Genomic DNA, 57,671 nt, shown 5'->3' on the forward strand with positions numbered 1-57,671 from the left:
ACCAGGACCTCGTAGAAGACGGCGCGTTTGAACCACTCGGGATCGCGGTCCTTGGCCGGGGTGTCCTCGAACGTGTCCGGGACGGGCTCATTGACGATCATGTGGTGGGTGACCCTCCGATCTGCGGTGAGGACGGTCGCAGGACGGTGAGGATGTGCGCGGGCCGGGTTCCCGGCTCCAGGCGCACATAGTTGGTCCTGCCCCAGGTGTAGGTCTCGCCGGTGAGCTCATCGCGCACCGGCACGGACTCGTGCCATTCCAGGCCGAGTTGCGGCATGTCCAACGAGATCGTGGCCTCCTGGGTGTGGTGGGGGTCGAGGTTGACCACCACCACAACCGTGTTCGAACCTCGCGCGTCCGTGACGGACTTGGAGTAGGCGATCACCGCCTCCTGGTCGGCGTGGTGGAAGTGCAGATCACGCAGCCGGCGCAGCGCGGGACTGCGCCGCCTGATCGCGTTGAGCTCGCTCACCAGCGGCGCGATGCTCCGGCCGTCCCGCTCCGCCGACTCCCAGTCCCGTGGGCGAAGTTGGTACTTCTCGGAGTGCAGGTACTCCTCGCCGCCCGCGCGCAGCGGGGCGTTCTCGCAGAGTTCGAAGCCGCTGTAGATGCCCCAGGTGGGGGACAGGGTGGCGGCGAGGACGGCGCGGAGCTCGAAGGCGGGCCGGCCGCCGTGCTGGAGGAACTCGTGGAGGATGTCGGGGGTGTTGACGAAGAAGTTGGGCCGCATGCAGGCGGCCGAGTCACCGGACAGCTCGGTGAGGTACTCCGTCAGCTCCTGCTTGGTGTTGCGCCAGGTGAAGTAGGTGTACGACTGCTGGAAGCCGACCGCCGCCAGCGTCCGCATCATCGCCGGGCGGGTGAAGGCCTCGGCGAGGAAGATGACGTCGGGGTCGGTTCCGTTGATGTCCGCGATCACCTGCTCCCAGAAGACCACCGGTTTGGTGTGCGGGTTGTCGACGCGGAAGATCCGTACGCCGTGGTCCATCCAGAAGCGCAGTACCCGTACGGTCTCGCGGACCAGGCCCGGCATGTCCTGGTCGAAGGCGATCGGGTAGATGTCCTGGTACTTCTTCGGAGGGTTCTCCGCGTAGGCGATCGTGCCGTCCGGGCGGTGGTGGAACCACTCCGGATGCTTCTCCACCCACGGGTGGTCCGGGGAGCACTGGAGCGCGAAGTCGAGCGCGATCTCCAGGTCGAGGGACGCGGCCCGGCGCACGAAGGCGTCGAAGTCGTCGATGGTGCCCAGGTCCGGGTGGATCGCGTCGTGGCCCCCCTCGGGGGAACCGATGGCCCAGGGCACGCCGACGTCCTGCGGTGTCGCCGACAGACTGTTGTCGGGGCCCTTGCGGAAGGTCGTACCGATCGGATGGATGGGCGGGAGGTAGACGACGTCGAAGCCCATCTCCGCGATCGCGGGCAGGCGTTCGGCGGCCGTACGGAACGTGCCGTGCACCGGCGGATCCAGCGGTCCGCCCCGACCGCTCCGACCGCTCTCCGAGCGCGGGAAGAACTCGTACCAGGAACCGAACAGCGCCCGCTCCCGCTCCACGAGGAGCGGCAACGGCTCGGAGGAGGTCACCAGGTCGCGCAGCGGATGGCGGGCCAGCACCTCGTCCACCTCGGGGGTGAGGGCGGCGGCGAGGCGGGAGGCGACGGGACGGCCGGTGTCGCGCAGCGCGTCGACGGCCCCGAGCAGCGTGTCCCTGCGGCTCTTGCCCTTGGGCCCCTTCGGCAGGGCGGCGACCGCCCGCTCGTACAGCAGGGCGCCCTCCTCCAGCACCAGTTCCGTGTCCATCCCGGCCGGGATCTTGATCCCCGCGTGATGCCGCCAGGTGGTGACCGGATCCCCCCACGCCTCCACCGTGTACGTCCAGCGGCCCTCCGCGTCGGCGCTCACCCCGGCACCCCAGCGGTCGGTGCCGGGGGCCAGCTCTCGCATGGGCGTCCAGGGGCCGGGGCGGCCGTCCGGATCGCGCAGGACGACATTCGCGGCGACCGCGTCATGGCCTTCGCGGAAGACCGTGGCCGAGACCTCGAACTCCTCGTCCACCACCGCCTTCGCGGGACGGCGCCCGTGCTGCACGACCGGGTGGACGTCGAGGACGGGGATGCGCCCGACGGCCGTCGCCGGGGTGACGGCGGGAGCGAGGGGGGCATCGGGGGTGCGGGTGGCGGGGACGGCGGCCTTGCCCGCCCTGGCGGCGGCTTTGCCGGTGCTGGGCGCGGCCTTGCCCGCCTTAGGAACGGCCTTGCCCGTCTTGGCGGCGGACTTGGCCGTCCTGGACCCGGGCTTGGCCCCGCTGGGCCGGGACCCGGCCGGCTTCGACTTGGGCGCGGAGCCGCGGGGAGCGGACGCGTCCGTGGCGGAGGTGACGGGAGCGGAGGTGCCCGGAGCGGAGGTGTCCGGGGCGGACGTGACGGCGACGGAGGCACCGGCGGCACCGGCGGCAGGCTCACCGGCGACGGAGGAACCGGCGGCAGGCGTACCGGCGGCGGACGTATCAGCGGCAGGCGTACCGGTGGCGGACGTACCGGCGACGGGGGTGTCGGTGCCCGGGGCGGCGGAGCCGGCGGTCGTGGAGCGTGCCGTGGAGTCGGCCGGGCCGGGGGTGGCCGGGCTGCTGCCGCCGGGGGCGGCCGACGGTTTCTCAGGTGTACGGGGACGGGCTTCGGCCTTGCGTGTTCGGGGTGTCTCGGGGGTGGTCGTCGGGGGTGGCGACGTGTGGTGCGTGGCGGGCATGACCGCTCCTGTCCGCGTCAACGTGGGTGGGCGGATGAGGGTGTGGGGAGGTGGGGCCTGCGGGTGTACCGGAGGAGCCTTCCCACCCTATGCGGGTGAGCATTCCGGCACTTTGTTAACTACTCACGCGTATGTCTACACACAAGACCGGCCTCGTCCCTGGCAGGCGAGGCCGGTGCGGTGTGGCCGAATCACCCTGGTTGTACCAGCGTCCCACCAGGGTCAGCCGACTTGCAGGAGCCTGTTCGGTGAACCCGGGCCGACACCCGACACCTTTCCCGGGACCGCCCGCTTCACCAGCGCCTTCACCACCTGGGCCGGTGCGGCCCTCTGATGGTCCGCCAGATACAGCGCGGCCGCGCCAGCGGCGTGCGGGCTCGCCATCGACGTACCCGAGTACGTCGCCCTGCCCGAATCGCTGGTGTACGAATCCGACGTGATGTCCACCCCCGGCGCGAACAGGTCGAGGGACGATCCGGTGTTCGAGAAGCTCGCCCGCGCGTCGCTCCGGTCGCTCGCGCCCACCGTGAGCGCCTGCGCGACCCGGGCCGGGGAGTAGAGCGAGGCCGGCAGCCCGGAGTTGCCCGCCGCGACCGTGTAGGTCACGCCGGAGGCGATGGAGTTGCGGACGGCCGCGTCCAATTGGGCGTTGGCGTACCCGCCGAGACTGAGATTGGCCACGGCCGGCTTCCTCGCGTGCCGGGTGACCCAGTCGATGCCCGCGATGACCTGGGCGGTGGAGCCGGCCCCCTTGTCGTCGAGGACGCGCACGGCGACGACCCTGGCCTTCTTGGCGACGCCGTACCCGGTTCCGGCGACGGTTCCGGCGACATGGGTGCCGTGGCCGTTGCCGTCCTGCGCCGTCCCGTCGTTGTCGACGAAGTCCCAGCCGTAGCTCGCCCGGCCCCCGAAGTCTTTGTGCGTGATGCGGATGCCGGTGTCGATGACGTATACGGTCACCCCCGAACCCGCCGATCCGGGTGCCGCGTACCGCTTGTCCAGCGGCCGGCTCGGCTGGTCGATCCGGTCCAGGCCCCACGAGGGCGGGTTCCCCTGGACGCGGTCGAGCGTCACCCGGGTGTCCTGGACGACCGAGGCCACGCGCGGGTCCGCTGCGAGCCGCCGGGCCCGTCTCTCGTCGACCCGCACGGCGAAGCCGTTGAGAGCCGTGCCGTAGGTGTGGCTGATTCTCGCTCCGTACCGCTCGGCGATGCCCGCGCCGGCCGACGACGGAGCCCGCGTACCCCCTTTGAGCGTCACGATGTAGCTCCCGCTGACGGAGCCGGGTTCCCCCGCTCCGAGTATCTGCCCCTCCGGGGCCGCCTGCGCGGGCGGGGCGATGGCCGAAAGCACCGCGGCCGTCGTGACCGCGGTGAGACCCACCGCCCAGCGCAGACGCCACTTGCTCGTCCGTGCCATGACTTGAGTTCCCCTCCTCAACTCGACGTACCGAGGCCGGAGCCGACCGTTCTGGGCAGGGCCCGGCCGTACGTCACCCGGTGAGCCTCTCGTGCGGTGCGAAGCACCACAAGGCCGCCCATGAGGGCGGAATCGGCCATGCCGTCCACGGGGTGTCCGTGAAGGTTGCGTCGATTTCTCGCCGACGTCACACGCTTGGCCCCATCCGGGGTCGTGCCGCGATGCGCCGTGTCGCGAAGGCACCCTCGCCGCTAACGTCGTGGGTGACGAAGGCCGCACAACGCCGTGCGTCCCTCTGCCGCGTACGTCCTGTGTGAAGGTGGAACTCGTGAAGGCGATCCGCAGATTCACCGTCCGACCCGTTCTCCCCGAAGCCCTTCACCCGCTCAGTGACCTGGCCCGCAACCTCCGCTGGTCCTGGCATGCCGAGACCCGCGACCTCTTCCAGTCCGTCGACCCCGAGCGCTGGGCCGCGTGCGGCGGCGACCCCGTACGACTGCTCGGCAGCGTGTCGGCCGGCCGGCTCGCGGAGCTCACGGACGACAGCCGCTTCCTGCGCCGTCTCGCCGCGGTCTCCGACGACCTGCGCGAGTACGTGACCGGCGACCGCTGGTACCAGACGCAGACCTCCGACCTGCCCGCCGCCATCGCCTACTTCTCGCCCGAGTTCGGCATCACCGCCGCGCTGCCGCAGTACTCCGGGGGCCTCGGCATCCTCGCGGGCGACCATCTCAAGGCCGCCAGCGACCTCGGCGCCCCGCTGATCGGCGTTGGCCTGCTCTACCGGCACGGCTACTTCCGCCAGTCCCTGTCCCGCGAGGGCTGGCAGCAGGAGCACTATCCGGTCCTCGACCCCAACGAACTGCCCGTCGTGCCCCTGAGCGAGGACGACGGCACGCCCGCCCAGGTCTCCCTCGCCCTGCCCGGCGGCCGCGCGCTGCGCGCCCGGATCTGGCTCGCCCAGGTCGGCCGCGTCCCGCTGCTCATGCTCGACTCCGACGTCGAGGAGAACGACCTCGGCGAACGCGGGGTCACCGACCGGCTGTACGGCGGCGGCAGCGAACACCGTCTGCTGCAGGAGATGCTGCTCGGTATAGGAGGGGTGCGGGCGGTCCGGACGTACTGCCGGCTGACCGGGCACCCGCAGCCCGAGGTGTTCCACACGAACGAGGGGCACGCGGGGTTCCTCGGTCTGGAGCGGATCGCCGAACTCGCCGACGAGGGGCTGGACTTCGCGTCCGCCCTGGAGGCGGTCAGGGCCGGCACGGTCTTCACCACCCACACCCCGGTGCCCGCCGGCATCGACCGCTTCGACCGTGAGGTGGTCGCCCGCCACTTCGGCGCCGACGCCGAGCTCCCGCGCATCGATGTGGAGCGCATCCTCGCCCTCGGCATGGAGACCTATCCCGGAGGTGAGCCGAACCTCTTCAACATGGCCGTGATGGGCCTGCGCCTCGGCCAGCGGGCGAACGGGGTCTCGCTGCTGCACGGCCAGGTCAGCCGGGAGATGTTCTCCGGGCTCTGGCCGGGCTTCGACCCCGAGGAGGTGCCGATCACCTCGGTCACCAACGGCGTCCACGCGCCGACCTGGGTGGCGCCCGAGGTCTTCCGCCTGGGCGCCCGGCAGATCGGCGCGCAGCGCACCGAGGACGCGCTGACCGTCGGCGGCTCGGACCGGTGGGACGCGGTGGCCGAGATCGCCGACCAGGAGATCTGGGACCTGCGCAGGGTGCTGCGGGAACAACTGGTGCTGGAGGTACGGGACCGGCTCCGGGCGTCCTGGCGTCAGCGCGGCGCCGGCACGGCCGAACTCGGCTGGATCGACGGAGTGCTGGACCCCGACGTCCTCACCATCGGCTTCGCGCGCCGGGTCCCCTCGTACAAACGGCTGACTCTCATGCTGCGCGACCGCGACCGGCTCATGGACCTGCTGCTGCACGCCGAGCGGCCGGTCCAGATCGTCGTGGCGGGCAAGGCGCACCCCGCGGACGACGGCGGGAAGCGGCTGATCCAGGAGCTGGTCAAGTTCGCGGACGACCCCCGGGTGCGCCACCGGATCGTCTTCCTGCCCGACTACGGCATGGCGATGGCGCAGAAGCTCTACCCGGGCTGCGACATCTGGCTCAACAACCCGCTGCGCCCGCTGGAGGCGTGCGGCACGAGCGGGATGAAGGCGGCGCTCAACGGCTGCCTCAACCTCTCCGTCCTGGACGGCTGGTGGGACGAGTGGTTCCAGCCCGACTTCGGCTGGGCGATCCCGACCGCGGACGGCACCGCGACCGACGACGACCGCCGGGACGAGCTGGAGGCCGGGGCCCTGTACGACCTCCTGGAACAGCGGGTGGCCCCGCGCTTCTACGAGCGCGGCCAGGCGGGTCTGCCGGACCGCTGGATCGAGATGGTCCGCCGGACGCTGACCCACCTCGGTCCGAAGGTCCTGGCGGGCCGGATGGTGCGCGAGTACGTGGAGCGCCTGTACGCCCCGGCGGCCCAGGCCCACCGTTCCCTCACCGCCGGGACGGCCCGCGAACTGGCCGCCTGGAAGGCCCGGGTCCGCGCCGCCTGGCCGCGGATCACCGTCGACCATGTCGAGGCGTCCTCGGCCACCACGACCCCCGAACTCGGCACCACCCTGTCGCTGCGCGTCCGCGTCGGCCTCGGCGACCTCGCCCCCGACGACGTGGAGGTCCAGGCGGTCGCGGGCCGCGTCGACACGGACGACCGCATCGCGGACGCGGTCTGCGTCCCGCTGAAACCGACCGGCGGCCCCGACCTGGAGGGCCGCTGGGTGTACGAGGGCCCGCTGTCCCTCGACCGCACGGGCTCCTTCGGCTACACGGTCCGCATTCTGCCGGCCCACCGCCTGCTGGCCTCCGGCGCGGAGCTGGGACTGGTGGCGGTGCCTTCGGAGGAGATGGGGGAGGGGGCGGGCGTGCTGATGCGGTGAGGCGCGGGGGCGCGACCGCCGGAGGGCGAGCCACGCGTCGTGGCTCGCCCTCAGCGTTGGCGCCGTCGGCCTCCGCAATGTCTCTCCGGCCCGGCGTTCGCGGGCGGGTTCAGCTGTCGAGCCCCGCGCACAGCCGCCGCATCACCTTCCCGCACCGCTGGGCGTAGGCGTGCTGGAGGCCTCGGACCGCGGCGCCGCCCGCACGGGCGTACCACTTGGCCGCGCGGCTGAAGGCCGTGATCGTCAGCCAGACGGTGCCGTCGCCGGTACGGGAGACGATGAAGGCTTCCTCGCCGCACTCGGGATGGCCGGAAAGCGTTCCGTAGGCCCAGGCGGTGCGCCGGTATTCCTCGGCGGTCCAGACGACGCGGCAGGGGGCCTTGATCGGGCCGAGACCGACCGTGACGGCGACGCCCGGCGCCGCCTTGTCGGCGTCGGAGACCATGGCGAATCCCATGGCGCGGTGGAGCTCCCAGGTCATCAGGGCCTCGGAGGCCCGTCGGAAGACGGCCTCGCCCTCGCCGATCCGGAAGCGGACATGCAGTCGGTGGAAGCCCGGGGGGCAGCGGTCCTCGCGGGTCGCGCCCACGTCCTCGTACGTGTAGGGCATGGGGGCAAGAGTAAGGCGGCACCCGGCACGGTTCTGTGCCGGGTGCCGCCTCAGTTCGATTACGTTCGTACTAGCTGACGTTGACCGCGGTCCAGGCCGCCGCCACCGCGTTGTACTGGGTGCTGCCGGAGCCGTACAGCGCGGCCGCCGCCGAGAGGGTGCCCGTGCGGGCGGACTTGTAGTTGGTGGTGGACGTGAAGTACGTAGTCAGCGCCTTGTACCAGATCTGCAGCGCCGCGGCCCGGCCGATGCCGGTGACCGTCGAGCCGCTGTAGGTCGGGGAGTTGTAGCTGACTCCGTTGATCGTCTTCGCGCCGCTGCCCTCCGAGAGGAGGTAGAAGAAGTGGTTCGCGACGCCGGACGAGTAGTGCACGTCCAGGTTGCCGACGCTGGAGGACCAGTAGTTGGCGGAGCCGCCGTCCTTGCTGGGCTGGTCCATGTAGCGCAGCGGGGTGCCGTCACCGTTGATGTTGATCTTCTCGCCGATGAGGTAGTCGCCCACGTCGGAGGAGTTCGCCGCGTAGAACTCGACACCGGTGCCGAAGATGTCGGAGGTCGCCTCGTTGAGACCGCCGGACTCGCCCGAGTAGTTCAGGCCCGCGGTGTTGGCGGTGACGCCGTGGCTCATCTCGTGGCCGGCCACGTCCAGCGAGGTCAGCGGGTGCGTGTTGCTGGTGCCGTCGCCGTACGTCATGCAGAAGCAGCTGTCGTCCCAGAACGCGTTGACGTACGCGCTGCCGTAGTGGACGCGCGAGTACGCTCCGACGCCGTTGTTCTTGATGCCGCTGCGGCCGAAGGTGTTCTTGTAGAAGTCCCACGTCTCCTGCGCGCCGTACGCGGCGTCGGCGGCCGCGGTCTGGTCGGTGGTGGAGCTGGAGGCCGTGCCGGTGCCCCAGACGTCGTCCGCGTCGGTGAACAGCGTGCCCGCGGAGGAGCTCGTGGTGTGCGACTTGTTGTACGTCTTGTGGCTGCCGCGGGTGCTGTCGGTGAGGCTGTACGTCGAGCCCGACAGGGTCGTGTTGAGGGTGACCGTGCCCGAGTACAGGGTCTTGCCGGTGCCGGTCTCGATGCCCTGGTAGTCGTAGAGCTTCTTGCCGGTGGCCGCGTCGGTGATGACGTGAAGTTCGTTGGGGGTGCCGTCGTCCTGGAGGCCGCCGATGACGGTCTCGTAGGCGAGGGTCGGCTTGCCGGTGGCGGCCCAGATCACCTTGCGGGGGGCCTGGTCGGCGGCGGTCTTGGCCGAGCCCGCGGCCTGGGCGGCGGTGAGCGCCTGCTTCTCGGCCTTGGCGGTCGTGACCAGCGGCTTGAGCGAGGCGACCTTGATGGACGTCTTGGTCGCCTTCGTCACGCCTTCGGTCTTGCCGGCCTTGGACTCGTGGACGACGAGGTCGCCACCGAGGACCGGAAGTCCGTTGTACGTGCGCTCGTAGCGGGTGTGGACGGTGCCGTCGGCGTCCTTGACGACATCTCTGACGACCAGCTTCTCCTTGGCGCCGAGGCCTATCTGCCGGGCCGTCTCCGCCGTGGCGGCGTCGGCCTTCTTGATGAGCGCGGTGCGCGCGGAGTTGGACAGCAGGACCTGCGAACCGGCGAGGGGGGTGGTTTTGCCGGCGGGGAGTGCCGCGGTCTGGGCGGCGGCACCGGTGGTCAGACCGGTGGCGAGCAGGGTTCCGGCCGCGACAGCGGTGGCGATGGCCAGAGTGGTGCGCTTGTGACGCGCGTAGAGGGGGGTCACGCAAGCTCCTTCTTGTGGGGGCGTCCGAACGGCGTGGGGTGGCCGGACGGACGGTTGTGAAGTTGCGGTGCGGGTGAGCCGTGCCGGGTGAAGCGTGCCACCCCGGGCGCGTACATGTCAGGAGCCCATAAGGACCTTGGCTGAAAATCGTCGATCAGGTGAACAATTGGATTCCCGGATGCCGGGCCGGTCGCCGCCAAGAGCGGGTCAACGCAAACCCCGTCCAGGGCAAAAGAGGGCGCCGTCCCGGGGAGTTGAACCTCCGGGACGGCGCCCTGGCATCCTGTCCGTGTACCGACTTCCGCCGCGGTCCACGCGGAGGTCGGCCGCGGTCTACGGGAAGGTCAGCTTCCAGCTGTTGATGTAGCCGGTGTCCTGGGCCGCCTGGTCCTGGACCTTGAGTTTCCAGGTGCCGTTGGCGACTTCGGAGGACGCGTTGACCGTGTAGGTCGCATTGACGTTGTCCGCCGAGTCGGACGAGCTGAAGTTCTTCAGGCGGTACGTCGACCCGTCGGGGGCGACCAGATCGATCACCAGGTCACCGCGCCAGGTGTGCACGATGTCCACGGCGACCGCGAGGTTCGACGGGGCGTTGCCGGTGCGGCCGGTGACCGTGATCGACGAGGTGACCGCGGCACCGTTGTCCGGAATCGATACGTCGGCCGTGTTCTCGAACGACGTGCCGCCACCGCCGCCACCGCCCGGACGTGAACCGACGTTCACGGCCGCCCAGGCGTTCTGCACGGCCGTGTACTCGGCGCTCGTCGTGCCGTACAGCTCACCCGCCGCCGCGAGCGAGCCGGTGCGGGCCGACGCGTAGTTGGTGGTCGAGGTGAACTTGGTGGTGAGCGCGCGGTACCAGATCTGCAGCGCCTTGTCGCGGCCGATGCCGGTGACCGGAAGCCCGTCCGAGGTGGGCGAGTTGTAGCTGACGCCGTTGATGACCTTGGCGCCGCTGCCCTCGCTCAGCAGGTAGAAGAAGTGGTTGGCGACGCCCGACGAGTAGTGCACGTCGAGGTTGCCGACGCCGGAGTACCAACTGTCCGCGGAGCCGCCGTCCTTGCTCGGCTTGTCCATGTAACGCAGCGGTGTGCCGTCGCCGTTGATGTCGATCTTCTCGCCGATGAGGTAGTCGCCCACGTCGGTCGAGTTGTTGGCGTAGAACTCCACGCCGGTGCCGAAGATGTCGGAGGTCGCCTCGTTCAGACCGCCGGACTCGCCCGAGTAGTTCAGACCCGCGGTGTTGGAGGTGACACCGTGGCTCATCTCGTGGCCGGCCACGTCCAGCGCCGTCAGCGGGTCGTTGTTCCCGGACCCGTCGCCGTACGTCATGCAGAAGCAGCTGTCGTCCCAGAACGCGTTGACGTACGCGTTGCCGTAGTGGACGCGCGAGTACGCTCCGACGCCGTTGTTCTTGATGCCGCTGCGGCCGAAGGTGTTCTTGTAGAAGTCCCACGTCTCCGCGGCGCCGTAGTGCGCGTCGGCACCGGCCGTCGCGGCGTTGGACGTGGTGCCGTTGCCCCAGGTGTCGCTGGTCTGAGAGAACAGCGTGCCGGTGCCCGACGTCCCGTGGTTCAGGTTGTACGTCTTGTGGGCACCGCGCGCACCGTCGTTCAGCGTGAAGTTGGAGCCCGACTGCGTGGTCGTCAGGGTCACCTGGCCGCTGTACTGGGTGTTGCCGATGCCGGTCTCGATGCCCTGGTACTCGTAGAGCTTCTTCCCGGTGGCGGCGTCGGTGATGACGTGCAGCTCGTTGGGCGTGCCGTCGTCCTGGAGGCCGCCGACGACCGTCTCGTAGGCGAGGGTCGGCCTGCCGCTTCCCGCCCAGATCACCTTGCGGGGCGCGCGGTCGGCTGCGGTGCTCTTCGAACCGGCGGCCTTGGCGGCGGACAGGGCCTGCTTCTCCGCCGTGCCGGCGGCGACCGTGGGCTTGAGGGTGGCGACCTTGAGGGACGCCTTGGTCGCCTTGTAGACGTGCCCGGTCTTCCCGGACTTGGAGGTGTCGACGACCAGATCGCCGCCGAGGACCGGCAGCCCCTGGTACGTCCGCTCGTAGCGGGTGTGGACGGTGCCGTCGTGGTCCTTGATGACGTCACGGGCGACGAGGCTCTCGCCGGCGCCGAGACCCAGGTCCTTGGCGGTCGTGGCCTTGGCGGCGTCGGCGTCGCGTATCAGCTCGGCGCGCTGTGAGGCGGTGAGCTTCATGGCGACGGCGCCCGGGTTGATCCTGCCCGCCCGGGGAGCCTGCTCCGGGGCGGCGCTCGCGGCGCCCGACTGGACGGCCGCTGCCAGCAGGGCGGAGACGCCGACGAGGGCGACTCCGGCGACACGGCGCTTGGTGATGTGGGAGGTGCGTCTGTGGGGAGAACTGCTGCTCAACACTGACTCCTTCTGCATGGCCGCGGGTCGCGCGGCCAGGGGAGACCGGACGATGGATGACCCGTCCGGGCAGAACTGGGCGTTACGCGGAACCAGGTGCATGGGGTCGTACGGCACAACACAGCGGACTTAGCTGTGAGGTTGCTGTGAAGTAGCCGAGGGAAGAGTGGCAGGAGATAACCCTTTCTGTCAGGACCGCGTCACCAAAATGGCCTGAAACGGTTCGTTGTCCGGTTAGTCATGTTCGATATACGGACTGTCCTTCGGGTGTTCGCCTGGGCGTGAACCAGACAGAAGGACGGGGAGACGGGCCGCTTCGACGCACCCGGCGCGAGGCGCCGCCCGCTGGCGGGTACCGCCAGATGACCGGCCCGCCGGCCGCAACGGAATGAAGCCCAGACCCTTTCGGGCGCGTTCCGGCACGTCCGCTCGCCCGCGTCCGTCGCCTGCGGTTTGAGTGATCCCGACATTCCGGCCGGTTCCCCGCGCCTCCAGCTGCGCGAGGCCGTGCGATCCGGACACGTATCCCGCAGGAGGTTTGGTGAGAAGGTCACATTGGTGTGCGAGCCTCGCGGCTCTGGGAGGTCTGACCGGCTCCCTGGCGCTCGGCGCTTCCGTCCCGTCCGCGGCGTCCGCGCCTCCGGACGACAGCCGTACGAGCGGCGTCGTGCATGCCCTGTCCGCCACCCCGGTCCCGAAGCCGGCCGCCGGGCACGTGAAGCCGGCGGACCAGCACGTGAAGCCGGCGGAGGAGCACGGCGGGTACGACCGGCCGCGGGTGTGCAACGGGCTCGTGCCGGATCCCATCCCGCCGAGGCTGGAGCGCCTCTACTTCTGCGGAGACTGGCGGCTGGGCCCGCGGCGCCTGCCGACCAGGGGCACGCTGGGGCGCATCCTCGACGGGTACGACCGGCTCGGCGGCCTCAGCGCCGTGACGTTCCTCCACAAGTGGTGGGACACCACCGCCGACTCGGGCCAGGGCGACTGGCGTTACCCACCGGACGACGGCTTCACCCACCGGAACCAGACGGTGCTCGCCACTCCCCTGGTGCTCCACGCCGGCCTGAAGCTCGACCGCATCGGCGGCGAGGCGGGCCGCTTCCTCGCCCCGGCGGGCACCAAGTACGGGAAGCGTGTCATCCCGCCGTCGAGCCTCGACACCATGGACCCGCGCTACCCGTACAACTACCACGCCTACCGGCTGGCCAAGGACGTGACGGTCTGCGCGGGCCGGACCGCCCCCGGGTTCGAGCAGCCCGGCCTCGGCACCCAGTACGTGACGTCGAGCAAGTTCTGCCCGGACATCCCCCGCACCACGGTGGGGGACCTCGTGAGCAATGGCACGCTGGTGCGGATCGGCAACTGACCGCCCCCTCCCACGGTGGCGCGCAACCCCGCGCGGAAGCCGGCCCCGGCTGTGACCGGGCCCGGCTTCCCGCCCCGGCGGAAGGCTGACGGCATGGACCGGTTCGCGTTGTGCCGGGCCCTCGAAGCGGCCGGGGTTCCCGCCGCGTCCTACGAGATCGCGGACTGCCCCGGCGGCCATCGCGCGGCCGACCGCTACTTCCTCGAAGGACACGACGGGGAGTGGACCGTGGGAGTCCACGAGCGGGGGACGCACCAGGTCTTCGAGCGGTTCGCCGACGAGGACGAGGCCTGTCGGTGGATCCACGACCGGCTCACCGCCGAGTCGTCCGCGCCGGAACCCGCCCCCGAAGCGCCGGCCGATCCGGGGCGCGACCCCGAGGCCCTGCAACGGCAGGCCGACGAGGAACTCGAACAGGCCCTCACCGAGCTGCGCGGCCGAGCGCGCGAGGAGCCCGGCGAGGGGCCCTGAGCGGAGCCCAGGGAGGGGCCCGCGTGCCTCTCACACCGTGACGACGACCTTCGCCCGGGCGTGCTCCACTTCCAGATAGCGGATGGCCTCCGGGACCTCGCCCAGGGATGCGTACGTCCGGTCGATGACCGGGGTGATCTTCCCGGAATCGACGAGTTCCCGCAGGGTCGCGAGGTTCTCCCCGCGCTGCTTCGCGGTCAAGGTGAGGATCCGCTGGCCGACGAAGCGCGACAGTGCCGGTCCCCGCAGGATGAGCCCCATCGGCCCGAAGAGACTGCCGCCCTCGGACACCCCGCCGCCGGACAGCACGAGTGTTCCCTCGGGTGTCAGCGCGCGCCGGAACGCGGTCAGGGAGCGATTGCCCACCAGGTCGAACACGACGTCGTAGCGCTGCCCCTCGCGGGTGAAGTCCACCGTGGCGTAGTCGATGACGCGGTCCGCGCCGAGCGACCGCACCAGGTCCGCGTTCCGCGCGCTGCACACGCCGGTCACCTCCGCGCCGTACGCCTTGGCGATCTGCACGGCGAAGGTGCCGACACCGCCCGAAGCGCCGTTGACGAGCACCCGCAGCCCCGGCCGCAGCGGTGCCACGTCGCGCAGCCCCATGAGGGCGGTGTTCCCGGCCAGCGGCAGCGCGGCGGCCTGCTCGAAGGTCAGACCCGCCGGCTTCTTCTCCACCACGTCGTCCGGGGCGCACACGTACTCGGCGAACGCCCCGTCGGCCTCACCGAACACCTCGTCCCCGGGACGCAGCCGCTTCACGTCGGCGCCCACCGCCTCCACCAGCCCCGCGAAGTCCCGCCCCCGGATCCGCTGCCTGGGCCGGCGCGCGCCGAAGGTCAGCCGGGCCAGATAGGGATCGCCGCGCATGAGGTGCCAGTCGTAGGCGTTGAGGGAGACCGCCTTCACCCGCACGAGCACCTGGTTTCCCGTCGGCACCGGTTTGTCGAACTCCCTCAGTTCCAGTTCGTCGGGAGAGCCGTACCGGTCCTGGGCGATCGCTTTCATCGGAACTCCGTAAAGCACTCATGGGGTGCGGAAACTGATCGGTCGGCCGAGGGATCGCCGCTGCTTGCGAGGCTAGCCGGGCACCGGCTTCACGGGAATCGGGGAGAGGCCCTAGGGGACAACCGGAGGGACGCCGGCGACGGTGGCCCGCCGTGCCCGCCGCGGCCCGTTCAGCCGTCGGCGGGACCTCGCTCCCCGTGCCATGAGTGCCACAGCGCCGCGTAGGGGCCCTCGGCCGCCACCAGTTCGTCGTGCGTGCCGAGTTCGGTCAGCCGGCCGTCCTCCATCACCGCCACCCGGTCGGCGTCGTGGGCGGTGTGCAGCCGGTGGGCGATGGCGATGACGGTCCGGCCCTCGAGGACGGCGGCCAGCGCGCGCTCCGTGTGCCGCGCGGTCGTCGGGTCGAGGAGCGCCGTGGCCTCGTCGAGGATCAGGGTGTGCGGGTCGGCGAGCACCACCCGGGCCAGCGCCAGCTGCTGGGCCCGTGAGCCGTCGACGCGCAGGGCCTCGGGACCCAGCTCGGTGTCCAGCCCGTCCGGGAGCTCCCCGGCCCAGTCGTCGGCGCCGACCGCCGCGAGCGCCGCCCACAACTCGGCGTCGCCGGCGGCCGGTTCGGCGATGAGCAGGTTGTCGCGGACCGTGCCGAGGAACACATGGTGCTCCTGGGTGACGAGGACGACGTGCCGGCGCAGCTGCTCGGGGTCGAGGGCGACGACCGGCACCCGCCCGACCGTCACCGTCCCGCTCCCCGGCGCGTCGACGCCCGCCAGCAGTCTGCTCAGCGTGGTCTTCCCGGCGCCGGAGGGGCCCACGACGGCCAGTCGCTCCCCGGGCCGCACGGTCAGGTCGACCCCGCGCAGCACCTCGCCGCCGCGGTCGTACGCGTACCGCACACCGGTGACGTCGATCCGGTCGTCCACCGGTACGGGCGAGTCGGCCGGGACGGCGCGCGGCGCCCCGGCGAGACCCTCCACGCGGGCGAACGAGGCGCCGCTGCTCTGCAGTTGCTCGACCTGGTTCAGGATCTGGTCGAGCGGGTCGGCCAGCCGGTGCAGATACAGCGTCGCGGCGACCACGGTGCCGAGGCTCAGCGTGCCCCGGGCGTGCAGCGCGCCGCCCACCAGGAGGACGGCGACGACCGGCACGACGTACGAGATGTCCACCGCCGGGAAGAACACGCTGCGCAGGAACAGCGTCCGCATCCGCGTCACCCGGGAGACCTCCAGCGCGTCCCGGCTCGCCCGGATCCGGCGTCCACGCAGCCCGAACGCCTCCACCGTGCGGGCGCCGGACGCGGTGGCTGCGAGGATTTCGGCGACGTCCGAGGTGGCGGCGCCCTGCGCGAGATAGGCGGCGCGCGCCCGGCGCAGATACCAGCGCAGCGCGAACGCGATGCCGGCCAGGCCGAGCACCCCGCAGGCGCCGAGCAGCGGGTCGATGACGAAGACGGCGACCAGGACGAACAGCGCCTGCGCGCCGGAGATCAGGAGTTGGGGTACCGCGTCGCGCAGTGTGTTGCCGACCACGGTGACGTCGGCGGTGCCGCGCGCCGTCAGATCGCCGGTGCCCGCCCGCTCCACGACCGACGCGGGCAACGTCAGCGTCCGCTCCACGAACTCCTCCCGCACCCGCGCGAGGGTCCGCTCCCCGAACCGGTACCCCACGTACCGGGCCCAGCGTGCCAGCAGCAGCTGGGCCAGCGCGGACACGAGGATGACGAGCGCCGGCCCGTCCACCACCTCCACACCGCCGCCGCTCCGTACGTCGTCGATCATCCGCCCGAGCAGCCAGGGGCCGACCAGACCGGCCGCTGCGGCCAGCGCGTTGAGAGCGAGCACGGCGGCGAACATCCGCCCGTCCGCCCGGATCAGCCGTACCGCCGCCCGCCGCACGTCGGCGCGCCCCGCGACCGGCAGATGGACACTCACAGCACGACCTCCTCGTCCACGCCCGGCTTCGGGCCACCCGCGTCTCTTTCCGCGCCCGTCTCCGTATCCCCGTCCGGCTCCATGTCGCGGGCCACCAGGGTCCGGTATCCCGGCTCCGTCCTGAGGAGTTCGCGGTGGGTGCCGGTGGCCGCGGTCTTGCCGTCGACCAGGAAGCAGACGGTGTCCGCGCGGTCCAGCACGAGCGGCGACGTGCTGGTCACGACAGTCGTACGGCCCGAACGCGCGGCGCGCAGCCGGATCGCGAGAGCCGCCTCGGTGTGGGCGTCGAGCGCCGAGGTCGGTTCGAGGGCGAGCAGCACCTCCGGGTCGGCGAGGAGCGCGCGCACGAGCCGCACCCGCTGACGCTGCCCGCCGGACAGGCTCCGGCCCTGAGCGTCGACGGCGGAGTCGAGACCGCCCGGCAGGCCGAGCACGATGTCGTCGGCGACGGCCGTGTGCACGGCCGTGGCGATGGTCTCCTCGGCGGGGTCCCGGCGTCCCCGGACCAGTTCGCGCAGGGTGCCCGCGAACAGGTCGGCCTCGTGGTCGGCGACCAGGATCCGTTCGCGTACCTGGGGCAGCGCGACCTCGTCGAGCCGTACGTCGCCCCAGGTCACGTCCGACGCCGCGTACCGGCCGAGCCGGTCGACCACGGCCTCGGACTCCGCGGGGCGGGCCCCGGCCAGCGCGGTCAGCTTCCCCGGGACCACCCGCACCCCGGACTCCGGATCGTGCAGCACGGCCGGGGACCCCGGGGCGTCCAGCGCGCCCGGGGGAGAGGCGACGGGCTCCAGGGACAGGAACCGTACGACGCGCCGGGCCGCGACCACGGCCCGGGAGAGTTCGTAGGCGCAGTCGATGAAGAAGTACACCGGCAGGACGAGCACCGCGACATAGCCGTACACGGAGACCAACTCGCCGATGCTGATGGCGCCTTGAGCTGCCAGCCGGGCCGCCATCCAGGTCACCGCGGCCAGGAAGACGGACGGCAGCCCCATGCCCAGCGCCTGGATCCAGCTCGTCACCGAGCCGACCCGGTAACCCTGTTCCCGCAGCTTCTGCGAGTCACGGCGGAACGCGTCAGCGAACAGCCCTTTGCCGCCGAGCCCGTTCAGGACGCGCAGCCCGCCCGCGAGATCGCCGATGCGTGCCGTCAGTACGGACTGCCGTTCGCGGTACCCCGTCTCGGTCCCCTGGAGCCGGCTCATCAACGGCCCGACGAGGACGGCCATCAGCGGCACCCCGAGCAGGATCACCGCGGACAGTTGCACCGAGACCGGCAGCAGCAGGGCGGCCACCACGGCGTAGGTGACGACCGCGGCGAGACCGGGCCCGACGACGGTCAGCGACGTGCTGATCGTGTCCACGTCGCGGACGCCGACCGTGACGATCTCCCCCGTGCCGATCTGCCGCGAGAGTGCGGCGCCGAGCCGGGCCGCGTGCTCGACCACGAGCTTGATCGTACGGAAGTTGGCGTCCATCCGGACCTGGGTCATCGTGCGGTGCCGTACGACGCCCAGACCGGCGTTGATCACCCCGGCACCCAGTACGGCGGCCGTCCAGCCGGCCAGCGCCACCCCGTCGCCCGGCTCCAGACCGTCGTCGATCGCCCGGGACAGCAGATACGGCGTCAGCGCCATGAGCCCCATCCACACGCTCGCGATCACCGCGCCGGTGACCGACCGGCCCGCCTGCCGGGTGACCAGCCACCACAGGAAACGCCAGCCGCCCCGCCGGTCCGGTGTCCCCGGATCCGCGTACGTGTCGATCATCGGCCTTCTTCGCCCCTCTGTCCGTCGGTTCGCCCGTCCACGGCGCCCGTCCACCGCGCCTGTCCACCACTAAACGAGGCTGTCGCGCCATGCCCGGTGCAGATCTGCGAACCGGCCGGTGCCCGCGACCAGTTCGGCGGGTGTGCCGTCCTCGACGACTCGCCCTTGCTCCATCACCAGCACCCGGTCGGCGATCGCCACCGTCGACAGCCGGTGCGCGATCACCACCGCCGTACGGCCCCGCAGGACCGTCGACATGGCGCGCTGCACGGCCCGTTCACCCGGCACGTCCAGGGAGCTGGTCGCCTCGTCGAGGATCAGGACGGCCGGGTCGGCGAGCAAGGCCCGTGCGAAGGCGACGAGTTGGCGCTGGCCCGCGGAGATACGGCCGCCGCGCTTGCGTACGTCGGTGTCGTAGCCGTCGGGCAGGGCGCTGATGAAGCCGTGCGCGCCGATCGCCTTCGCGGCCTGCTCGATGTCCTCGCGGGACGCCTCGGGGCGGCCGATCGCGATGTTCTCGGCGACCGTGCCGGAGAACAGAAACGCCTCCTGGGTCACCATCACCACCCCGCGCCGCAGTTCGGGCACCGACAGCTCGCGCAGATCGACGCCGTCGAGCAGGACCCGTCCGTCGGAGGGGTCGTAGAACCGGGCCAGGAGCTTGGCCAGCGTCGACTTGCCGGCGCCGGTCGAGCCGACCACGGCCACCGTCTGTCCGGCGGGCAGCGTGAGCGAGAAGGAGGGCAGAACCTCCCCACCCGTGCGGTAGGCGAAGCGGACCTCGTCGAACACGACCTCGCGGCCCGGGTGTTCGGAGGCGAGCGCAGGCAACTGCCGCGGTACGGAAGGCTCCGGCACGGACGGCGTCTGGGCCAGCAGACCGGCGATCTTCTCCAGCGAGGCCGCCGCGGACTGGTAGGAGTTCAGGAACATGCCGAGGCGGTCGATCGGGTCGTACAGCCGGCGCAGATAGAGGACCGCCGCGGCGAGCACACCGAGTGCCAGCGAACCCGACGCCACCCGGTGGGCGCCCCACAGCACGATGCCCGCGACCGCCGTGTTGGCGACGAGCCGGGAGCCGACGACATAGCGGGCCATCTCCAGCAGGGCGTCGCCGTTCGTCTTCTCGTGCCGCCGGTTGAGCACCCCGAACTCGGCCTCGTTGGCGGCCTCCCGGCGGAACGCGCGCACCGGCCGGATGCCGTTCATCGTCTCCGCGAACTTCACGATCACCGCGGCGATCGTCGTCGAGCGGACGGCGAAGATCCGGCCCGCCCGGCGCTGGTAGCGCCGGATGAGCAGATACAGCGGCACGAAGGAGACCACCGCGACCGCGCCCAGCCCGACGTCCAGCCAGAGCAGCATCGCCGAGATGTAGACGAAGGACAGGACGACCGTGACGAGTTCCTGGAGACCCTCGCTGAGCAGTTCGCGCAGCGACTCGACATCCGTGGTGGAGCGGGAGATCAGCCGGCCCGAGGTGTAGCGCTCGTGGAAGTCGACGCTGAGCGCCTGGGCGTGCCGGAAGATCCGGCCGCGCAGATCGAGCAGCACGTCCTGGTTGACCCGGGCCGAGGCGATGATGAAGGCGTACTGGAGCAGGCCGGAGGCCGCCGAGCACAGCAGGTAGGCGGCACCGACGGCGATCAGCGGCCCGTGGTCGTCCTGCCGGAACGCCGGAACGGCGCGGTCGATGGCGTACGCCACCAGCAGCGGGCCCGCCTGCACCGCGGCCTGCTGGAGCAGCAGCAGGACGGTGGTCACGGCCACCCGGGCCCTGAGCGGGGCGAGCAGCGAGCGCAGCAGTGTCGCGGTCGCGTCCGGGGGAGTGGGAAGGGTGTCGCGGTCGAAGGGGTCCTGGTACGGCTCGGGTTCCGGGGCTGCCCGGCCCTTCCGCCGCCCGCTGTTCCGTTCGGCGTTCCGTCCGCCGTCCTGTCCCGGGTTCCGTCCGTCGTCCCGCTCGTTGTGTCCGGTGTTCCGTCCGCCGTCCCGTCCAGCGTTGCGGTCCTCGCCCGGTCCGTCGGTCGGTCCCTTGTCCGGTTCCTCGTTGGGTTCCTTGTCCGGCGCGGTGGTCCTGGGCGCCGCCGTCATCGGCCGTCCTCCTCTGCACCCGACATCAGGTGGGCGTATTCGGCATGCGTGCGCAGCAGTTCGTGGTGGGTGCCGACCGCCGTGACCCGGCCGCCGGAGAGCAGGGCGACCCGGTCGGCCAGCAGGACCGTGGACGGGCGGTGCGCCACGATCAGCGCGGTCGTCTCCGCCAGCACCCGGCGCAGGGCGGCCTCGACCGCCGCCTCCGTGTGCACGTCCAGCGCCGACAGCGGGTCGTCGAGCACCAGGAAGCGGGGCCGTCCGACCACCGCGCGGGCCAGCGCGAGCCGCTGGCGCTGGCCGCCGGAAAGGCTGAGACCCTGCTCGCCGACCTGCGTCGCCGTGCCCTGGGGCAGCGCGTGCGCGAAGTCGGCCTGTGCGACGGCGAGGGCACGGTCCAGCTCCGCCCGGCCCGCGCTCTCCGCGGCGCCCATCAGGACGTTCTCCCCGACGGTGGCCGAGAAGAGGGTGGGTTCCTCGAAGGCGACGGCGACGAGTTCGCGCAGCTCCTCGCGGGGCATCTCGGTGATGTCCCGGCCGTCCAGGGTGATCCGGCCGGACGTCACCTCGTGGAGGCGGGGGACGAGCGCGGTGAGGGTGGTCTTGCCGGTGCCGGTGGCGCCGACGAGGGCCATGCTCTCGCCGGGGCGGACATGCAGGTCGATGTCGGCCAGCACGGGTGGCGCGTCCGCGGGCGCGTCGGGATACCGGAACTCGACACCGTGGAACCGCAGTCCACCGTCGACCCTGGCTCCGGCCCCGGTTGCGGTGTTGGTCCCGGCCCTGGCTCCAGTCCCGGTTCCGGTGCTGGTCCCGGTCCTGGCTCCGGCCCCGGTCCCGGTCCCGGCTTCGACCCCCGCTCCGGTCTCGGTTCCGGTCTCGGCTCCGGTGTCGGCTCCGACCCCCGCTCCGGTCTCGGTTCCGGTCCCGGCTCCGGTCTCGGCCCCGGTCCTGGCTTCGACTTCGGCCCCCGCCCCCGCCGCGCGAGAACCCCGCCCGGCCGTCCCGCCGTCACCCTGTCCGGCGGTTCTGCCGTCATCGCGGGCGGCGGTGGCGTGGGCTTCCCGCGCCTCGGCCGATCCGGCACCCCGCGCGGCTGCCGCGTCGGCGGTGGGCACCGCGCCCGCGGCCGTCGCCCGCGCCGGGCCCGTCGTACGGACGGCCGCGGCGGCCGGTACCCGCGCCGAACCCGGAGCGGGCCCGGTCACGGTCGCCGGAGCGGGTAGGCCCGCCTTGGCCGGCGCGGACGTGACGTCCGACTCCGGCGTCGCGTGCATGACCTCGAAGTACCGCTCCGTGGCCGTCCCGGCCTCCTGGCTCATCGCGAGGAGGAAGCCGATGGAGTCGACGGGCCAGCGCAGGGCGAGCGCGGTCGACAGGAACGCGACCAGCGTGCCCGCGGAGAGACGGCCGTCGGCGACCTGGACCGTGCCGAGCACGAGCGCGGCGCCGATGGCGAATTCGGGCAGCGTGACGATGACGCCCCAGATGGCGGCGAGCAGCCGGGCCTTGACCAGCTCCGTGCCGCGCAGCGTCCGGGACAGCTCACGGAACGCGCGTGCCTGGCTGCGATGGCGTCCGAACCCCTTGATGATCCGGATGCCGAGCACACTCTCCTCGACCACCGTCGTGAGGTCGCCGACCTGGTCCTGCGCCCGCCGCGCCACCTCCGCGTAGCGCCGCTCGAAGAGCCAGCAGACGATCATGACCGGGACGGCCGGGGCGAGGAGCACCAGCCCGAGGGTCCATTCCTGGGCCAGCATGATGGCGATGCCCGCGGTGATCGTCACGGTGTTCACCAGCAGGAAGGTCAGCGGGAACGCCAGGAACATGCGGACCAGCATCAGATCGGTGGTCGCCCGGGACAGCAGCTGACCCGAGGCCCAGCGGTCGTGGAAGGCGACCGGCAGACGCTGCAGATGCCGGTACAGATCGGCTCGCATCGCCGCCTCGACCCCGGCCAGCGGACGTGCCACCAGCCATCGGCGCAGCCCGAACAGAACGGCCTCGGCGATGCCGAGCAGCAGCAGATACAGCGCCCCGAGCCAGACACCCGCCGGATCGTGCCCGGTGATTGGACCGTCCACCATCCACTTCAGGATCAGCGGGAACACGAGCGCGAGACAGGACGCGACCACCGCGACGAACGCGGCGCAGAACAGCCGCGCCCGCACCGGGCGTACATACGGCCACAGGCGCAGCAGACTGCGAACGGTCGAACGGTCGGGGTTGCCGAGGGCGGCGGCATCTGGTGTGGGCATCACGTGCGAGCCTACGTTTCACCACTGACAGTGCCCACCGAGTTTTCGGCGCACCCGAACTCGTTCGAAGGGCCCGGCGGCCCGCGCGGGACCACCGCCGGGGCGGGCGTTCGAGGAGTCGTACCGCCGCGTCAACCGATCGGCTGATGCCGGTTCGAGCGCGATGGCCGATGTGCCGGCTCGGGCCCCGCTGGGACTCTCGGACCATGTCAGTCATCGAAGTGAGCGGACTGCGCAAGTCCTACGGCGGCCGGGCCGTCGTCGACGGTGTCTCCTTCACCGTCGAGGAGGGCGAGATCTTCGGGATCCTCGGCCCGAACGGCGCCGGCAAGACCACCACCGTCGAATGCGTCGAGGGGCTGCGGGTCCCCGACGCGGGCCGCGTCCGGGTCGCCGGGCTCGACCCCTTCACCGACCACCGGGCCACCAGCCGCGTCCTCGGCGCCCAGCTCCAGCAGAGCGAACTCCAGGCGAAACTCACTGTGCGCGAGGCACTGGAGCTGTACGCCGCCTTCTACCCGGCCCCGGCCGACTGGCGCCCGCTGGCCGAACGCCTCGGCCTGACCGACCGGCTCGGCACCGGCTTCGGGAAGCTCTCCGGCGGCCAGCGGCAGCGCCTGTTCATCGCACTCGCGCTCATCGGAGACCCGCGCGTGGTAGTGCTCGACGAGCTGACCACCGGGCTCGACCCGCGGGCCCGCCGGGACACCTGGGAGCTCATCGAGGACATCCGCGCCCAGGGCGTCACGGTCCTCCTGGTCACGCATTTCATGGAGGAGGCGCAGCGGCTGTGCGACCGGATCGCGGTCATCGACAAGGGTCGCGTGGCCGCCCTGGACACCCCGGCCGGTCTGATCCGCCGCTCCACGGGCTCGACCGTCATCAGCTTCACGCCCTCGGCGCCGCTGGACGAGGGTGACCTGGCCGGGCTCCCCGCGCTCGCGTCCGTCGAGCACAAGGACGGTCGTATCACGCTGTCCGGCACCGACGAGACCGTCAACGCCGTCGTCACCCTGCTCGCCCGGCACCTCGTCACCGCCCACCAGTTGCGCGTCACCGACGCCACGCTCGACGACGCGTTCCTCGACCTCACCAAGGAGGAAGCGGTATGAACGCCTCCGTTCTGCGCACCGAGTTCCGGCTGTTCCGACGCGAACCCGGTGCTGTCTTCTGGGTCTTCCTGTTCCCGACCCTGCTCCTGGTGATTCTCGGTTCGATCCCGTCGTTCCGGGACGCCGACGAGTCCCTGGGCGGGCTGCGTCCGGTCGATGCGTATGTGCCCGTCGCCGTGCTGATCGCCCTGATCATGTCCGGGGTGCAGACACTGCCCCAGGCGCTGACCGGATACCGGGAGCGCGGCATCCTGCGCCGGATGCGGCTCACCCCCGTGCGGCCCTCGGCTCTGCTGTCCGCGCAGATGGCAGTGCAGGGCACGGTCGCGCTGGGCTCGGCGCTGCTCGCGCTCGCCGTCGGCCGCCTCGCCTTCGACGTGCGACTGCCCGGACAACCGGCCGGGTATCTGCTGGCGTTGCTGCTCGCGGTCGCGGCGGCCCTGGCCCTCGGCTCGGTCGTCTCGGCGCTGTCCCGCACCACGAAGATCGCGAGCGCGATCGGTTCGGCGGTGTTCTTCCCGATGATGTTCTGCGCGGGCGTGTGGATCCCGGTGCGGGCGATGCCGCACGCGCTGGCCCGTGTGGTCCAGCTGACCCCGTTCGGTGCGGCGGCCCGCGCCCTGGACCAGGCCGCCGCCGGGCACTGGCTCGGCTGGGACCACCTGGGCGTGCTGGCGGCCTGGGCGATATTGCTGACGGTGGGCGCGGCACGCTGGTTCCGTTGGGAGTGAGTCGACGGTGCCGGACACTGATGGCATGACGCAGGCCGAACGACCGGAGCGCAGGGCCTTCTTCGACCTGTGGGGGCCCTACGCTCTGCTCGCGGTCGGCGTGGTGACGGCGGGCGGTTCGGCCCACGCGGTCGGGATGACGCCTGCCGCGATACGGGTCGCCGGCGCGCTGGTGGTCGTGTCCCTGCTGCTGCAGCTGTTCTGGGGGCGGGCGGCCCGCGAGTGGTCGGGGCCGAACCGCACGAGTACGACGCTGTACTTCGTCCGTTGGGCGCTCGGGTTCGGGCTCACCTGGCTCAACCCGTTCTTCGCCTTCTACGCCGTCACGGGCTACTACAGCGCCGCCCGCCAGCTGACCCGTCGGCTGATGCTGACGGGTCTCTTCCTGACCGCCCTCACCATGGCGGGCAGCGAGATCGGGGGCATGCCACCGCGCGGCCTGCTGTGGTGGCTGGGCTTCGGCGTGGTGTTCGGCGCCAACCTCGGGCTGGTCGCCCTCTTCAACCGGTTCAATGTGCAGGAGCAGGAGCAGGCCCGCACCCAGGCCGAGGTCATCGCCGAACTCGGCCGTACCAACGCGGCGTTGCAGCGGGCTCTCGATGAGAACGCCGCCCTTCACGCCCAACTTCTCGTCCAGGCACGGGAAGCCGGGGTCGCCGACGAGCGCCGTCGGCTGGCCGCCGAGATCCACGACACCATCGCCCAGGGCCTGACCGGCATCATCGCCCAGCTCCAGGTCGTCGCGAACGCCCCCGACCTGGCCGTCGCCCGCACCCACCTCGAACGGGCCTCGACGCTCGCCCGCCACAGCCTCGGCGAGGCCCGCCGCTCGGTGCACAACCTGGCCCCCGTGGCGCTGGCCGACGACGGTCTGCCCCAGGCGCTGAAGAAGACAGTCGCCGAATGGGGTGAACGCACCGGCATACGCGCAGAGTTCACCGTGACCGGTACCCACGAGCAACTCCACGACGAGGTCTCCGCCACCCTCCTGCGCATCGCCCAGGAGGCCCTCTCCAACGCCTCCCGGCACGCCCGCGCCGCCCGCGTCGGAGTGACACTGAGCTTCATGGGCGACGAGGTCACCCTCGACGTACGGGACGACGGCCGGGGCTTCGACCCGCTCGCCGTCCCCGCCCGCACCGGCACCGGCGGATTCGGTCTCGACGGCATGCGGGCCCGCGCCGAACGCATCGCCGGCTCCCTCGCCGTGGAGTCCGAACCGGGCCACGGCACGGCGCTTTCGGCTCGCGTACCGTTGGTACGCCATGCCCCATGACACAGACACCCGTATCTCGCTGCTGATCGTCGACGACCATCCCGTCGTACGCGACGGTCTGCGCGGCATGTTCGCGTCCGCGCCCGGGTTCACCGTCGTCGGCGAGGCGGTGAACGGGGTCGAGGCGGTCGAGCGGGCCGCCGCCCTCGATCCGGACGTGATCCTCATGGACCTGCGCATGCCGGGCGGCGGGGGAGTGGACGCCATCGCCGAACTGACCCGCCGACGCGCTCGCGCCAGGGTCCTCGTCCTCACCACCTACGACACCGACTCCGACACCCTGCCCGCGATCGAGGCGGGCGCGACGGGCTATCTGCTGAAGGACGCGCCCCGCGACGAGCTGTTCACGGCCGTGCGCGCCGCCGCCGAGGGCCGTACGGTCCTCTCCCCGGCCGTCGCCTCCCGCCTGGTCAGCGCAGTGCGCGCCCCCGGCAACGAGCCTCTCTCCGCCCGTGAGCGGGAGGTCCTGGCGCTGGTCGCCAAGGGCACCTCGAACCGTGAGATCGCCCGCGAACTGTTCATCAGCGAGGCGACCGTGAAAACCCATCTCACCCACCTGTACGGCAAGTTGGGCGTGAAGGACCGGGCGGCGGCGGTGGCGACGGCGTACCGGCGGGGGATCCTCGGCTGACCGGGCCGCGCCCCGGCCCGTCACGGCCCGCTCTCAGCGGACCTTCAGCAGCAGCACGGACCGCGCCGGCACCGTGATCGCCGTGCCCGCCCGGTGCACGACTCCGGGGGCCTCGGACTGGTCCTCGCGCGAGGTGTCCACGACCACCTCGTACCGCGCGGCCCAGGGCGGCCCCGGCAGGTCGAAGGGGGCCGGCCGGTCCCCGGCGTGCAGCACGGCGAGGAAGCTGTCGTCGACGACCGGGGTGCCCCGCGCGTCCCGGCCGGGGATGTCCCGGCCGGACAGATACATCCCGAGGGTCGCGGCGGGCGCGTACCAGTCCCGTTCCGTCATCTCGGTGCCCCGCGCCGTGAACCAGGCCAGGTCCCGCAGTCCGTCGACGGAATGGGCCCGCCCGGAGAAGAACGCCCGGCGGCGCAGCACGGGATGCTCGTGCCGCAGCGCGATCAGACGGGACGTCAGCTCGAACAACGCCCGCCAGCCGGGGTCTTCGAGCTGCGACCAGTCGACCCAGCTGATCTCGTTGTCCTGGCAGTAGGCGTTGTTGTTGCCCCGCTGGGTCCGCCCGAACTCGTCCCCGGCAACCAGCATCGGCACCCCGGTCGACAGCAGGAGCGTAGTCAGCAGGTTCCTCAACTGCCGCCGCCGCAGCGCCTGTACGCGCTCGTCGTCGCTCTCGCCCTCCGCCCCGCCGTTCCACGCCCGGTTGTCGTCGGAACCGTCCCGGTTGCCCTCGCCGTTCGCCTCGTTGTGCTTGCGCTCGTAGGACACGAGGTCCCGCAGGGTGAAACCGTCGTGCGCGGTCACGAAGTTGACGGAGGCGTACGGCCGCCGTCCGCCCCAGGCGTACAGGTCGCTCGACCCGGACAGCCGGTAGCCCAGGTCCCGTACGTCGGGCAGGGCGCCGCGCCAGAAGTCCCGGACGGCGTTGCGGTAGCGGTCGTTCCACTCGGTCCACAGGGGCGGGAAGGCGCCCACCTGGTAGCCGCCGGAGCCGACGTCCCACGGCTCGGCGATCAGCTTCACGCGGCGCAGCACGGGATCCTGCGCGATGACGGCGAGGAACGGCGACAGCATGTCGACGTCGTGCATGGACCGGGCCAGGGCGGCCGCCAGGTCGAAGCGGAAGCCGTCGACGCCCATCTCGGTCACCCAGTACCGCAGCGAGTCCGTGATCAGCCGCAGCACCTGCGGCTGCACGACGTGCAGGGTGTTGCCGCACCCCGTGTAGTCCGCGTAGCGGCGGGCGTCCGACTGGAGCCGGTAGTACCCCCGGTTGTCGATGCCGCGCAGCGACAGCGTCGGGCCGAGTTCGCCCGCCTCCGCGGTGTGGTTGTAGACCACGTCGAGGACGACCTCGATCCCGGCCGCGTGCAGCGCGCGCACCATCCGTTTGAACTCGCCGACCTGCTGTCCGGTCGTGCCGGAGGCGGCGTAGCCCGCGTGCGGGGCGAAGTAGCCGATCGAGTTGTAGCCCCAGTAGTTCTTCAGGCCCCGGCGCAGCAGATGGTCCTCGTGCGCGAACTGGTGCACCGGCAGCAGCTCCACCGCCGTCACCCCGAGGTTCACCAGGTGCTCGATCGCGGCCGGGTGCGCGAGGCCCGCGTACGTGCCGCGCAGGTCCTCGGGAATCCCCGGGTGCAGACGGGTGAATCCGCGCACGTGCAGTTCGTAGATCACCGAGTCCGCCCACGGGGTCTTCGGGCGGTGGTCGTCCGACCAGTCGTCGTCGTCCTGGACGACGACGCCCTTGGGGACGAAGGGCGCCGAGTCGCGGTCGTCGCGCACGGTGTCGGCGACCTGCTGCTGGGGCCAGTCACGGACATGCCCGTACGCCTCCGGCGGCAGGCTGAAGTCGCCGTCCACGGCACGGGCGTACGGGTCGAGGAGCAGTTTCGCCGGGTTCCAGCGGGCGCCGGTCCACGGGTCCCAGCGGCCGTGCACCCGGAAGCCGTAGGGGCGGCCGGGGTGCACACCGGGGACGAAGCCGTGCCAGATCTCGTGGGTGAGTTCGGTGAGCGGGACGCGTGTCTCGGCGCCCTCCTCGTCGAAGAGACACAGGTCGACGGCCTCCGCGCCGCCCGCCCACAGCGCGAAGTTGGTGCCCGTGGTGCCGTCCGGCCCGACCCGGAAGCGTGCTCCGAGCGGAGTCGGGGCACCCGGCCACACGGAGACGGAGGGCGCCGCGGGGCGCCGCCGCGCGCCGTTCACCGCGGGAGCGGCCGGCTCCACCGCCGGGTCCGCGGCCGCCGGTGCGGCGGCGGACGGCCCCGCCGGGTCCGTGGCGGTCTGCGCGGGCAGCCCGCCGCCCGCGGCACGTCCCTCCTGGACCGCCTCCTGCTCGGGTGCGCTCGACACCGGTCAGCCTCCCACGGCTCGTGGAACGGCACGAAAAAGGGTGCACGGCGTCCCGGCCGCAGCTCCTTGTCGCGTCGTCCTCCCCACTGTTCTGCCCAGAGCGTGGCTCGCACTCACGTTTCCCCGGACGGGCGGCGTCGTTGGGTCCCTTGTGAAGCACGTACAGACGCGCGCGCGGCGCGCAGGGGCCGCGCTGGCCGCCGTACTGACCTGGGCCGGCCTGCTGGCCGGAGCCTCCGGCTGCTCCTCCGACGGGATCTCGAAGGGGATCGGTGAGGCGTTCGGCAAACCACGGTCGCCCGAGGACGTCATCCATGTCTCGCCCGACGACAACACCAAGGGCGTACGCCCGCAGGAGCCGCTGCTGGTACGGGTGCCCAGCGGGCGCCTGGAGTCCGTGAAGGTCGTCAGGTCCCAGGACGCCGAGGAGTCCCCGGTGCCGGGGCACATCAGCGACGACGGCCTGTCCTGGAAACCGGACGGGCCGCGGCTCGCGCTGGCCGCCAAGTACACCGTCGACGCGGTGGCCCTGGACGGGAGCGGGCACCGCTCGGCACGGCACACCACGTTCACCACGGCCGTCCCCGACGAGCGGTTCATCGGATACGTCACTCCGGAGGACAGGTCCGTCGTCGGCACCGGAATGATCGTCTCCCTCGAATTCAACCGGGAGATCGCGAACCGGGCCGCCGTCGAGCGCGCCATCCAGGTGCGGGCGCGGCCGGCGGTCGATATCCGCGCGCACTGGTTCGGCGACGGCCGCGTCGACTTCCGTCCCGAGCGGTACTGGAAGCCGGGCACGAAGGTCACCGTGGCGCTGCGGCTGCGCGACGTCGAAGCGGCACCGGGGGTGTACGGACTCCAGTCCAGGACCTTCTCGTTCACCGTCGGCCGCAGCCAGACGTCCCTCGTCGACGCCGGCGCCCACACCATGGAGGTACGCCGCGACGGCAACCTCATCGCCACGGTGCCGATCACGGCGGGGGCGCCCAAGACGACGACGTACAACGGGAAGATGGTCGTCACGGAGATGCTCGAAGTGACCCGGATGAACAGCCGGACCGTCGGTTTCGGCGGCGAGTACAACATCCCCGACGTTCCGCACGCGATGCGCCTGACCGACTCCGGAACCTTCCTGCACGGCAACTACTGGGCGCCGGACGCCTTCGGCAACACCAACGTGAGCCACGGGTGCGTGGGCCTGCGGGACGTGAAGGGCGGCAGCTCGGACACCCCGGCGGGCTGGTTCTTCGACCGCAGCCTCATCGGGGACGTCATCGAGGTCGTCCACAGCAAGGACAAGTTGGTCGCCCCCGACAACGGACTCGGCGGCTGGAACATGGGCTGGAAGGAGTGGAAAAGGGGTGGGGCGGTGAAGTAACCCGATATACGGGTATCCGCACGGCGGGCTCCAGCCGCGCCCCGTACGGCCGAAGTTGGGACTGAACGGTGACCTTCCCGGGGAGCCATCACTCCAGGTCGTGTGATTAATTAGCGCGATACGCGCGTGGGACGCGCTGGAGTGCGGGCCTGATCAGGCCGTGCGAGGGGAGAAAACAATTTTGAACGGGCGACCGATATCGGGGGCGTCGGTTGGCGCGCGGACTCACAAGAGCAACGGAATCCTGGCGCTGCTGCTGGGAGTTCTGCTGCTCGCCGTGACCGCCTGCGGCGGGGGAGGGAGTTCGGACCAGGGGTCCGGCTCCGGCGAGGGCAAGGGCAAGGGCTCCAGCGGCACGGCGGACACCAAGGTCTCGCAGGCCGTGGTGACCATCGCGCCCAAGGACGGCGCCGCCGACGTGAAGACCAGCGGCGCCCTCAAGGTGACCGCGGCCAAGGGCAAGCTGACCGAGGTCGAGGTCGAGGACACCAAGGGCAAGGCTGTCGAGGGCACCATTACGGACGGGGGCGCCACCTGGACGCCGTCGACCCACCTCTCCGCGGCCACCAAGTACAAGGTCCACGCGGTGGCCAAGGACTCCAGTGGCCGTGAGGCGGCCGAGGAGGCCGCGTTCACCACGCTGACCCCGAAGAACACGTTCGTCGGCATCTACACGCCGGAGGACGGTTCCAAGGTGGGCGTCGGGATGCCCTTCTCGATCCGCTTCACCCGGGGCATCACGCACCCCGACGACGTCAAGAAGGCCATCACCTTCAAGACCGAGCCGGCGGTCGACGTCGAGGGCCACTGGTTCGGCAACGACCGTCTCGACTTCCGTCCCGAGCACTACTGGCAGGCCGGCACGAAGGTCACCGTCACCTTCGACCTCGACGGTGTCGAGGGCCGCCCCGGCGTCTACGGCAAGCAGGCCAGGACCGTGAAGTTCACGATCGGCCGCAGCCAGGTCAGCACCGTCGACGCCAAGACCCACAAGATGGTCGTCAGGCGCGACGGCAAGGTCCTCAAGAACATCCCGATCACCACGGGCAAGCCGGGCTACGAGACCTGGAACGGTCAGATGGTCATCAGCGAGCGCCTCAAGGTGACCCGTATGAACGGCGAGACGGTCGGCTACGGCGGCGAGTACGACATCAAGGACGTGCCGCACGCCCAGCGCCTGACCGATTCGGGAACCTTCATCCACGGCAACTACTGGGGTGGCGGCGCCTTCGGCAACTTCAACGCCAGCCACGGCTGCGTCGGCCTGCGCGATGTGCGCGGAGGGTACGACGGCAAGGTGCCGGCGGCCTGGTTCTTCGACAACTCGATGATCGGCGACGTGGTGGTCGTCAAGCACTCCCACGACAAGACGGTCGCCCCGGACAACGGCCTCAACGGCTGGAACATGTCCTGGTCGGACTGGACCAAGTAACCGCGCCGGACCGGATCGAGCAACCGCGCCGGACCGGATCGAGTGGCCGCTTTTCACCGGGCCGGGTGTGCTGTGACTCAGCACACCCGGCCCGGTGCCGTTAACGGCCACTAACCTGCTTCCATGACTGTGCATCTCGAAGTGGCCGAAGGCGTGGGCACCATCCGCCTGGACCGCCCTCCCATGAACGCCCTGGACGTCGCGACGCAGGACCGCCTCAAGGAACTGGCCGAGGAGGCCACGATCCGGCCGGACGTCCGCGCGGTGGTGCTGTACGGCGGGGAGAAGGTGTTCGCGGCGGGCGCGGACATCAAGGAGATGCAGGCCATGGACCACGCCGCGATGGTCGTACGGTCCCGGGCCCTGCAGGACTCCTTCACCGCCGTCGCCCGCATCCCGAAGCCCGTCGTCGCCGCCGTCACCGGATACGCGCTCGGCGGCGGCTGTGAACTGGCCCTCTGTGCCGACTACCGCATCGCCGGGGACAACGCCAAGCTGGGCCAGCCGGAGATCCTGCTCGGCCTGATCCCCGGTGCCGGCGGCACTCAGCGGCTGTCCCGGCTGATCGGCCCCTCCAAGGCCAAGGACCTCATCTTCACCGGCCGCATGGTCAAGGCCGACGAGGCCCTCGCGCTCGGCCTGGTCGACCGGGTCGTCCCCGCGGCCGAGGTGTACACCGCCGCGCACGCCTGGGCCGCCCGGCTCGCGCAGGGCCCGGCCATCGCGCTGCGCGCAGCGAAGGAGTCGATCGACGCGGGCCTGGAGACGGACATCGAGACCGGACTGACCATCGAGCGGAACTGGTTCGCCGGCCTGTTCGCGACGGAGGACCGCGAGCGGGGAATGCGGAGCTTCGTGGAAGAGGGCCCCGGCAAGGCGAAGTTCCTCTGAGCCGTCCGTCGCGCCGGCCCGGGACACGGCTTCCTCGCCTCCCGGGCCGGCCGGCCGACGGCCTCCGACGCGGCGGATGTCACCCTCGTCATTTCCGCTGATCAACTTGCAGTTGACGCGATGTCTTACCCGGCGTCCCCCGTTGGGGCGGTTTATCCCAGGCTTAAGGCAGCCTTAAGTGAACCTTGTCGTGAGAGGCCGGCGATTGCCCTCGACGGGCCCGTTCCGGCAGGTCGGACGGGTCCTCGCTGTCCCCGAACTGCCTACGGCATATGCCGATCGGATGGTGTGGAATGTCGCGTTCCGGGGGGCGTATTCCTCCGGAACGGCCCCGAAGGGGGCTCTCGGCGGCCATGATGGGGGCATGGCGGGGCTGGAGGGTATCGAACAGCCGCGGCGGCACGGAAGTGCGACCGCGGCGCGCTGGACGCCTGCGGTCGAGGACGAACGGGCGCTCAAGGCACTGGAGTTGTTCGGCAATCCCACCGAGGGGGAGGTGCCGTTGCCGTCCCGCCCGGAGTCCGCGGCCACCGCGCGTCGGCTCACCCAGGTCGTGGTGCTGCGGCACTGGGGCCTGTCTCCGAAGATGACCGAGGACGCGGTCTTACTCGTCTCCGAACTCGTGGGCAACGCCGTACGACACACCGGCGCCCGCGTCTTCGGACTCCGTATGCGCCGCCGCCGCGGCTGGATCCGTATCGAGGTCCGTGACCCCTCCCGCGGCCTTCCCTGTCTCATGCCGGTCCAGGAGATGGACCTGAGCGGCCGTGGTCTCTTCCTCGTCGACAAGCTCTCCGACCGCTGGGGTGTCGACCTGCTGCCCCGGGGCAAGACCACCTGGTTCGAGATGCGCGTCGTGGACCGCTGACTCGCTCCGACCGCCGAACCGTCCCCGCCGCCGACCTGTCCCGGCTCGTACGCGAAGGCCCCGTAGGTGAAAGCCCCGTACGCACAGCCTCGTACGCGAAATCCCCGTACCTGGCGGCCCTGAACGCAAAAGCCCCGGCCGTGTGGCAGCCGGGGCTTGTGGGGTGTCGCGGAACGAATTGGGGTGTGAACCGCGCCACCGGCGACAACCGTGGCCCGGGTCAATGGGTGGAGGTCGCATCGCCGACTATCGCAGACGCGGCCGACTGATCCAAAAGCAGGGGATCCCGCTCCACTTACGGGCTCCGCCGCCCCCGTGCGACCCCGTGACCGGGAGCCGCAAAGCGACCCGCACCACCACCCAGTCGGACCAATCGCCGGTTTTTCGGCCGATTCACCCTTAAATGGTCCGGTGACCACGCCCGCCGAAGACCACGCAGCCCCCGCCCCGCCCCGGCGCGCGGCCCTGCTCACGGGACTCGCGCTCACCGCAGGAACCCTCGCCGCCGGAGTGACCGCAGGCTGTTCCACCCCGCGCGCCACCCATCCCCAAAACCTCACGACACCCCCGGCCGCACCCAGCGCACCCCCCGCCACCGCGACCCGCGCAGCCCCCGTACTCGCCCCCGCCCCCCGCCGCTACCCCGCGCAGCCCTCCGAAATCACCCACGGGCCCCGCACCCACCCGTCCAAGGTCGCCCTCACCTTCCACGGCCAGGGCGACCCCGCCGTCGCGAACTCGCTTCTCGGCGAGGCCGAGAAGGCCGGCGCCCGGGTCACCGTCCTCGCCGTCGGCACCTGGCTGGACGAGCACCCGGACGTCGCCCGCCGCATCCTCGACGGCGGCCACGACCTCGGCAATCACACCCTTCGCCACGTCGACATCAACGCGATGTCACCGACGGAGGCCGCCGCGGAGATCCGGGGCTGCGCGGACCGCCTCAAGCGGCTCACCGGCTCGATCGGCACCTGGTTCCGGCCGTCCCGCAGCCCCCGGGCCTCCCCCCTGGTCCAGCGCCTCGCCCGCGACGCGGGCTACCCGCACACGCTCTCCTACGAGGTCGACTCCCTCGACTACACCTCGCCGGGAGCCACCGCGGTCACCCGCAAGGTCCTGGCCGAAGTCCGCCCCGGCTCCGTCGTGAGCATGCATTTCGGATACGCCGACACGGTCGCCGCCCTCCCCGCCCTCCTGCACGAACTCGACCGCCGCGGCCTGCGCGCGGTCACCACCACGGAGCTGCTGAGCTGATGCTGACGCCACCCTCCTTCCTGTGCCGCGTCCTGATCGCCGGCGCCGCCCTCACCACGCTCGCCGCCCTCGCGGGCTGCGGCGGCCCTTCCCGGGACCACGCCGACGAAGCCCTCGGCACCAAGGCCGCCGCCGTCCGGCCCGCCCAGCCGAAGCAGCGGACGGTCCAGGGCCTGCCCGGCATGCCCCCTTTGCTGGATCCCACGGACGTCTACGCCGCCGACCGCCCGAACCGGCTCTCCCCGGTGGTCAAGGACTTCCCGTCCCGCGTCTACGTGCCCAACACCAACTCCAACACGGTCTCGGTCATCGACCCGAAGACGTACAAGGTCATCGAGACGATCCCGGTCGGTGTCCAGCCCCAGCACGTCGTCCCCTCCTGGGACATGAAGACCCTGTGGGTCAACAACGACCGGGGCAACACCCTCACCCCCATCGACCCGAAGACCGGCGAGGCGGGCAGGCCGGTCGACGTGCACGACCCGTACAACCTCTACTTCACGCCCAACGGCAAGTACGCGATCGTGATGGCCTCCCTCGACCGCGAACTGGTCTTCCGCGACGCGCACACCATGAAGACCGTCAGGACGGAGCCGGTCAGCTGCTACGGCGTCAACCACGCCGACTTCTCCCCGGACGGCCGCTACTTCATCGTGTCCTGCGAGTTCAGCGGCGAACTCCTGAAGGTCGACACCGAGCGGATGAAGGTGATCGGCCAGGAGAAGCTGCCGTTCCACGGGGCGATGCCGCAGGACGTGAAGATCTCCCCGGACGGCAAGAGGTTCTACATCGCCGACATGATGGCCGACGGCGTGTGGATTCTGGACGGCGACAAGTTCACCGAGCCGACCCTGCTGCACACCGGCAAGGGCACGCACGGCCTCTACGTCAGCCGGGACTCGCGCGAGATGTACATCTCCAACCGCGGCGAAGGCACCATCTCCATCTTCGACTTCACCCAGAACCGGCTCACCAAGAAGTGGCGCCTGCCCGACGGCGGCAGCCCCGACATGGGCGGCGTCTCGGCGGACGGCAAGGTCCTGTGGCTCTCCGGCCGCTACAACTCGGAGGTGTACGCCATCGACACCCGCACCGGGGTCCAGCTCGCCCGCATCAAAGTCGGCAGCGGTCCGCACGGCCTCGCCGTCTACCCCCAGCCGGGCCGGTACTCGCTCGGCCACACCGGCATCTTCCGCTAGAGCGGGGCCCGTTGACCGGCCATGGCTGACACGCCGTCGTACGGGCGACGGTCCCGGGCCCGTCGCCGCAGCACCGTGATCGTGCTCCGCGCGATCACAACTCGCCTGCGGTGGCGGGCCGTTGCCGTCGTCCGATCCCTGGCGGCCGTCGGCGCGAAGACCGCCGCGCCGGTTCGATACGGGCCGGTCCGACAAGGCCGGTTCGGTACGCGCCGGTTCGGTACGCATCGGTTCGGTACGGCCCGTTCGGTACGCGCCGGTTCGGTACGGCCGGTTCGGTACGGCCCGTTCGGTACGCGCCGGTTCGGTACGCATCGGTTCGGTACGGCCCGTTCGGTACGCGCTGGTTCGGTACGCAACCGGTTCAGCGAGCGCTGAGCAGGGCCTCCGCTCCGACGGGACCGTAACCGGCCGCCTGGAACGCCCGCAGACTGCGGGCGTTGCCCGTCGCCACCTGCGCCCAGACCGGCTCGCCCGCGAGGTGCCGCGCCGCCGACGCGAGCGCCCGGCCCAGCCCGCGGTGCCGTACGTCCTCGTCCACCTCGACCGCGACCTCCAGGCGCCCGCCGACCCCGCGCCCGAGGACGAGGACCCCGCCGTCCGCGGCCCACGCCCGTACGTCGTCGCGCCGCCTTCGGGACCCGGCGACCCGCGGGTGACCGAGGTCGTCGATCTCCGTGAGCGCGAGAGCCGCGGGGCCGGGGAGCGGGGCGGCGACGGACAGCAGATCGATCGTGTCGTTCGACCGCCCCGTCCGCTCCATGAACGCGGTGAGGAACCGGGGATTCATGGTCGCGGCGAGCGCGTCGCAGTCGAGAGCGCCCAGTGCGGCGCGCACCCAGCCCTCGTCCTCGTCGGTGAAGACGACGGAGTGCGCGGTGAAGGCGAGGACGCCGGCGTCGCGGGGTGAGTGCTGGCGTACGACCGTGGTGGCGCCGTCGGGCGGCGGGAGGACTCCACGGGCCGCGGCGTCCAGAATGTCGCGCAGAGTACCGGGCATGACTGTCCCCCGCCGCTTGAGTCTCCACCCACTGGAAGGCCCAGACTCGCAGACATGATCGACGACGGCACCGGCCTTTTCACCATCGGCGAACTGTCCCGGAGCACCGGCCTGACCGTCCGCACCATCCGTTACTGGTCGGACGTGGGCGCGCTGCCCCCGGTGGCCCGGTCCTCGGGCGGCTACCGCCTGTACGACGCCGGGTCCGTGGCCCGCCTGGAGCTCATCCGCACCCTGCGCGAACTCGGACTGGGTCTCGTCGATGTGCGCGGGGTGCTGGCCGGCGAGACGACGGTGGCGGAGGTGGCGGCCGCGCACGTGGCCGCGCTGGACACGCAGATCAGGTCGCTGAAGGTGACCCGGGCGGTGCTGTCGACCGTCGCACGACGTGGTTCGAGCGCACAGGAGATGACACTCATGAACAAGCTGGCGCGGCTCTCGGCCGCCGAACGCGGGCGCATCATCGACGACTTCATGGAGGAGACCTTCGGGGGCCTGGACACCGCGGACCCCGACATCCGTACCCGGATGCGGTTCAGCATCGGCGACCTGCCGGACGACCCGACACCCGGGCAGGTGGACGCCTGGGTGGAGCTGGCCGAACTGATCCAGGACCCGGGTTTCCGGGCGCGGATGCGCGAGATGATCGAGTTCAACGCGGCGGGCCGGGGGCCGGACGTGCCGCCGGGCACGTCCGTGTGGTTCATGAGCCGGCTGGTGCAGCTGGCGGGCGAGGCGCTGGGGCGGGGTGTCGACCCCGGGTCGCCGGAGGCGGACGCGGTGCTCGGCGGCCTGCTCGGTGACGCCGACCGGGGCGCCGTCCTCGCGCGCATGGAATCCGCGGCGCATGCCGAGGTGGCCCGCTTCAGGGAGCTGACCGCACTGGTCCGCGGCCTGGACCCGCTGTCGGCGCACCGTGACGAGTTCGCCTGGGTGGTCGCCGCACTGCGCGCTCACGCGGACCGTTAATGTGACCTCCGTACACAAGGCAGTAACGCATGCAGTGATGCACGACGAAGGGGCGGATCGGTGGCCGACATCGAGGAAGCACGCAAGCAGTTCGAGCGGATCGATACGGACGGTGACGGCTTCATCACCGCAGCCGAGTTCAAGACCGCTCTCGCCCAGGGCGGTGACTGGAACGTCACCGAGTCGGTGGCGGAGGCCGTCATCGCCAGCCGCGACCTCAACGGCGACAAGGTCCTCTCGTTCGACGAGTTCTGGACCCACCTGAGCAAGTGACGCCCGTCGAAGGGGCGCCCACCGGGTTTCCGGCGGGCGCCCCTTCGACGTGCCGGAACCCATGGGCAGAGCGGGCAGTGCGGGCAGTGCGGAGAGGTCCGGCAGCCCGTCGGTTTGGAGCCCGGGCTCCGCGGGGCCCGGGCCCCGCGGAGCCCGGTGTTCTCGGTACCGGTCACTCTGATGCCGTACGTCCCGGAATAGCGCATCCGCCCCCGGAGTTGGTGTGGCCATCAGGAGCATCCACCCCGGAAGGGTCTGTCTCTCATGAAGATCGGCATCATCGGCGCGGGCAACATCGGCGGCAACCTCACCCGGCGGCTCACCGCTGTCGGTCACGACGTCTCCGTCGCCAACTCCCGCGGTCCCCAGACGCTCGGCGCGCTCGCCGAGGAGACCGGGGCGACCCCCGTCACGGTCGAGCAGGCGGCACAGGACGCGGACGTCGTGATCGTCACGATCCCGCTCAAGGCCGTACCGAACCTGCCGGACGGCATCCTGGACGGAGCCGCCGAGGGCGTCGCCGTCATCGACACCGGCAACTACTACCCCCAGCAGCGCGACGGCAGGATCGCCGGGATCGAGGACGACGGCCTCACCGAGAGCCGCTGGACCGCCCAGCAGATCGGCCACACCGTCATCAAGGCCTTCAACGGCACGTACGCGCAGGACATCCTGGACCGCGCCCGTCCGGCCGGCGCCCCCGACCGCATGGCCCTCCCGGTGGCCGGTGACGACGCGGCGGCGAAGCGCCGCGTGCGCGACCTCATCGACGAGATCGGCTTCGACACCGTCGACGCCGGCGGCCTGGACGACTCCTGGCGCCAGCAGCCCGGCACCCCCGTCTACGGTCTCCAGGAAGGCCTCGACGCGGTGACGAAGGCCCTGGCGGAGGCGCCCCCCGAGCGCCAGGCGGACTTCCGCGGGTAAGTGGCGCGGGTGAGCGGCCGGCCCGCTGTGAACGATGTCTAGACCGCCGGGCTCAGCCTGGACTCCGGGACCTCGGGAGCGTGGGGGTAGGCGGCGGACCGGTGCTGGAAGGAAAGGATCTTCGGGTTCTGGACGACGCCGTCGCGGATCTCGATGGCCTTTCTGACCGTGACGTCGGCGTCCCATGCAGTGGGACCGCTCATGACCTTGCGCAGGTAGGGAAGGAGCGCCTCACTGATTTCCCAGGTGGCGGAGTTCCACAGGTGGGACGGGCTGTGATCCACCGCGTAGTAGTGGCAGCCCGGTCCCACGGTGTGCATGGGCTCGCCGAAGCTGGTCGGTCGGGCCCATGCGAAGCCCATGCCCTCGTCGCAGGCGACGTCGATGAAGAAGGTCCCCGGCCGGAACCCGGCGAGTTCCTCGTCGGTGACGAACATGAGCGGCGCGTCGGTGTCCTGCAGGATGCAGTTGACGATGATGTCGAACCCGGCCAGGTACTCCGCCAGCGGCACGGGCCCGGCCGGAGTGGAGGCCTGCAGGCGCGACGGGTCGTCCTCCTGCTCCTCGAAGTGGCCCATCACGACCGAGGGCATCGGCGAGGCGACCGCCGCGGCGGCGCGCTGGGTGAGCACCGTGACGTCGGAAACCCCCATGGCGCCCAGGCCCGTGACCGCTCCGCGCGCCGTGGCGCCGAAACTGATGACCACCGCGCGCAGGCGGCGCCCGTAGCTGCCGGTCAGGCCGCCGAGCTGGAGCGCCTGCAGCACCGAGCAGTAGCCCGCGAGCTCGTTGTTCTTGTGGAACACGTGGACGCTGAAGGCGCCCGACGAGGTCCAGTGGTTCATGGCTTCCCAGGCGATCAGCGTCAGCCGCCGGTCGATGCCGATCTGGGTCATCTTCTCGTCCTGCACGCAGTGCGGCCATCCCCACAGCACCTGGCCCTCGCGCAGTTCGGCGACGTCCTCGTGCATCGGCTTGGGCAGCAGCATGATGTCGCACTCGGCGACGAGTTCCTCGCGGGAGCGCAGTCCCGCCACAAGGGGCCGCAGCGCGTCGTCGGCGACGCCGAACCGCTCGCCGTAGCCCTGTTCGAGGAAGATCCTCTCGCGCATGTCCGGGGCGATCCGGTGGAGGTGGCTGGGGTGCAGCGGCAGGCGGAACTCGTTCTCCTTGCGGGAGGAGGCGAGTACTCCGAGAGTCATCAGACTCATGTGGGGCGGCTCATTTCCGGCCGGACGCGATGCGCTCCGGCGTTGCCGTTCCCCGAGGGCGACGCCGCGATGGATGGCGGCGTGCGAGGTGCGCTCGGTACTCCCACCGTACTCCGGTCCCGGCCGGGGACCCCTCGCCGCTCGTTTGAGCCGAGGAGGATGGGTCGGCGTACGGGGTGAAGCGGATCTAGGCGCTGCCGGCCCACGCGCGCAGGGCGGCCTCGCTCTCGAAGTCCGCGACGTCCCTGTCCGCCGGCTCGTCGGTGTACTGGTGGAAGCGCCACTTCGCCTTGATGCGGGGCTTGCCGGCGGTCACGTAGTCGGCGATCCACAGGCCGTCGCCCGCGTACGAGGTGGTGTCGACGTTCAGCCAGAAGTCGCGGTCGGTGTAGAGCACGACGCGGTTGTCCGGGCGGAGTTCCTTCACCTTGCGGATGAAGCGGTCCTTCTCCGCGTTGCTCGCGTGGGTGCCGTCGCCGGTGGTCTCCCAGTCGACGGCGAGCAGGTCGCCCGCCCTCTCGGGGGCCTTGCTCACGAAGTACGCGGCCTGGGCGGTGATGTCGCCTGGCCACAGGAAGTGGTAGAAGCCGACGACGCAGTCGGCGTCGCGGGCGGTCTTCACCTGCGCGGTGAGTTTCGGATTGACGTACGAGCGGCCTTCCGTCGCCTTGACGAAGACGAAGGAGAGGCCGGCGGTGCTGTATGCGGTCGGCTGGTAGGAGCTGACGTCGATACCTCGCAGCATGGGTGGAGCCTCCGTGCATGGGGGGACGGGCCACGCGGGGCGATGCCCGGTGTCCGTGGGGATCAACTGCCGCTGTCCGTGGGGGACAGTTCGTAAGGGACAACTGCCTTTGGAGTTCCCCCACTTCGCCCCCTCCACGCTCGCACGCATGACCGGTACCCCCGCACCGGTACCCCCGCACCGGCCCGCCCGCACGGCCCGCCCGCACCGGCCCGCCCGCATCGGCCCGCCCGAGCCGTCACGGCCTCGTGGGGAGTACGCCGAGCCGCGCCGTGCGGCCGGGCCGGCCGGCAGTCGTCTTCTTGCTCCCGGCGCGGAGAAGTCCACGACATCGCCCGCGTCCGCCCCGGCGGTCACCCGGGGTCCGTCGTGGCCGACGCCCGGAAAAGGGGGCCGAAGCAAAGCCTTCTTCTCGGTCGGTCGTTGTGGGTGTGCCGGGTCGTTGCGTGTGCATGCCCGAGGCGCGCGGACCTGGGTCCGGCGGGCGTACCTGGGTCCGGCGGGGCCGGTCAGCCGGACGGCGTCGGCGTGTCGGCGGGGGACGGTGTGCCGGCCGGGGCGGACTCGGGGGTCCTGCGCCGTTCCACCGCCCCGGCGAGCGAGCGGCGCACCTCTCGGGTGCCCGCCCCGTACCCGATGCCCACGAGGGCCAGCACCAGCCAGAACAGCGGCAGTGCGCCGTGGCCGGCGGCCAGGTCGAAGCCGCCGCCGACGAAGCCGCCCAGCATGCCGCCGACACCCCAGGCCATCGTGGAGTAGCCCAGATACAGGCCGGTACGGCCCTCGGTCGCGAGGCCCGCGACGACCGCGTCGACCACGCCGCAGAACAGTGACTCGCCGATCGAGGTGACGACGACGGCGGCGACGATCGGGCTGATCCCGTCGACCGAGCACAGCAGCCAGCCGCCGCCGAGCAGCACTCCGGACGCGATGAACATGTCGAGGCGCCCGATCGTGGACCGCTTCTCGATCCGCGAGCCGAGCAGCCACACGGTCAGCATCACCACGACCGCGTTGCCCGCGGTGAGCGGGCCGACCAGGTCGGAGGACAGCTTCTGGTGGACGACGGTCAGCGGCAGCGCGACCCGGTACTGGGTGATGAGGAACCAGCCGCCGACCGCGAGCGAGCAGAAGATCATCAGCGGGCGGTCGTGCAGCGCCTCGGCCATGGCGGCGGCCTTGATGGGCGCCGCGTTCGTGGCGTGCAGGCCGCGCAGCAGCACCGCGGAGGTCACGGCGAACGCCAGGTGCAGCGCGGCCGCGATCAGGAACCCGGCCTTCATCGCGCCGCCCGCCATCAGCGCGGTGCCGATCAGCGGGCCGATCAGGGCGGCCCCGTTGATGGACACGTAGTAGCGGCTGAGGTCGGCCGCGACCCCGCCGGACTTGCTGGAGGCGAGGACGCTGCGGGCGCCGTTGTTGTTGAGGGAGCCGCCGACGCCGAGCAGCGCGACCGCCGCGCCCCAGGCGATGAAGCTGCCGCCCGCGACGGTGAACACGACGTACGCGCCCGCCTCGACGGCGAGACCCAGGGTCAGGATCCGGGCGGCGCCGAAGCGGTCGCTGACCCAGCCGGACGGGATACCGAGGCCGCGCCGGGTGAATTCCATGACGGCGAAGAGCAGACCGGTCTGGAAACTGCTCAGCCCCTCGCCCTTGGTCAGGTGCACCGCGAGGAACGGTACGACCATGAAGAAGCCGATGTTGGTGGTGAAGCGGCCGAGGATGACGACGTACGCCGGACCCCGGCCCGTGACGAAACGGCCGGTCCGTGCCTTCGGGGTGCGCTCCGCCTCCGTTCCGGAGTTCCCGGCGAGTGTCACCCCGTCCCCCTTCTCGGGTGTCACCGCGCCACCTCTTCGTCGGTGTGGATGACGATCCGGGCGGCCGCCGCGTCGGCCGCGTCGGCGGCGGCCTTGGGGTCGGGGCCCGCGGCGACGACATGCCCGGCCCGGTTCCAGGAGTCGCCGAGCGGCGCCAACTCGTCGCCCACTTCGGGCAGTTCACCGATACGGATCACGCCCTCCATGGCCTGGGCTTCGGCCACGCCCGTCAGCTCGGTGACCCGGCCGGGCCGTGGGGTGAGGTAGCGGATCGAGGCGCCGCCCGCGTGGCCCGTACCGGGCCCCGGCAGCACGCCGTGGGCGAGGGCGAGGACGGCGCCCTGCAGCATGTCGATGCCGGTGACGTGGTGGACCAGTTCCCAGATCTGGTCGCCGCCCTGCCGGGCGTTGATCTCGACGACGGTGGCGCGGTCGCCGTCCTCGGCGAGCATCACCTCGGTGTGGCAGGGTCCCCAGGCGTAGCCGACGGCGTCCAGGGCGTTCAGCGCCGCGTCGACGAGCGTCCGGTACCGGTCGGCCGGCAGCGGCGCGGGCAGGTCGTGACCGGTCTCCACGAAATGCGGGCCGCCCGAGGTGTGCTTGCGGGTGACCGCGAGGACCCGGTGGCGTCCGGCGGCCGAGAGCGACTCGACGCTGAACTCCTGGCCGGTGAGGAACTCCTCGGCCAGCACCGTGGACGCGGACTCGCCCTGCGGCCAGGCGAAACCGGTTCTGGCACCGCTGGTCCAGGCCCACGCCTCGGCCAGTTCCCCTTCGGTATGCACGAGATGCACGCCCGTTCCGCCGTTGCCGTCGACCGGTTTGAGGATCACGCCGGTCGGACAGCGGCGGAGCAGCGCGAGGGCCTCGTCGACGGTGGCGCACACCTGGTGGGCGACCGCGCCCAGGCAGTGGTCCCGCAGATGCCCGCGCATGGCGGCCTTGTCCTGGGTCAGGGCGAGCGTGGTCGGCGAGTTGCCGCGCGCACCCAGTTCCTCGGCCACCACGCTCGCCGGGCGCAGGGAGAGCTCGGTGAGCCCGAGCACCGCGTCCACGGGACGCCGGGCGTGCACCTCACGGGCGACGGTGAGCAGCGCCTGCGGGTCGGTGAAGTCGGCGTCGACCACCGCGAGGGCGAGCGACTCCTCCAGCTTCCGGTCCCCGCCCGGGCGGTGGACCACGGTGAGGGCGACCGGCAGGCCGACGAACTTGCCCAGGATGTCGTGACGCGGACAGATGAGCAGAAGATGGGGCACCTGGGCCCCGTAGCGCCGGCCTTGCATGTCAGGCGGTCCCCCCGGTGCCGGCCGCGTCCTGCGCGGCCGCGTTCCACGCTCGTTCCAGCTCGCGGATGCGGGCCGAGTCCTTCTCGATGGCGTCCCGGTCGTCGGCGCCCTGGATGACCCAGCCCAGGCTGGTGGTCACGTCGTTGGTGACCGGCATGTCCCGGCCCTCGGGCGGGATCGACATGGAGAACGTGGTGGGCAGGTCGGCGATCGCCCGGAGGATCTCCATGTTCCGCACGGGGCCGGCCCGGTCCGAGCAGAGCCAGAGCGTACGGACCTCTTTCACGAGCTCGAAGGACGGCGCGAACTCCCCGTCGAGGACGTGCCGTACGGTGCGCTCGATCTGGTTGTCGCCGGTGGCGAGGGACCCGGAGATCATCATGCAGCTGCCCGAGTAGCGGGCTGCCAGCTCCACCAGCCGTGGCCCGTCCGCCGTCATGATCGCTTCGGCGTGGGTGGAGCCGTTGCGGATGCCGACCGCGTCCGCGGCGCGCATCACGTACGGGGCGAGGACCGCCACGTCGGGGTGATCGGGGGCCAGGAAGTCGGCGACGTCGTAGATGCCGATGCGGGGGCCCCGGTCGTTCTTGGCGTAGACACAGGTGTCGACCAGACCGTGCCGTCCGTCCACCGAGTACAGGTCGACGATGTATTCGGGCCCCTCCAGGAACTCCTGCACGATGACGGTGTCGTTGCGGAGTTCGAACCCGTTGACCTGGCCGAGGATGTGGGTGAAGTAGCCGAGCCACTCGCCGCCGGCCGGCACGAAGTGCACGTTGTCGGTCCCGGCGCTGTGCGGCGGCTTCAGGATGAGCGGCCGGCCGGTGAGCCCGGTGGCCTCGATCCAGGCGGCGGCCTCGGCGGGGTCGGCGGTCGACAGGGTGCGCGGACCGGAAACACCGGCACGCTCCAGGGCGAGTGCCATCTCCCCTTTGTGACGTTGGCACTTGGCACTTCCGGGCACGTTCTGGAACTGTGGCATGAGGCGTTCGACGAGCTGGGCGGCGAATTCGACACCGCTCTCGTTTCCGGTGACGATGCCCACCGGGTCGTAGGATTCGACGAGTTTCACCATGGCCTCGAAGTCGCCGTCGTAAAAGTGCACGGCCTCGAAGTCGTCGGGGTACCAGATGTTCTTCTTGACGAATTTCGCCAGAGGCCGTGGGCTGCTCATGACGGTTACCGGCAGCACGCCCCGGGCCCGGAAGGCGCTGGCGAAGCCACGGTCGTCGCCGTCCCTGATGTGGTAGCCGTCTACGACGATCACGTGCTGCCGCCCAGTGGACTTCATGACTCAACTCTGCTGGCCGGGGCCCCGCGGCGACAGTGGCGGAACTGCCACGCATCCACGATTTACTGCCAGCCTGCGCGCGGGGGTGAGCGTGGCACCGGACTGCTGCCGGGCCCGTCAACGGTGTGGGTCCGCCCATGAGCGCGAGTGAGAGAATCCCGACCGCTTCAGGTCCATGCCGTGAGCATGAGGGCTGATTCGGCCATGGGACAGGACAGCGGAGGGACTGTCAGAACACCATGTATCACTGCCACATTGGAACACATGCTGAAGAACGTAGCCGCGGTCCTGCTCGACAATGTCCATCCCTTCGAGCTGGGTGTCGTATGTGAGGTATTCGGGATCGACCGCCGCGAGGAGGGACTGCCCGCGTACGACTTCGCGCTCGTCGCCGCGGAATCACCCTCGGTCCGGGCGGTGCCGGGGTTCACCATCAGCACGCCCTACGGACTCGACCGGCTGGAGGAGGCCGATCTCATCGCCGTCCCGGTGGGGGACGACTTCCACACCCGGGACTTTCCGCCCGCTCTTCTGGAGGCCCTGCGCCAGGCGGTGGCCCGCGGGGCCCGGGTTGTCAGCGTCTGTGTCGGGGCCTTCGTCCTGGGCGCCGCGGGGCTGCTCGACGGACGGCGTTGCACCACCCACTGGCGGTACGCCGACGCCCTCGCCGAGCGCTACCCCAAGGCCCAGGTCGAACCGGGAGTGCTCTATGTCGACGAGGACCCGATCCTCACCTCGGCCGGCACCTCCGCGGGGATCGACGCCTGCCTCCACCTGGTGCGCAAGCTCCAGGGCAGCGACGTCGCCAACGCCATAGCCCGGCGCATGGTGGTGCCCCCGCACCGGGAGGGCGGCCAGGCCCAGTACATCGAACGGCCGGTGGCGCAGTACGGCGAGGACGGCGTGCGCGAGGTGCTGACCTGGGCCGAGCGGCACCTGGACCAGGAGATCAGCGTCGAGCAGCTGTCGGCGCGGGCCTGCATGTCGCCGCGCACCTTCGCCCGCCGCTTCCGGGCGGAGACGGGGACCACCCCCTATCGGTGGCTGCTGGCCCAGCGGGTGCTGAGTGCCCAGCGGCTGCTGGAGAACACCGACGAGACGATGGAGGCGGTGGCGGCCCGTACGGGATTCGCCAACGCGGCCGCCCTGCGGTACCAGTTCGTGCACTTCCTCAACACCACGCCCAACGCGTACCGGCGTGCTTTCCGGGGCCGGTTACCCGACACGACCAGGCATTGAGCCCCCGCGCGGGGCGACAGGAGGAGGGGAATGCTGCGCATCGCGGTAGTGGGCGCCACCGGGGCGGTGGGCCGGGAGTGCCCGGCCCTGCTCGACGGCGGGATCGTGCCCGTGGAACGGGTGGTGCCCGTTGGATCGGCGCGGCGTCGGCCGGGACCTGGGCACCGAACTGGCGCTGTCCCTGCCCATGTCGGACCTGGTCACCCTGGACGACCTGGACCCGCGGGGTCTGGATGTCGCCGTCCTCTCCGGGGGCGCGCGGGTGAGCGGCCAGGAGGCGGAGCGGCCGGCCGGGCCGAACACACCCTGGTCCCGCGCTCCGACGTCCCAGGGACTTTCCGGGGACTTTCCCCAAGCAGGGAAGGCCCCGACAGCGCCGAAAGAAACGAACGCGCTGGTCAGGGCCCGCTTCCCTAGCACTCGATGATGTTGACCGCCAGCCCGCCCCGGGCCGTCTCCTTGTACTTGACGCTCATGTCGGCGCCGGTCTCCTTCATGGTCTTGATGACCTTGTCGAGGGAGACCATGTGGGAGCCGTCGCCGCGCATGGCCATCCGGGCCGCCGTCACGGCCTTCACCGCGGCCATACCGTTGCGCTCGATGCAGGGGATCTGGACCAGGCCGCCGACCGGGTCGCAGGTCAGGCCGAGGTTGTGCTCCATGCCGATCTCGGCGGCGTTCTCGACCTGCTCGGGGCTGCCCCCGAGCACCTCGGCGAGCGCGCCGGCCGCCATCGAGCAGGCCGAGCCGACCTCGCCCTGGCAGCCGACCTCGGCGCCCGAGATGGAGGCGTTCTCCTTGAAGAGCATGCCGATGGCTCCGGCGGCGAGCAGGAACCGTACGACACCCTCCTCGTCGGCGCCGGGCACGAAGTTGATGTAGTAGTGCAGCACCGCCGGGATGATGCCCGCCGCGCCGTTGGTGGGGGCGGTGACCACCCGGCCGCCCGCCGCGTTCTCCTCGTTGACCGCCATCGCGTAGAGGGTGATCCACTCCATCGCGTGGGCCAGCGGATCGCCCTCGGCGCGCAGCTGGCGGGCCGAGAGGGCGGCGCGGCGGCGGACCCTGAGGCCGCCCGGCAGGATGCCCTCGCGGGCCATGCCGCGCGAGACGCACGCCTGCATCACGCGCCAGATGCCGAGGAGCCCCTCGCGGATCTCCTCCTCGGTGCGCCAGGCCCGCTCGTTCTCCAGCATCAGGGCGGAGATCGACAGGCCGGTCTCCTTCGTGAGCCGCAGCAGCTCGTCGCCCGTGCGGAACGGGTACTTCAGGATCGTGTCGTCGAGCTTGATGCGGTCCTCGCCGACCGCGTCCTCGTCGACCACGAAGCCGCCGCCGACCGAGTAGTACGTCTTCTCCAGGACGAGCTCGCCCGAGGCGTCGTACGCGAAGATCGTCATGCCGTTCGCGTGGTACGGCAGGGCCTTGCGGCGGTGCAGGACCAGGTCGTCGGCGAAGGAGAAGTCGATCTCGTGCTCGCCGAGCAGGTTGAGCCGGCCCGAGGTCTTGATCTGCTCGACCCGCTCGTCGGCGCCCTCCACGTCCACCGTCCGGGGCGAGGCGCCCTCCAGGCCGAGCAGCACCGCCTTGGGGGTGCCGTGGCCGTGGCCGGTCGCGCCCAGCGAGCCGTACAGCTCGGCGCGTATCGCTGTGACGGGGGCGAGCAGCTCTTCGTTGCGCAGCCGCCGGGCGAACATGCGCGCTGCGCGCATCGGGCCCACCGTGTGGGAGCTGGACGGGCCGATGCCGATCGAGAACAGGTCGAAGACCGAGATGGCCACGGGAACTCCTAGGTGGTTTCGCCGGACGCCGTTGTCCGGCGGAGGTGGTGCGGGACCGCATGGAACGGGGCACCGCGCTCTTCCAGTGTGCGCGGTGCCCCGGATGTCCGTACGAAAGGAACCGTACGGGTGAATACAACGTAGGACAGAAAGCCTACGGAACTACTTCAGGCCGGGGTACAACGGGTGCTTGTCGGCCAGAGCGGACACGCGGACCTTCAGGCCGTCCACGTCGTAGGACGGCTTCAGCGCCTCGGCGATGATGTCCGCGACCTCGGTGAAGTCCTCGGCCGTGAAGCCGCGGGTGGCGAGGGCGGGCGTACCGATGCGCAGGCCCGAGGTGACCATCGGCGGGCGGGGGTCGTTCGGGATGGCGTTGCGGTTGACCGTGATGCCGACCTCGTGGAGGCGGTCCTCGGCCTGCTGCCCGTCCAGCTCGGAGTTGCGCAGGTCGACCAGGACCAGGTGCACGTCCGTGCCCCCGGACAGGACGTCCACGCCGACGGCCTTCACGTCGTCCTGGACCAGACGCTCGGCCAGGATGCGCGCGCCGTCCAGCGTGCGCTGCTGGCGCTCCTTGAAGTCGTCGGTGGCGGCGACCTTGAAGGAGACGGCCTTGGCGGCGATCACATGCTCCAGCGGACCGCCCTGCTGACCGGGGAAGACCGCGGAGTTGATCTTCTTGGCCAGCTCGGCCGTCGAGAGGATCACGCCGCCGCGCGGGCCGCCGAGGGTCTTGTGGGTGGTCGTGGTGACGACGTGGGCGTGCGGCACCGGGTTCGGGTGCAGACCCGCGGCCACCAGGCCGGCGAAGTGCGCCATGTCGACCATGAGGTACGCGCCGACCTCGTCGGCGATGCGACGGAACTCCGCGAAGTCCAGCTGCCGCGGGTAGGCCGACCAGCCGGCCACGATCAGCTTCGGCCGGGACTCCTTGGCGAGGCGCTCGACCTCGGCCATGTCGACCTGGCCGGTCTCGTCGCTCACGTGGTACGGGACCACGTTGTAGAGCTTGCCGGAGAAGTTGATCTTCATGCCGTGGGTGAGGTGCCCGCCGTGCGCGAGGTTCAGACCCATGATCGTGTCGCCCGGCTTGAGCAGCGCGAACATCGCGGCCGCGTTGGCCTGGGCGCCCGAGTGCGGCTGCACGTTGGCGTGCTCGGCGCCGAACAGCGCCTTGACGCGGTCGATGGCGATCTGCTCGACCACGTCGACGTGCTCGCAGCCGCCGTAGTAGCGGCGGCCCGGGTAGCCCTCGGCGTACTTGTTGGTCAGGACCGAGCCCTGGGCCTCCATGACCGCGACCGGAGCGAAGTTCTCCGAGGCGATCATCTCCAGGGTGGACTGCTGGCGGTGCAGCTCGGCGTCGACGGCGGCCGCGACGTCCGGGTCCAGCTCGTGAAGGGGGGTGTTCAGAAGCGACATGCGGTGACTCCTCAGCCGGCGGTGGAAGCGGTGTACTCGTCGGCGGACATCAGGTCCTCGGGCTCGTCCGCGACGCGCACCTTGAACAGCCAGCCGCCCTCGAAGGGCGCGGAGTTCACCAGCGACGGGTCGTCCACCACGTCCTGGTTGGCCTCGACGACCTCGCCGTCGACCGGGGAGTACAGGTCGCTGACCGACTTGGTCGACTCCAGCTCGCCGCAGGACTCGCCCGCGGTCACCGTGTCACCGACCTCCGGGAGCTGGGCGTAGACGACATCGCCGAGCGCGTTGGCCGCGAACTCGGTGATGCCGACTGTCGCGACGCCGTCCTCGGCGACGGACAGCCACTCGTGCTCCTTGCTGTAGCGCAGCTGCTGGGGGTTGCTCATGGCCTGAATTCTCCTGTACGCGGTGGAGTGCTGATGGAGGGAAGCGTGGGTGACCCGGGCGGATGTGCCCAGGGTCACGTCCGGCGCCCGACGGGCTCGCCCGTCAGTGCCGGAGCCCGACGGGCATCCGTGTCATGTCCGGCCCGTGCGGACCAATGTCATTTCTGGCGCTTGTAGAACGGCAGCGCCACGACCTCGTACGGTTCGTGGCTGCCCCGGATGTCCACCCCGACACCGGCGGTGCCCGGCGTGGCGTGCGCGGCGTCGACGTACGCCATGGCGATCGGCTTCCCCAGCGTGGGGGAGGGGGCGCCGGAGGTGATCTCGCCGATCACCTGGCCGCCGGCGACGACCGAGTACCCGGCGCGCGGCACGCGACGCCCCTGGGCGATCAGGCCGACGAGGACCCGCGGCGGGTTCTGCTCGGCACGGGAGGCGGCCTCCGACAGCGCCGCGCGCCCCACGAAGTCGCCCTCCTTCTCGAACTTCACGACCCGGCCGAGACCGGCGTCGAAGGGGGTCAGCGAGGTGGTCAGCTCGTGCCCGTACAGCGGCATGCCGGCCTCCAGGCGCAGCGTGTCGCGGCACGACAGACCGCAGGGGACCAGCCCGGCCGGGGTGCCCGCGTCGGTCAGCGCCTGCCACACCTTCTCGGCGTCGGCGGGGGCGACGAACAGCTCGAAGCCGTCCTCACCGGTGTAGCCGGTGCGGGCGATCAGGGCCGGAACGCCGGCCACCGTGCCCGGCAGGCCCGCGTAGTACTTCAGGCCGTCCAGGTCCGCGTCGGTGACCGACTTGAGGATGCCGGAGGACTCGGGGCCCTGCACGGCGATCAGCGCGTACGCGTCACGGTCGTCGCGCACCACGGCGTCGAAACCGGCGGCGCGCTCGGTCAGCGCGTCCAGCACCACCTGGGCGTTGGAGGCGTTCGCGACGACCATGTATTCGTGCTCGGCGAGGCGGTAGACGATCAGGTCGTCCAGGATGCCGCCGTCCTCCTGGCAGATCATGGTGTAGCGGGCGCGGCCGACGCCGACGGTGGCGATGTTGCCGACCAGCGCGTGGTTCAGGAGAGCCGCGGCCTCGGGGCCGGTGACGGTGATCTCGCCCATGTGGGAGAGGTCGAAGAGGCCGGCCTTCGTGCGGACGGCGAGGTGCTCGTCGCGCTCGGAGCCGTAGCGCAGGGGCATGTCCCAGCCTGCGAAGTCGGTCATCGTCGCGCCCAGCGAGCGATGCAGGGCATCGAGCGCGGTGTGACGGGGTGCGGTGCTGCTCATCGGTCTGGCTCCCAAGGCATGACGGCGAGGTCGTTCCTCCCCATCTGTCATCGGAACCTGAGAGGTTCATCACGACCCCACGAAATGGTGGTCCTGATTTGCACCTTGGGTGGAGCCACCGGTGGGCGGCCCGCTTTTCAGATGTGCCTCGCCCGCGCGGTAACGGGGCCTGAGAGATTCAAGGGAGGGACTTGCTCCTTCGGCGCCCGGGTACACGTACCCAGGACTCTCCCGCGCGGATTCAAGCGGCCGGTATGCAGTTGGCGCGGCCATCATCGCACGCGCTGTCCGATCCCGGCAGTCCGGCATCTGTAACCGGGCTGTGGCAGTCCGCGCATGGAAAGGGGAAGCGCCGGGCATTACCTTCTCTTTACAGTCGACGGGGATGGGGTTCCACACCCAAGGGGAGGACGGCCATGGTGAACAGGACCACGGCGTACGCGACGACCTCGGGTCTCGCGCTGCCCGAGCAGCCCGGCGCACCGGCCCGGAAGGCACGCGGCCCGCTTCAGGCGGCCGTCGTCCGGGATCTTCGCGACCGGGTGGGGCACAGCCCGCACGGTCTGCGCTTCGGGGCGCGCGACGTCGTCGTGGTCACCGGACTGCCCGGCAGTGGCAAGTCGACGCTGATGCGGCGGGCGGTCCGGGGCGCGCGCGTCGACTCGCAGGACACCCGCGACCGCTGGGACAGCCGGACGGCCCGCCTGCTGCCGTACGTGGTCTACCGCCCCCTCGTCCGCCTCGCGCACTACGCCGGCCTGCGCCGCGCGCTGCGGGGCGGCGGCGGACTCGTCGTGCACGACTGCGGTACGCAGGCCTGGGTGCGCCGCTGGCTCGCCCGCGAGGCACGGCGCCGGGGCGGCGCGCTGCACCTGCTGCTGCTCGACGTCACGCCGGGCACCGCGCTGGGCGGCCAGCGCGAGCGCGGCCGGGGCGTCTCGCGCTACGCCTTCGCCCGCCATCGCGGCGCGGTCGCCCGGCTGCTGCGCTCCGCCGAGAAGGGAAACCTGCCCGAGGGGTGCGGTTCGGCGGTGCTCATCGACCGGGACGCGGCGGATGTGCTGCGCAGGATCGACTTCGGCCACTGAGCGGTCGCGGTGGCCCACTAACCTTTCCAGCTGGAACAGCGGTTCGAAGCGGGCGGTAGACAGATGGACTTTCCGGCACAGGCGCACCCCCATCCGCACGGCGGTTGGCCCGGCAACGAGTTGGAGGAGGTGTTGTCCTCCTCCCTCGGCATGCCCGCGGGGCCCTCGGCCGGCGCTCGCATCGTCGAGGTGCTCGGCCGCAGCTTCGTGTGGGTGCCGCTGCCGAACGGCGGCGGCCCGCAGAGCGGTCCGCTCGATCTGCCCACGATGGACCTCGGGGGCCAGGTGTACGTCCCCGTCTTCAGCTCCGAGGAGCAGTTCCGCCAGGCCACCGGGGGCCACATGTCCTACACGATCGCGCCCGCGGTGGAGTTCGCCCGCGGACTTCCGCCGCAGGTCGGCATCGCGGTCAACCCGGACGGCGTGGTCGGCGTGCCGCTGCCGCCGATGGCCGTCGCCGAGCTGTGCCGGGCCGGACGGACCCCGCTGGACGGGTCGGCCAGTGGTGGCCGGGTGCGGCTCTTCGAGCCCGACTGGCAGGAGGACCCGATGGACTTCCTCGCCGCGGCCTCGGCCGAGTTCGCCGGGACCGGCGTCGTCCTGAGCGCCCGCCGCTGTCTGGCCAGCATCGAGGGCGCCGATCCGGTCATGTTCATCGGCGTCGAGCTCTCGGTGTGGGAGGGCGAGGCCCGCACACTGCCCCTCGACGCCCTGGGCCGTGCCCTCGGCCGCGTCCCGATGAACATTCCGGTGAACCTGGTTCTCCTCGATGTGACGCAGGACCCGGTCGGCGACTGGATGCGGGCCCAGGTGCGCCCCTTCTACCAGCACGGTCACTGAACGCCGCCGGTCCCGGGGGCGCCCGGGAAACCGTGCGCCCGGTCCCGCGGGGCCCGGGGCTCCCTCGCGCGGCGGGCCCCGGCTCTCGGCTGCTTCCCCCGGCGGAGCGCGATCGCCGCATAAGCTGGTTTCATGGCCTGGTCGAGGTGTTGACGCACGTTCGTAACCGGTGCCTCGGGCGTATAGGGATGAGTTCGTCGTGAATTGTTCGCGAAGGGGCGGTTGAGGGTGAGCGCGTCGGGCACGGCCGCGGCCGGGCAGGTCGAGCACATGCTGCGCCAGGTGACACCCGGGCGTTACGACTCCTACGAGGCGCTCCTTCGCGCGCTCGCGACCCCGTCGTCCGGCCAGGTGTGGATGCTGCTCTGGCACGGCCAGGCCGGCTCTCCGGACGCCCAGTACGGGAACATGCAGGTGGAAGGCTTCGGGTACGCGCCCTGCGTCACCTCGGCCCAGGAACTCTCGGCCAGCGGCTGGAACCGCTCGTACGAGGTCGTGGACGGGCTGGACGTCGCCCGCACCCTGTACCCCGACCAGTTCGGTCTCTGGCTCAATCCGCACGCCCCCGGCGGCGGCCTCGGCATCCCCTGGCTGGATCTGCGCCGGATCGCCACAGGCCTGGAGCGGCAGCCCGCGGGCCCGCTCCGGCTCTCCGAACCCGGCATCGAAATCCCGCAGTTCTACGCCCTGCTGACCCAGAACGCGCATCTGACCCCGGCCGTGCGCTCGCTGCGCCGAGCCTGGGTCCAGCCCGCGCTCGGGGCGCCGTATCTCGCCATCGGTCTTGACGTGTACGACACTTCACCGCCCGCCGTGGACTCGGTGCGGGCGATGATGCAGCAGTCCATCGGGGCGGTCCCGGACGGGCTGCCCGTCTCCACCGTCGCGATGTCGGACGAGTTCGACCCGGTGGCGATGTGGCTGCGCGCAAACGCCCGGCCGTTCTACGACCGTGAGGCGCACGCGGCTCCCGCGCAGGCGCCGATGGCGGGCGGCTACGGCTATCCGCCGGCCCGCGGCGGCTACTGAGGGCGTCCCGAATCCCGGACCTGTCGGATGCCAGTGCGAGTTCGGCTGGCATCATGACCCTGCACACGGCCTTCATATGTCGTGCGTCCCATGCTGCTGACCTGCGGGGAAGCGGATGTATATGTCGATTGTCCCGTTTTGGTGCAACCTCTGACCGAAAAGGCCCTTATGGGGTCTTTGATGCCAATTGGCAACCGTCCGACTCCCGTTACCCACTGTTCGGATAACGGAATCCCACAACAAGCATCACGGTTGCGCATACTTTCTCCATGAAGCCTGGCACCTGATCGTGGCGGCACTGAAGACTCCCCCATCAGACACGGGTCTTCGATCCCGTGAGCGAGTGCAAGTCGAATCAACAGCCGGGTCATCGGGCCGCACCACCTGCGGTCAACTTCCCGGCGAGCAAGTGAACCAAGCCGCAGACAGCGGCAGGCGTAGGCCGGTCACCACCGGCGAGAGGGGTCGGGTCACTGTGACCGCACCGATCGAGACCACCGCGGCGGCAACGGAAGCGCAGCCAGAGGCTGTGCTTGCCGGGGCCGGCAAGGGGCAGATCGAGGGCCGTTCCCTGGGACAGATCGCCTGGACGCGCTTCAAGCGCGACAAGGTGGCGGTCGCCGGCGGTGTCATCGTTGTACTGCTCATCCTGATGGCGATCCTCGCCCGGCCCATCCAGTCGATGCTGGGGCTGGACCCGAACGCCTTCCACCAGGACCTGATCGACCCCAACACCTCGCTCCCCAAGGGCGGTTCGGGTGGCATGAGCGCGGATCACCCGCTCGGTGTCGACCCGAAGTTCGGGCGTGACCTGGCCACCCGTGTCCTGGAGGGCTCCTGGGTGTCGCTGGTCGTCGCCTTCGGCGCCACCATCCTGTCGAACGTGATCGGCGCGATCCTGGGCGTCGTCGCGGGCTTCTACGGCGGGCGGGTCGACTCGATCATCAGCCGTCTGATGGACACCTTCCTCGCCTTCCCCCTCCTGCTCTTCGCGATCGCCATCTCCGCCACCCTGCAGGGCGGCGCGTTCGGCCTCGAAGGGCTCCCGCTCCACCTGAGCGTTCTGATCTTCGTGATCGGCTTCTTCAACTGGCCCTACCTGGGCCGGATCGTCCGAGGCCAGACGCTCGCCCTGCGTGAGCGGGAATTCGTGGACGCCTCCCGCGGTATGGGCGCCAGGGGCCCGTACATCGTGTTCCGGGAGCTGCTGCCCAACCTGGTCGGCCCGATCATCGTCTACTCGACGCTGCTCATCCCGACCAACATCCTCTTCGAGGCGTCCCTCAGCTTCCTCGGGGTCGGCATCCAGCCCCCGCAGGCGTCCTGGGGCGGCATGCTCAGGGAAGCGGTCACCTACTACGAGGTCGACCCGCAGTTCATGATCGTGCCCGGCCTCGCCATCTTCGTGACCGTCCTCGCCTTCAATCTGCTCGGCGACGGTCTCCGCGACGCTCTCGACCCGCGCAGCCGCTGATGCCTGACGCACACCGAGAGACCATCAAGTTTCCGACAATGGAGGGGAACCCGCCCATCATGCGAAGGTCAGCGCTGGCCGCTATAGCGGCCATCGGCTCCGCGAGTCTGCTCGTTGCAGGCTGCAGCAAGGCCGATGACAACAAGAACGACGGCACCACCAAATCAGCTGGGGCCGACGCAGCGACCAAGGACGTCGTCAACGCCTCCACGAAGAAGGGGGGCACGGTTACGTACGAGTACTCCGATGTCCCGGACTCCTTCGACCCGGGCAACACGTACTACGCGTACATGTACAACCTCAGCCGGCTGTACGCCCGCCCGCTGATGACGTTCCAGCCCGGCGCCGGTCAGAAGGGCAACACCCTTGTCCCGGACCTCGCGGCCAGCGCTGGTGTCCCGAGCGACGGCGGCAAGACCTGGACGTACAAGCTGCGTGCGGGCCTGAAGTACCAGGACGGCACGCCGATCACGTCCAAGGACGTCAAGTACGCGGTCGAGCGCTCCAACTTCGCGCGTGACGTACTCTCCCTCGGCCCGAACTACTTCCAGCAGTTCCTCGTGGGCGGCGACAAGTACAAGGGTCCCTACAAGGACAAGAGCGGCAAGGGCCTCGACTCGATCGCGACCCCTGACGACACGACCGTCGTCTTCCACCTGAAGACCGCGTTCCAGGAGTTCGACTACCTGGTCGCCTCGCCGCAGACGGCGCCGGTCCCGCAGGCCAAGGACAACGGCGTCGACTACGTCAAGAACATCGTGTCCTCGGGCTCGTACAAGTTCCAGAGCTACTCCGACGGCAAGCAGGCCGTCCTCGTGCGGAACGAGAACTGGGACGCGAAGACGGACCCGCTGCGCAAGCAGTACCCGGACAAGATCGTCGTCAACCTGAAGGTCAACGCCGAGACGATCGACAAGGACGTCCTCGCGGGCGACGCGATCGACCTCGGTGGTACCGGTGTCCAGGCCGCGACCCAGGCGCAGGTGCTCACCGACGCCGCCAAGAAGGCCAACACCGACAACACCTACGGTGGCCGTCTCGTCTACATGGCGATCAACACCAAGGTGAAGCCGTTCGACAACGTCGCGTGCCGCAAGGCCGTGCAGTTCGCGATCGACAAGGTCTCGGTGCAGACCGCCGAGGGCGGCCCGATCCGTGGCGACATCGCCTCCACGGTTCTCCCGCCGGACATCCCGGGCTACGCCAAGTCGGACGTCTACGCGTCCGCCGGCAACACGGGTGACGCGACCAAGGCCAAGGACCAGCTCAAGGCCTGTGGCAAGTCGACCATCAGCACCAACATCTCCGCGCGCAGCGACCGCCCGCAGGAGATCGACGCGGCCACCGCGATCATCGCCTCGCTGAAGAAGGCTGGCATCAACGCCACCCTGAAGCAGTACCCGTCGGGCAAGTACTTCACCGACTACGCGGGTGTCCCGAAGTTCACCGAGAAGCAGAACATCGGCCTGATCATGATGCAGTGGGGTGCCGACTGGCCCTCCGGCTACGGCTTCCTGCAGCAGATCCTGAACGGCTCCGCGATCGGCGACTCGGGTAACACCAACCTGTCGCAGTACGACAACAAGGACGTCAACGCCCTCCTCGAGAAGGCGATCGGTACGCAGGACAACGCCGCGCGCAACGGCCTGTACACCGAGATCGACAAGAAGACCATGGACGACGCCGTCCTCGTGCCGCTGACCTACTTCAAGGTCCTGCTGGCCCGCCCGCAGTTCGCGACCAA

The 57,671-nt window shown here is 70.9% G+C and carries 43 protein-coding genes and 1 riboswitch (1 of these 44 running past the window's edge); of the genes, 22 read left to right on the plus strand and 21 right to left on the minus strand.

The features are described from left to right. Window positions 1–97: 97 nt before the first annotated feature. Together ACFYR3_RS34515 and ACFYR3_RS34520 are read right to left on the minus strand one after the other, a co-directional pair. Entirely contained in the window at window positions 98–2,743 is a 2,646-nt protein-coding gene (locus tag ACFYR3_RS34515) for a maltotransferase domain-containing protein (protein ID WP_389285860.1), read from the minus strand. A gap of 222 nt (window positions 2,744–2,965) precedes the next feature. Then, window positions 2,966–4,162: a S8 family peptidase gene (locus ACFYR3_RS34520; RefSeq protein WP_355852463.1), complete on the minus strand. Its 1,197-nt coding sequence runs from the start codon at window positions 4,160–4,162 to the stop codon at window positions 2,966–2,968. Between the two features lie 328 nt (window positions 4,163–4,490). On the opposite strand from ACFYR3_RS34520, the gene ACFYR3_RS34525 reads away from it, so the two are divergent. Then, window positions 4,491–7,109, plus strand: a complete 2,619-nt coding sequence (locus tag ACFYR3_RS34525) for a glycosyltransferase family 1 protein (RefSeq protein WP_356784243.1) — start codon at window positions 4,491–4,493, stop codon at window positions 7,107–7,109. 109 nt (window positions 7,110–7,218) lie between these two features. On the opposite strand, the gene ACFYR3_RS34530 is transcribed toward ACFYR3_RS34525, so the two are convergent. The 3 genes from ACFYR3_RS34530 to ACFYR3_RS34540 all read right to left on the minus strand — a co-directional run bounded on the left by ACFYR3_RS34530 (window position 7,219) and on the right by ACFYR3_RS34540 (window position 11,833). Next, window positions 7,219–7,719 (minus strand): DUF1990 domain-containing protein, encoded by a 501-nt coding sequence (locus ACFYR3_RS34530; RefSeq protein WP_355852457.1) that lies wholly within the window; start codon window positions 7,717–7,719, stop codon window positions 7,219–7,221. A 70-nt stretch (window positions 7,720–7,789) separates the two neighbouring features. After that, entirely contained in the window at window positions 7,790–9,454 is a 1,665-nt protein-coding gene (locus tag ACFYR3_RS34535) for a M4 family metallopeptidase (RefSeq protein ID WP_389285863.1), read from the minus strand. A gap of 333 nt (window positions 9,455–9,787) precedes the next feature. Then, a complete protein-coding gene (locus ACFYR3_RS34540; RefSeq protein ID WP_355852451.1) occupies window positions 9,788–11,833 on the minus strand; it encodes a M4 family metallopeptidase in 2,046 nt (681 codons plus the stop codon). Between the two features lie 541 nt (window positions 11,834–12,374). On the opposite strand from ACFYR3_RS34540, the gene ACFYR3_RS34545 reads away from it, so the two are divergent. After that, window positions 12,375–13,199, plus strand: coding sequence for a TNT domain-containing protein (locus tag ACFYR3_RS34545; protein ID WP_355852448.1), 825 nt, complete (start codon window positions 12,375–12,377; stop codon window positions 13,197–13,199). 93 nt (window positions 13,200–13,292) lie between these two features. Next, window positions 13,293–13,670 carry a hypothetical protein gene (locus ACFYR3_RS34550; protein WP_356784242.1) on the plus strand — a complete coding sequence of 126 codons (378 nt, stop codon included), beginning with the start codon at window positions 13,293–13,295 and terminating at the stop codon, window positions 13,668–13,670. Window positions 13,671–13,700: 30 nt separating this feature from the next. Here ACFYR3_RS34550 and ACFYR3_RS34555 read toward each other — a convergent pair whose 3' ends face one another. From ACFYR3_RS34555 to ACFYR3_RS34575, 5 genes are all read right to left on the minus strand, one after another. Beyond that, window positions 13,701–14,678, minus strand: coding sequence for an NAD(P)-dependent alcohol dehydrogenase (locus ACFYR3_RS34555; RefSeq protein WP_355852442.1), 978 nt, complete (start codon window positions 14,676–14,678; stop codon window positions 13,701–13,703). A 170-nt stretch (window positions 14,679–14,848) separates the two neighbouring features. Then, window positions 14,849–16,606 carry an ABC transporter ATP-binding protein gene (locus ACFYR3_RS34560; protein WP_355852440.1) on the minus strand — a complete coding sequence of 586 codons (1,758 nt, stop codon included), beginning with the start codon at window positions 16,604–16,606 and terminating at the stop codon, window positions 14,849–14,851. Further along, entirely contained in the window at window positions 16,603–18,378 is a 1,776-nt protein-coding gene (locus ACFYR3_RS34565) for an ABC transporter transmembrane domain-containing protein (RefSeq protein WP_389285866.1), read from the minus strand. Before ACFYR3_RS34565 ends, ACFYR3_RS34560 begins: the two co-directional genes overlap by 4 nt. A gap of 69 nt (window positions 18,379–18,447) precedes the next feature. Continuing rightward, complete coding sequence (locus ACFYR3_RS34570; RefSeq protein ID WP_355852434.1) at window positions 18,448–20,469, minus strand: ABC transporter ATP-binding protein; 2,022 nt, start codon at window positions 20,467–20,469, stop codon at window positions 18,448–18,450. Continuing rightward, the gene (locus tag ACFYR3_RS34575) at window positions 20,466–22,730 is read right to left on the minus strand and encodes an ABC transporter ATP-binding protein (protein WP_389285868.1); all 2,265 of its coding nucleotides are present in this window, start codon (window positions 22,728–22,730) and stop codon (window positions 20,466–20,468) included. The genes ACFYR3_RS34570 and ACFYR3_RS34575 overlap by 4 nt, the downstream gene beginning before the upstream one ends. A 206-nt stretch (window positions 22,731–22,936) precedes the next feature. Here ACFYR3_RS34575 and ACFYR3_RS34580 point away from each other — a divergent pair, with 206 nt between their 5' ends. The 4 genes from ACFYR3_RS34580 to ACFYR3_RS34595 are packed head-to-tail and all read left to right on the plus strand — an operon-like array spanning window position 22,937 to window position 26,480. After that, complete coding sequence (locus ACFYR3_RS34580; protein ID WP_355852428.1) at window positions 22,937–23,842, plus strand: ABC transporter ATP-binding protein; 906 nt, start codon at window positions 22,937–22,939, stop codon at window positions 23,840–23,842. Further along, window positions 23,839–24,573, plus strand: a complete 735-nt coding sequence (locus ACFYR3_RS34585) for an ABC transporter permease (RefSeq protein WP_355852425.1) — start codon at window positions 23,839–23,841, stop codon at window positions 24,571–24,573. The genes ACFYR3_RS34580 and ACFYR3_RS34585 overlap by 4 nt, the downstream gene beginning before the upstream one ends. A 25-nt stretch (window positions 24,574–24,598) precedes the next feature. Then, window positions 24,599–25,849 (plus strand): sensor histidine kinase, encoded by a 1,251-nt coding sequence (locus ACFYR3_RS34590; RefSeq protein WP_389285871.1) that lies wholly within the window; start codon window positions 24,599–24,601, stop codon window positions 25,847–25,849. After that, window positions 25,839–26,480: a response regulator transcription factor gene (locus tag ACFYR3_RS34595; RefSeq protein ID WP_356784230.1), complete on the plus strand. Its 642-nt coding sequence runs from the start codon at window positions 25,839–25,841 to the stop codon at window positions 26,478–26,480. The genes ACFYR3_RS34590 and ACFYR3_RS34595 overlap by 11 nt, the downstream gene beginning before the upstream one ends. Window positions 26,481–26,513: 33 nt before the next feature. Here ACFYR3_RS34595 and glgX read toward each other — a convergent pair whose 3' ends face one another. Further along, the gene (gene glgX / locus ACFYR3_RS34600; RefSeq protein ID WP_355852416.1) at window positions 26,514–28,838 is read right to left on the minus strand and encodes a glycogen debranching protein GlgX; all 2,325 of its coding nucleotides are present in this window, start codon (window positions 28,836–28,838) and stop codon (window positions 26,514–26,516) included. Window positions 28,839–28,989: 151 nt separating this feature from the next. Here glgX and ACFYR3_RS34605 point away from each other — a divergent pair, with 151 nt between their 5' ends. The 6 genes from ACFYR3_RS34605 (at window position 28,990) to ACFYR3_RS34630 (ending at window position 35,860) form a co-directional block, all read left to right on the plus strand. Next, a complete protein-coding gene (locus ACFYR3_RS34605; RefSeq protein ID WP_355852413.1) occupies window positions 28,990–30,219 on the plus strand; it encodes an Ig-like domain-containing protein in 1,230 nt (409 codons plus the stop codon). Between the two features lie 181 nt (window positions 30,220–30,400). Beyond that, window positions 30,401–31,651, plus strand: a complete 1,251-nt coding sequence (locus ACFYR3_RS34610) for an Ig-like domain-containing protein (protein WP_355852410.1) — start codon at window positions 30,401–30,403, stop codon at window positions 31,649–31,651. Between the two features lie 123 nt (window positions 31,652–31,774). Beyond that, window positions 31,775–32,542: an enoyl-CoA hydratase/isomerase family protein gene (locus tag ACFYR3_RS34615; RefSeq protein ID WP_261705631.1), complete on the plus strand. Its 768-nt coding sequence runs from the start codon at window positions 31,775–31,777 to the stop codon at window positions 32,540–32,542. 364 nt (window positions 32,543–32,906) lie between these two features. Continuing rightward, on the plus strand, window positions 32,907–33,410 hold the full coding sequence (locus ACFYR3_RS34620) for an ATP-binding protein (protein ID WP_355852407.1): 504 nt from the start codon (window positions 32,907–32,909) through the stop codon (window positions 33,408–33,410). 411 nt (window positions 33,411–33,821) lie between these two features. Continuing rightward, a complete protein-coding gene (locus ACFYR3_RS34625) occupies window positions 33,822–34,661 on the plus strand; it encodes a polysaccharide deacetylase family protein (protein ID WP_389285874.1) in 840 nt (279 codons plus the stop codon). Beyond that, complete coding sequence (locus ACFYR3_RS34630; RefSeq protein WP_355852404.1) at window positions 34,661–35,860, plus strand: hypothetical protein; 1,200 nt, start codon at window positions 34,661–34,663, stop codon at window positions 35,858–35,860. Before ACFYR3_RS34625 ends, ACFYR3_RS34630 begins: the two co-directional genes overlap by 1 nt. 364 nt (window positions 35,861–36,224) lie before the next feature. Here the strand turns inward: ACFYR3_RS34630 and ACFYR3_RS34635 are convergent, their stop codons facing one another. Continuing rightward, complete coding sequence (locus tag ACFYR3_RS34635; protein WP_389285876.1) at window positions 36,225–36,860, minus strand: GNAT family N-acetyltransferase; 636 nt, start codon at window positions 36,858–36,860, stop codon at window positions 36,225–36,227. 54 nt (window positions 36,861–36,914) lie between these two features. On the opposite strand from ACFYR3_RS34635, the gene ACFYR3_RS34640 reads away from it, so the two are divergent. The 3 genes from ACFYR3_RS34640 (at window position 36,915) to ACFYR3_RS34650 (ending at window position 39,029) form a co-directional block, all read left to right on the plus strand. After that, window positions 36,915–37,829 carry a MerR family transcriptional regulator gene (locus ACFYR3_RS34640; protein WP_355852399.1) on the plus strand — a complete coding sequence of 305 codons (915 nt, stop codon included), beginning with the start codon at window positions 36,915–36,917 and terminating at the stop codon, window positions 37,827–37,829. 60 nt (window positions 37,830–37,889) lie between these two features. After that, window positions 37,890–38,102: an EF-hand domain-containing protein gene (locus ACFYR3_RS34645; protein WP_261705625.1), complete on the plus strand. Its 213-nt coding sequence runs from the start codon at window positions 37,890–37,892 to the stop codon at window positions 38,100–38,102. A 204-nt stretch (window positions 38,103–38,306) separates the two neighbouring features. Beyond that, entirely contained in the window at window positions 38,307–39,029 is a 723-nt protein-coding gene (locus ACFYR3_RS34650) for an NAD(P)-binding domain-containing protein (protein ID WP_356784246.1), read from the plus strand. A gap of 38 nt (window positions 39,030–39,067) precedes the next feature. Here ACFYR3_RS34650 and ACFYR3_RS34655 read toward each other — a convergent pair whose 3' ends face one another. From ACFYR3_RS34655 to ACFYR3_RS34675, 5 genes are all read right to left on the minus strand, one after another. Continuing rightward, entirely contained in the window at window positions 39,068–40,240 is a 1,173-nt protein-coding gene (locus ACFYR3_RS34655; RefSeq protein WP_355852396.1) for a N(5)-(carboxyethyl)ornithine synthase, read from the minus strand. 187 nt (window positions 40,241–40,427) lie between these two features. Beyond that, the gene (locus ACFYR3_RS34660; protein WP_355852393.1) at window positions 40,428–40,985 is read right to left on the minus strand and encodes a glycoside hydrolase family 25 protein; all 558 of its coding nucleotides are present in this window, start codon (window positions 40,983–40,985) and stop codon (window positions 40,428–40,430) included. Window positions 40,986–41,494: 509 nt separating this feature from the next. After that, window positions 41,495–42,832 (minus strand): MFS transporter, encoded by a 1,338-nt coding sequence (locus ACFYR3_RS34665; RefSeq protein ID WP_389285879.1) that lies wholly within the window; start codon window positions 42,830–42,832, stop codon window positions 41,495–41,497. Beyond that, a complete protein-coding gene (locus tag ACFYR3_RS34670) occupies window positions 42,829–44,064 on the minus strand; it encodes an ATP-grasp domain-containing protein (protein ID WP_389285881.1) in 1,236 nt (411 codons plus the stop codon). Before ACFYR3_RS34670 ends, ACFYR3_RS34665 begins: the two co-directional genes overlap by 4 nt. A gap of 28 nt (window positions 44,065–44,092) precedes the next feature. Beyond that, window positions 44,093–45,385 carry an ATP-grasp domain-containing protein gene (locus tag ACFYR3_RS34675; RefSeq protein WP_355852384.1) on the minus strand — a complete coding sequence of 431 codons (1,293 nt, stop codon included), beginning with the start codon at window positions 45,383–45,385 and terminating at the stop codon, window positions 44,093–44,095. Window positions 45,386–45,649: 264 nt separating this feature from the next. On the opposite strand from ACFYR3_RS34675, the gene ACFYR3_RS34680 reads away from it, so the two are divergent. Continuing rightward, on the plus strand, window positions 45,650–46,624 hold the full coding sequence (locus ACFYR3_RS34680) for a helix-turn-helix domain-containing protein (protein ID WP_355852381.1): 975 nt from the start codon (window positions 45,650–45,652) through the stop codon (window positions 46,622–46,624). 413 nt (window positions 46,625–47,037) lie between these two features. On the opposite strand, the gene ACFYR3_RS34685 is transcribed toward ACFYR3_RS34680, so the two are convergent. The 4 genes from ACFYR3_RS34685 to gcvT form a co-directional block, all read right to left on the minus strand. Then, on the minus strand, window positions 47,038–48,405 hold the full coding sequence (locus tag ACFYR3_RS34685) for an L-serine ammonia-lyase (RefSeq protein WP_355852378.1): 1,368 nt from the start codon (window positions 48,403–48,405) through the stop codon (window positions 47,038–47,040). A 162-nt stretch (window positions 48,406–48,567) separates the two neighbouring features. Next, on the minus strand, window positions 48,568–49,830 hold the full coding sequence (gene glyA / locus ACFYR3_RS34690) for a serine hydroxymethyltransferase (RefSeq protein WP_355852375.1): 1,263 nt from the start codon (window positions 49,828–49,830) through the stop codon (window positions 48,568–48,570). An 11-nt stretch (window positions 49,831–49,841) separates the two neighbouring features. After that, window positions 49,842–50,219 carry a glycine cleavage system protein GcvH gene (gene gcvH / locus ACFYR3_RS34695; RefSeq protein ID WP_355852372.1) on the minus strand — a complete coding sequence of 126 codons (378 nt, stop codon included), beginning with the start codon at window positions 50,217–50,219 and terminating at the stop codon, window positions 49,842–49,844. A gap of 158 nt (window positions 50,220–50,377) precedes the next feature. Further along, window positions 50,378–51,496 (minus strand): glycine cleavage system aminomethyltransferase GcvT, encoded by a 1,119-nt coding sequence (gene gcvT / locus ACFYR3_RS34700; RefSeq protein WP_355852369.1) that lies wholly within the window; start codon window positions 51,494–51,496, stop codon window positions 50,378–50,380. Window positions 51,497–51,643: 147 nt separating this feature from the next. Beyond that, window positions 51,644–51,740: riboswitch (glycine riboswitch) on the minus strand. Between the two features lie 172 nt (window positions 51,741–51,912). Here gcvT and ACFYR3_RS34705 point away from each other — a divergent pair. The 5 genes from ACFYR3_RS34705 to ACFYR3_RS34725 form a co-directional block, all read left to right on the plus strand. Further along, window positions 51,913–52,584, plus strand: a complete 672-nt coding sequence (locus ACFYR3_RS34705) for an AAA family ATPase (RefSeq protein ID WP_356784208.1) — start codon at window positions 51,913–51,915, stop codon at window positions 52,582–52,584. A 63-nt stretch (window positions 52,585–52,647) separates the two neighbouring features. Next, the gene (locus ACFYR3_RS34710) at window positions 52,648–53,424 is read left to right on the plus strand and encodes an enhanced serine sensitivity protein SseB (RefSeq protein WP_355852363.1); all 777 of its coding nucleotides are present in this window, start codon (window positions 52,648–52,650) and stop codon (window positions 53,422–53,424) included. Between the two features lie 228 nt (window positions 53,425–53,652). Beyond that, window positions 53,653–54,453 carry an enhanced serine sensitivity protein SseB C-terminal domain-containing protein gene (locus ACFYR3_RS34715; protein WP_355852360.1) on the plus strand — a complete coding sequence of 267 codons (801 nt, stop codon included), beginning with the start codon at window positions 53,653–53,655 and terminating at the stop codon, window positions 54,451–54,453. Between the two features lie 475 nt (window positions 54,454–54,928). Then, entirely contained in the window at window positions 54,929–55,927 is a 999-nt protein-coding gene (locus ACFYR3_RS34720) for an ABC transporter permease (protein WP_355852357.1), read from the plus strand. Window positions 55,928–55,965: 38 nt separating this feature from the next. Further along, a protein-coding gene (locus tag ACFYR3_RS34725; protein ID WP_389285885.1) for an ABC transporter substrate-binding protein crosses the window boundary here: on the plus strand, window positions 55,966–57,671 show its 5' portion. Its footprint extends 67 nt past the window's final position; 1,706 of the gene's 1,773 nt are visible here — the first part of the coding sequence; its start codon is at window positions 55,966–55,968; the stop codon falls past the right edge of the window.

The sequence above is a fragment of the Streptomyces sp. NPDC005784 genome, assembly GCF_042871525.1.
Taxonomy (GTDB): Bacteria; Actinomycetota; Actinomycetes; order Streptomycetales; family Streptomycetaceae; genus Streptomyces.

Bases quoted from the DNA above. Each gene is read 5' to 3' on its own strand.
- ACFYR3_RS34515 (WP_389285860.1), bottom strand. From the start codon at position 2,743: ATGCCCGCCACGCACCACACGTCGCCACCCCCGACGACCACCCCCGAG.
- ACFYR3_RS34520 (WP_355852463.1), bottom strand. From the start codon at position 4,162: ATGGCACGGACGAGCAAGTGGCGTCTGCGCTGGGCGGTGGGTCTCACC.
- ACFYR3_RS34530 (WP_355852457.1), bottom strand. From the start codon at position 7,719: ATGCCCTACACGTACGAGGACGTGGGCGCGACCCGCGAGGACCGCTGC.
- ACFYR3_RS34550 (WP_356784242.1), top strand. From the start codon at position 13,293: ATGGACCGGTTCGCGTTGTGCCGGGCCCTCGAAGCGGCCGGGGTTCCC.
- ACFYR3_RS34555 (WP_355852442.1), bottom strand. From the start codon at position 14,678: ATGAAAGCGATCGCCCAGGACCGGTACGGCTCTCCCGACGAACTGGAA.
- ACFYR3_RS34565 (WP_389285866.1), bottom strand. From the start codon at position 18,378: ATGATCGACACGTACGCGGATCCGGGGACACCGGACCGGCGGGGCGGC.
- ACFYR3_RS34570 (WP_355852434.1), bottom strand. From the start codon at position 20,469: ATGACGGCGGCGCCCAGGACCACCGCGCCGGACAAGGAACCCAACGAG.
- ACFYR3_RS34575 (WP_389285868.1), bottom strand. From the start codon at position 22,730: ATGCCCACACCAGATGCCGCCGCCCTCGGCAACCCCGACCGTTCGACC.
- ACFYR3_RS34580 (WP_355852428.1), top strand. From the start codon at position 22,937: ATGTCAGTCATCGAAGTGAGCGGACTGCGCAAGTCCTACGGCGGCCGG.
- ACFYR3_RS34585 (WP_355852425.1), top strand. From the start codon at position 23,839: ATGAACGCCTCCGTTCTGCGCACCGAGTTCCGGCTGTTCCGACGCGAA.
- ACFYR3_RS34590 (WP_389285871.1), top strand. From the start codon at position 24,599: ATGACGCAGGCCGAACGACCGGAGCGCAGGGCCTTCTTCGACCTGTGG.
- ACFYR3_RS34595 (WP_356784230.1), top strand. From the start codon at position 25,839: ATGCCCCATGACACAGACACCCGTATCTCGCTGCTGATCGTCGACGAC.
- ACFYR3_RS34615 (WP_261705631.1), top strand. From the start codon at position 31,775: ATGACTGTGCATCTCGAAGTGGCCGAAGGCGTGGGCACCATCCGCCTG.
- ACFYR3_RS34620 (WP_355852407.1), top strand. From the start codon at position 32,907: ATGGCGGGGCTGGAGGGTATCGAACAGCCGCGGCGGCACGGAAGTGCG.
- ACFYR3_RS34630 (WP_355852404.1), top strand. From the start codon at position 34,661: ATGCTGACGCCACCCTCCTTCCTGTGCCGCGTCCTGATCGCCGGCGCC.
- ACFYR3_RS34635 (WP_389285876.1), bottom strand. From the start codon at position 36,860: ATGCCCGGTACTCTGCGCGACATTCTGGACGCCGCGGCCCGTGGAGTC.
- ACFYR3_RS34640 (WP_355852399.1), top strand. From the start codon at position 36,915: ATGATCGACGACGGCACCGGCCTTTTCACCATCGGCGAACTGTCCCGG.
- ACFYR3_RS34655 (WP_355852396.1), bottom strand. From the start codon at position 40,240: ATGAGTCTGATGACTCTCGGAGTACTCGCCTCCTCCCGCAAGGAGAAC.
- ACFYR3_RS34660 (WP_355852393.1), bottom strand. From the start codon at position 40,985: ATGCTGCGAGGTATCGACGTCAGCTCCTACCAGCCGACCGCATACAGC.
- ACFYR3_RS34675 (WP_355852384.1), bottom strand. From the start codon at position 45,385: ATGAAGTCCACTGGGCGGCAGCACGTGATCGTCGTAGACGGCTACCAC.
- ACFYR3_RS34680 (WP_355852381.1), top strand. From the start codon at position 45,650: ATGCTGAAGAACGTAGCCGCGGTCCTGCTCGACAATGTCCATCCCTTC.
- glyA (WP_355852375.1), bottom strand. From the start codon at position 49,830: ATGTCGCTTCTGAACACCCCCCTTCACGAGCTGGACCCGGACGTCGCG.
- gcvH (WP_355852372.1), bottom strand. From the start codon at position 50,219: ATGAGCAACCCCCAGCAGCTGCGCTACAGCAAGGAGCACGAGTGGCTG.
- gcvT (WP_355852369.1), bottom strand. From the start codon at position 51,496: ATGAGCAGCACCGCACCCCGTCACACCGCGCTCGATGCCCTGCATCGC.
- ACFYR3_RS34705 (WP_356784208.1), top strand. From the start codon at position 51,913: ATGGTGAACAGGACCACGGCGTACGCGACGACCTCGGGTCTCGCGCTG.
- ACFYR3_RS34710 (WP_355852363.1), top strand. From the start codon at position 52,648: ATGGACTTTCCGGCACAGGCGCACCCCCATCCGCACGGCGGTTGGCCC.